This window comes from Rhodopseudomonas palustris (assembly GCF_003226555.1).
Taxonomy (GTDB): Bacteria; Pseudomonadota; Alphaproteobacteria; order Rhizobiales; family Xanthobacteraceae; genus Rhodopseudomonas; species Rhodopseudomonas palustris_I.
The window spans coordinates 55,927-99,233 of sequence record NZ_QKQS01000026.1 but is presented as its reverse complement, the minus strand read 5'-3'; the positions used below and the strand labels follow the sequence as shown (position 1 = coordinate 99,233).

General features: G+C 65.3%; 34 protein-coding genes, 1 tRNA gene and 2 riboswitches. Of the genes, 18 read left to right on the top strand and 17 right to left on the bottom strand.

Translation table 11 applies throughout. The annotated features are described in order from the left end of the window. Positions 1 to 187: 187 nt before the first annotated feature. The 4 genes from DNX69_RS20825 to DNX69_RS20810 all read right to left on the bottom strand — a co-directional run bounded on the left by DNX69_RS20825 (position 188) and on the right by DNX69_RS20810 (position 5,175). Positions 188 to 1,411: a substrate-binding protein gene (locus DNX69_RS20825; RefSeq protein ID WP_110787910.1), complete on the bottom strand. Its 1,224-nt coding sequence runs from the start codon at positions 1,409 to 1,411 to the stop codon at positions 188 to 190. Between the two features lie 4 nt (positions 1,412 to 1,415). Further along, positions 1,416 to 2,273, bottom strand: coding sequence for a branched-chain amino acid ABC transporter permease (locus tag DNX69_RS20820; RefSeq protein ID WP_110787909.1), 858 nt, complete (start codon positions 2,271 to 2,273; stop codon positions 1,416 to 1,418). Positions 2,274 to 2,308: 35 nt separating this feature from the next. After that, positions 2,309 to 3,823: an amidase gene (locus DNX69_RS20815; protein WP_110787908.1), complete on the bottom strand. Its 1,515-nt coding sequence runs from the start codon at positions 3,821 to 3,823 to the stop codon at positions 2,309 to 2,311. Positions 3,824 to 3,975: 152 nt separating this feature from the next. Continuing rightward, positions 3,976 to 5,175, bottom strand: coding sequence for a substrate-binding domain-containing protein (locus DNX69_RS20810; RefSeq protein ID WP_234827035.1), 1,200 nt, complete (start codon positions 5,173 to 5,175; stop codon positions 3,976 to 3,978). A 158-nt stretch (positions 5,176 to 5,333) separates the two neighbouring features. Here DNX69_RS20810 and DNX69_RS20805 point away from each other — a divergent pair, with 158 nt between their 5' ends. Then, positions 5,334 to 5,777, top strand: a complete 444-nt coding sequence (locus DNX69_RS20805; RefSeq protein WP_110787906.1) for a MarR family winged helix-turn-helix transcriptional regulator — start codon at positions 5,334 to 5,336, stop codon at positions 5,775 to 5,777. 164 nt (positions 5,778 to 5,941) lie between these two features. Continuing rightward, entirely contained in the window at positions 5,942 to 7,087 is a 1,146-nt protein-coding gene (locus DNX69_RS20800; RefSeq protein ID WP_110787905.1) for an acyl-CoA dehydrogenase family protein, read from the top strand. A 64-nt stretch (positions 7,088 to 7,151) separates the two neighbouring features. Here the strand turns inward: DNX69_RS20800 and DNX69_RS20795 are convergent, their stop codons facing one another. Continuing rightward, entirely contained in the window at positions 7,152 to 7,487 is a 336-nt protein-coding gene (locus tag DNX69_RS20795) for a cysteine-rich small domain-containing protein (protein ID WP_110787904.1), read from the bottom strand. Between the two features lie 196 nt (positions 7,488 to 7,683). Continuing rightward, positions 7,684 to 7,883, bottom strand: a riboswitch (cobalamin riboswitch). A gap of 53 nt (positions 7,884 to 7,936) precedes the next feature. Then, complete coding sequence (locus tag DNX69_RS20790; protein ID WP_110787903.1) at positions 7,937 to 8,512, bottom strand: histidine phosphatase family protein; 576 nt, start codon at positions 8,510 to 8,512, stop codon at positions 7,937 to 7,939. A gap of 185 nt (positions 8,513 to 8,697) precedes the next feature. Here DNX69_RS20790 and DNX69_RS20785 point away from each other — a divergent pair, with 185 nt between their 5' ends. Beyond that, positions 8,698 to 9,429, top strand: coding sequence for a Crp/Fnr family transcriptional regulator (locus tag DNX69_RS20785; RefSeq protein WP_110787902.1), 732 nt, complete (start codon positions 8,698 to 8,700; stop codon positions 9,427 to 9,429). 35 nt (positions 9,430 to 9,464) lie between these two features. Here DNX69_RS20785 and DNX69_RS20780 read toward each other — a convergent pair whose 3' ends face one another. Then, complete coding sequence (locus tag DNX69_RS20780) at positions 9,465 to 10,208, bottom strand: Crp/Fnr family transcriptional regulator (protein ID WP_110787901.1); 744 nt, start codon at positions 10,206 to 10,208, stop codon at positions 9,465 to 9,467. 260 nt (positions 10,209 to 10,468) lie between these two features. On the opposite strand from DNX69_RS20780, the gene DNX69_RS20775 reads away from it, so the two are divergent. Then, positions 10,469 to 13,006 carry an HWE histidine kinase domain-containing protein gene (locus DNX69_RS20775; protein WP_110788198.1) on the top strand — a complete coding sequence of 846 codons (2,538 nt, stop codon included), beginning with the start codon at positions 10,469 to 10,471 and terminating at the stop codon, positions 13,004 to 13,006. A gap of 14 nt (positions 13,007 to 13,020) precedes the next feature. Here DNX69_RS20775 and DNX69_RS20770 read toward each other — a convergent pair whose 3' ends face one another. The 7 genes from DNX69_RS20770 to DNX69_RS20740 form a co-directional block, all read right to left on the bottom strand. After that, positions 13,021 to 13,734 (bottom strand): ABC transporter ATP-binding protein, encoded by a 714-nt coding sequence (locus DNX69_RS20770; RefSeq protein ID WP_110787900.1) that lies wholly within the window; start codon positions 13,732 to 13,734, stop codon positions 13,021 to 13,023. Continuing rightward, positions 13,715 to 14,479 carry an ABC transporter ATP-binding protein gene (locus DNX69_RS20765; protein ID WP_110787899.1) on the bottom strand — a complete coding sequence of 255 codons (765 nt, stop codon included), beginning with the start codon at positions 14,477 to 14,479 and terminating at the stop codon, positions 13,715 to 13,717. The genes DNX69_RS20770 and DNX69_RS20765 overlap by 20 nt, the downstream gene beginning before the upstream one ends. Further along, positions 14,476 to 15,474: a branched-chain amino acid ABC transporter permease gene (locus DNX69_RS20760; protein WP_110787898.1), complete on the bottom strand. Its 999-nt coding sequence runs from the start codon at positions 15,472 to 15,474 to the stop codon at positions 14,476 to 14,478. Before DNX69_RS20760 ends, DNX69_RS20765 begins: the two co-directional genes overlap by 4 nt. A 2-nt stretch (positions 15,475 to 15,476) precedes the next feature. After that, on the bottom strand, positions 15,477 to 16,343 hold the full coding sequence (locus DNX69_RS20755; protein WP_110787897.1) for a branched-chain amino acid ABC transporter permease: 867 nt from the start codon (positions 16,341 to 16,343) through the stop codon (positions 15,477 to 15,479). Positions 16,344 to 16,555: 212 nt separating this feature from the next. Continuing rightward, positions 16,556 to 17,731 carry an ABC transporter substrate-binding protein gene (locus tag DNX69_RS20750; protein WP_110787896.1) on the bottom strand — a complete coding sequence of 392 codons (1,176 nt, stop codon included), beginning with the start codon at positions 17,729 to 17,731 and terminating at the stop codon, positions 16,556 to 16,558. Positions 17,732 to 17,782: 51 nt separating this feature from the next. After that, complete coding sequence (locus DNX69_RS20745; RefSeq protein WP_110787895.1) at positions 17,783 to 19,243, bottom strand: glutamine synthetase family protein; 1,461 nt, start codon at positions 19,241 to 19,243, stop codon at positions 17,783 to 17,785. After that, positions 19,240 to 20,598, bottom strand: coding sequence for an aromatic ring-hydroxylating dioxygenase subunit alpha (locus tag DNX69_RS20740; RefSeq protein WP_110787894.1), 1,359 nt, complete (start codon positions 20,596 to 20,598; stop codon positions 19,240 to 19,242). Before DNX69_RS20740 ends, DNX69_RS20745 begins: the two co-directional genes overlap by 4 nt. A gap of 360 nt (positions 20,599 to 20,958) precedes the next feature. Here DNX69_RS20740 and DNX69_RS20735 point away from each other — a divergent pair, with 360 nt between their 5' ends. Then, entirely contained in the window at positions 20,959 to 21,753 is a 795-nt protein-coding gene (locus tag DNX69_RS20735; RefSeq protein ID WP_110787893.1) for an IclR family transcriptional regulator, read from the top strand. A 21-nt stretch (positions 21,754 to 21,774) separates the two neighbouring features. On the opposite strand, the gene DNX69_RS20730 is transcribed toward DNX69_RS20735, so the two are convergent. Further along, positions 21,775 to 24,165 (bottom strand): PAS domain-containing protein, encoded by a 2,391-nt coding sequence (locus DNX69_RS20730; protein WP_110787892.1) that lies wholly within the window; start codon positions 24,163 to 24,165, stop codon positions 21,775 to 21,777. A gap of 203 nt (positions 24,166 to 24,368) precedes the next feature. Next, positions 24,369 to 24,474, top strand: a riboswitch (guanidine-I (ykkC/yxkD leader). A 75-nt stretch (positions 24,475 to 24,549) separates the two neighbouring features. Between DNX69_RS20730 and DNX69_RS20725 the strand changes: the two genes are divergently transcribed. From DNX69_RS20725 to atzF, 7 genes are read left to right on the top strand one after another with little or no spacing between them, the layout of a single operon-like run. Next, a complete protein-coding gene (locus DNX69_RS20725) occupies positions 24,550 to 25,620 on the top strand; it encodes a putative urea ABC transporter substrate-binding protein (protein ID WP_110787891.1) in 1,071 nt (356 codons plus the stop codon). Positions 25,621 to 25,654: 34 nt separating this feature from the next. Continuing rightward, positions 25,655 to 26,473 (top strand): ABC transporter permease, encoded by an 819-nt coding sequence (locus DNX69_RS20720; RefSeq protein WP_110787890.1) that lies wholly within the window; start codon positions 25,655 to 25,657, stop codon positions 26,471 to 26,473. Continuing rightward, positions 26,470 to 27,261 carry an ABC transporter ATP-binding protein gene (locus tag DNX69_RS20715; RefSeq protein WP_110787889.1) on the top strand — a complete coding sequence of 264 codons (792 nt, stop codon included), beginning with the start codon at positions 26,470 to 26,472 and terminating at the stop codon, positions 27,259 to 27,261. The genes DNX69_RS20720 and DNX69_RS20715 overlap by 4 nt, the downstream gene beginning before the upstream one ends. A 37-nt stretch (positions 27,262 to 27,298) precedes the next feature. Next, positions 27,299 to 28,138 (top strand): urea amidolyase associated protein UAAP1, encoded by an 840-nt coding sequence (locus DNX69_RS20710; protein WP_110787888.1) that lies wholly within the window; start codon positions 27,299 to 27,301, stop codon positions 28,136 to 28,138. Between the two features lie 2 nt (positions 28,139 to 28,140). Beyond that, positions 28,141 to 28,776 (top strand): urea amidolyase associated protein UAAP2, encoded by a 636-nt coding sequence (locus DNX69_RS20705; protein ID WP_110787887.1) that lies wholly within the window; start codon positions 28,141 to 28,143, stop codon positions 28,774 to 28,776. A gap of 2 nt (positions 28,777 to 28,778) precedes the next feature. Beyond that, the gene (gene uca, locus DNX69_RS20700) at positions 28,779 to 32,327 is read left to right on the top strand and encodes an urea carboxylase (RefSeq protein ID WP_110787886.1); all 3,549 of its coding nucleotides are present in this window, start codon (positions 28,779 to 28,781) and stop codon (positions 32,325 to 32,327) included. After that, positions 32,327 to 34,150, top strand: a complete 1,824-nt coding sequence (gene atzF / locus DNX69_RS20695) for an allophanate hydrolase (protein ID WP_110787885.1) — start codon at positions 32,327 to 32,329, stop codon at positions 34,148 to 34,150. Before uca ends, atzF begins: the two co-directional genes overlap by 1 nt. A gap of 65 nt (positions 34,151 to 34,215) precedes the next feature. Here the strand turns inward: atzF and DNX69_RS20690 are convergent. Continuing rightward, positions 34,216 to 34,290, bottom strand: a tRNA-Gln gene (locus DNX69_RS20690). Positions 34,291 to 34,533: 243 nt separating this feature from the next. Between DNX69_RS20690 and DNX69_RS20685 the strand changes: the two genes are divergently transcribed. Then, positions 34,534 to 36,315, top strand: coding sequence for an acyl-CoA dehydrogenase (locus tag DNX69_RS20685; RefSeq protein ID WP_110787884.1), 1,782 nt, complete (start codon positions 34,534 to 34,536; stop codon positions 36,313 to 36,315). 66 nt (positions 36,316 to 36,381) lie between these two features. Continuing rightward, entirely contained in the window at positions 36,382 to 37,143 is a 762-nt protein-coding gene (locus DNX69_RS20680; RefSeq protein ID WP_110787883.1) for a crotonase/enoyl-CoA hydratase family protein, read from the top strand. A gap of 45 nt (positions 37,144 to 37,188) precedes the next feature. On the opposite strand, the gene DNX69_RS20675 is transcribed toward DNX69_RS20680, so the two are convergent. Beyond that, positions 37,189 to 37,665, bottom strand: coding sequence for a hypothetical protein (locus DNX69_RS20675; protein WP_110787882.1), 477 nt, complete (start codon positions 37,663 to 37,665; stop codon positions 37,189 to 37,191). Positions 37,666 to 37,887: 222 nt separating this feature from the next. Here DNX69_RS20675 and DNX69_RS20670 point away from each other — a divergent pair, with 222 nt between their 5' ends. From DNX69_RS20670 to dxs, 4 genes are all read left to right on the top strand, one after another. Further along, entirely contained in the window at positions 37,888 to 39,570 is a 1,683-nt protein-coding gene (locus tag DNX69_RS20670) for a bifunctional metallophosphatase/5'-nucleotidase (protein ID WP_110787881.1), read from the top strand. A gap of 111 nt (positions 39,571 to 39,681) precedes the next feature. Continuing rightward, positions 39,682 to 40,611, top strand: a complete 930-nt coding sequence (locus tag DNX69_RS20665; RefSeq protein WP_110787880.1) for a histone deacetylase family protein — start codon at positions 39,682 to 39,684, stop codon at positions 40,609 to 40,611. A gap of 82 nt (positions 40,612 to 40,693) precedes the next feature. Further along, positions 40,694 to 40,945 (top strand): exodeoxyribonuclease VII small subunit, encoded by a 252-nt coding sequence (locus DNX69_RS20660; protein ID WP_110787879.1) that lies wholly within the window; start codon positions 40,694 to 40,696, stop codon positions 40,943 to 40,945. 402 nt (positions 40,946 to 41,347) lie between these two features. Beyond that, on the top strand, positions 41,348 to 43,273 hold the full coding sequence (dxs, locus tag DNX69_RS20655) for a 1-deoxy-D-xylulose-5-phosphate synthase (protein WP_110787878.1): 1,926 nt from the start codon (positions 41,348 to 41,350) through the stop codon (positions 43,271 to 43,273). Positions 43,274 to 43,307 lie beyond the last annotated feature (34 nt).

Genomic DNA, 43,307 nt, shown 5'->3' with positions numbered 1-43,307 from the left:
CCCCCCCCCCCCCCCCCGCCGCAGCGAGTCGCAAAGGCTCGGCGGCGTGGAAGCGCCCCCTCACCCGACCGACCTCGCTTCGCGACGCCGGTCGACCTCTCCCCGCACGCGGGGAGAGGTGAAGTCCGCGCGAGCCGACGCGGCTCAGCATGTGAAGTTTTGCCAGTGCAAGACGTTGGCGACCGCATCAGCATTCCTTCGGGTCGACCAGACCCTTGCTGCGCTCGACGATCTCGTAATTGCCGTTCTTGGCAACCGCCGTGTACATGTTCATTTTGCAGTGGCGCTTGCCCGGCACCATTTCGGCGGGGCCGCCCGGACCTTCGGCGATCTTGGCGTGGTCGAGCGCCGCGGCGACGCCGTCACGGTCGATCTTGCCGGCTTCCTTCACCGCCGCTTCCCACAATTTCAGGCCGCGATAGGTGCCGGTGGCAGCGCTGCCCGCGGCGAACAGGAAGGTGCCGGGGAATTCCTTGTCGTACTCGGCCTGGATCTTGGCGCTGACCGGATCGGTCTTGGCCACCGCCTTGAAATAATCGAGGCAGCTCGCAAGCCCTTCGATCTCGTTCGGCTGATTGATGCCGAGCGTGTTCTCGTCGTAATACACGCAGGACAGCCGGCCGCCGTTCTTGAGAAAGCCGGCCTCGTAGAGCTGCTTGAAGAACGGACCGACGCCGGGCGGGATCACGGTGTTGAACACCACGTCGACCTTGTTGGCGATGATGCGGTTGACGGTCGACGAGAAGTCGATCTGATCGAGCGGGTAATACTCCTCCAGCACGACCTCGCCGCCATTGGCCTCGATCACCTTGCGGGCATAAACGTTGAGGGTGTGCGGCCAGACGTAATTGGCGCTCGGCAGCGCGAACTTCTTGCCGCCGTTCTTGATCAGCCACGGAATGAACTCGTCACATTGCTGCGCCGGGGTCGGGCCGGTGCAGAACAGATACGGCGTGCATTCCTTGCCTTCGTAGAGCTGCGGATAGATGTACAGCGTCTTGCCGCGGGCGACGATGACGTCCTTGATGGCGTTGCGCATCGACGAAGTGACGCCACCGAGCACGACATCGACCTTGTCGCGCTGGATCAGCTTGCGGACGTTGCCGACCGCGACGGCCTCGTTCGACGCGGTGTCCTCGATGTGCAGTTCCAGCGGGCGGCCGAGCAGACCGCCGGCATCGTTGATCTGCTTCACCACCATCTTGGCGACGTTGGCGTCGGCGTTGCCGGCGTAGCCGATCGGGCCGGTGAGATCGGTCGCGATGCCGACCTTGATCGGGCCGGCCGCCGCGTTCGCCCAGTCCGCGGGGATCACCCAGCTTCCGACTCCGGTGGCGATCGCGGTCGAGGCGAAGGCGAAGTTGGACAGAAAGCGGCGGCGATTGAGCTGAAGATCGGAGTCGCTGGACATCAGGCTAGATCCCTTTTCCCGAAACGAGGCCCTGCGGCCGGAATTTGATGAAGACGATCGCGATCACGAACACGAGGACGTCGGCGATCACCGGCTGGATCACCCAGGGAAGTGCCGCCGACAGCGTGCCGATGATGCCTGCACCGGCGACCGGACCGGCGAACGAACCGACGCCGCCGACCATCACGGCGATGAAGCCCTGGATCAAGAAGCGCAGCCCGAGATCGGCGAACAGCGAGAACACCGGCACGATCAGCGCACCGGCGAGACCGGCGAGCGCCGCACCGAACGCGAAGGTGGCGCCGTAGATCGCGTTGGTGGAGATGCCGGACGCGCGCGCCAGCGCCGGGTTCTCCAGCGACGCCCGCACCCGTAGGCCGAACGAGGTGCGCGACAGCAAGAGATAGCTGCCGACCATCACCAGCGCAGTGATCACGATGATCACCAGCCGCCAGGTCGACAGATGGACATCACCGATGGTGATCGAACCGCCGACCGGCTCCGGCACCGAAATATAGAGCCCACCGATCAGGCCGCGGACGATCTCGCGGATGATCAGACCGAGCGCGTAGGTGCCGAGCATCGCCACGATCGGTGCGGCGTAGAATCGCCGCACGATCAGTCGTTCGAGCACCAGGCCGAACGCACCGACCAGGAACGGCGCCGCGACCATGCCGGTCCACACCGGCAGGCCGGCGGTGTGGGCCAGATAGGTGATGTAGGCGCCGAGCAGGACGAACTCGCCCTGCGCGAAGTTGAAGATGCCCATCATGCTGGCGATGATCCCGAGCCCCAGCACCACCAGCACGACGATGGAACCGAAGCTCAGGATTTCGAACAAAGCAGCGAACAGGTTTTCCATTCGGACCTTACCGGCTGACGGACATCGCGCCTGGGCTACATCTTCTTCCAGTCGCCCGACTGCTCGAAGGCGTGGGCGGCGCGGTAGATCGTCGGCTCGTCGAAGTGCTTGCCGACCAGCATCAGCCCGATCGGCAGGCCATCGACCATGCCGCACGGGATCGACATCGCCGGATGGTGGGTGATGTCGAACGGCGCGGTGTTGCTGATCATCTCGAAGGCGCGGCCGATCACCTCCTCGCGCGGCGCATTCGGCGCCGGCAGCGGCGTCGCCTTCATCGGCGTGGTCGGCATCAGCAGCAGGTCGAAGTTCGCCAGCGCGGCGTCGTAGGCCGCGGCGATCCGGCGCGAGATGTTGAGAGCCTTGCCGTAATAGCGCGGCCCGAAGGTGTTGTTGATGTAGGTGCCGAGCAGCAGCATCATCTTGGTGGTTTCGGACAGCGAGTCCGCCTGGCCGCGCCAACCGCGATGCGCCTTCATCAACGTGGTCGAGTACAGATCCGGGCGACTGAGGCCGTAGCCGTCGCCGAACATCATGGTCTGGGTCATGCCTTCGGTGCCGATCGGCATCCACACCGCGCCGGCGAGATTGTGCGCCGGGATCGAGATCTCCTCGACGGTGGCACCGAGGCTCGCCAGCTTCTTGGCGGCTTCGCGGACACTTTCGTTGACCGCAGGTTCGGCGCCGGGCTGTTCGAAGCCTTCGCGGACGATGCCGATCTTCATGCCCTTGACGCCCTGGCCGAGCGCCTTGGTATACTCGTGCACCTTGGGCGCACGGATCCGCGGATCGTAACCGTCGTCGCCGGCGATGACTTCGAGCAGCAGCGCATTGTCTTCGACGTTCGCGGTCATCGGACCGGTGTGATCGACATAGATCTCGATCGGCATGATGCCGGTGTAGGGCACCAGCCCCCAGGTCGGCTTCATGCCGTAGGTGCCGCTGAACGACGACGGCATCCGGATCGAGCCGCCCTGGTCGCCGCCCATCGCCATATCGGCTTCACCGAGCGCGACCACCACGGCGCTGCCCGACGACGAGCCGCCGGCCGAGTAGCCCATCTTGTGCGGATTGTGCACCGGACCATTGGAGCCGGTGTGGCTGCCGCCGGACATGCAGAAATGCTCACAATGGGTTTTGCCGAGAATCTCGCCGCCGGCATCGAGAATGCGGGTGACGACAGTGGCGTCGAAATCCGGCACGTAGCCTTCGAGAGTCGAAGAGCCGTTCATCATCGGCACGCCGGCCAGCATGATGTTGTCCTTCAGCGCGATGGTCTTGCCCTTGAGCTTCCCCGACGCCGCGCCCTTCACGCTCGACTTGCGATACCAGGCGTTGCGCGGGTTGTCTTCCGCGCCGGGCGTGTAGCCGGGCGTGCGCGGATACTTCACCAGCGGCACTTCGTCGGGCAGCGCTGCGACCACGTTGTAGGCGTCGATCGACGGCTGCATCAACCCACGGAACGAGACGATATCGTCGTCGGTGAGCGACAAGCCGCACTGATCGGCGACTTCGAGAATCTGCGTGGGGGTGGGAAGCGAAACGGCCAAGTTGTTTCTCCTGCGCGTAAATGGCGACCCGGGGAGGGACGCCGGCGGCGGCTTGCAGCAGCGCCGCCGCGTCACGGCGTTAATACACAAGGAAATATTTTCCTTTTCAAGTATTATTTTGCGACGAGCCGATACTGACGAACTGGTTCGATTCAGAACGTGCGGAGCAGCTTGAAATCCAGGCCGTCGGCTTCGGCGAGATGCATCGTCATCCGGGCGCGGCCGTCCCGGATCGTCACCTCGCCGCGGCCGCCCTGATACACCACGTTTCGCGCCGCCTGCAGCAGCGGACGGGCCGCCAACGTCTGCGCTTTCTCGGCAATCGTCGCCAGAAACCGCAAGCCCTCGTAGTTCGATTGCCCAACCGAGCCGATCGGCGGCGCGGTCGGCCCGAACATCCGCCGATAGGAATCGCGGAACGCGTCGTTGGCGGCGCTGTCGTGGCAGCCGAAATAGCCCGAGGCGCAGAACAGATTCTCGGTGTTGTCGGCGCCGATCCCGAGCAGCACGGTCTCGTCCATCGCGCCGGCGAGCCGCAGGATGTGGCGAGAAAGCCCCGCTTCGGCAAAGGCGCGATTGAAGGTGACGCTGTCGTTGCCGATCAGTGAGATCAGCACCACGTCGGGCTGGGCGGCCCGGATCCGGTCGAGATGGCGTTCGTGATCGTCCTCGCCGAGCGGCACGAACTCCTCGCCGACCACCTTGCCGCCGGCGTCCTTGATGTATTTCTTGACCGCACGGTGCGACAGCCACGGCCAGACGTAGTCGCTGCCGATCAGATACCAGCGCTGCGCTCTCTTCTCCCGCGCCAGCCAGTCGATCGCCGGCCGGCTCTGCCAGCGCGGGGTTTCGCCGATCGCCATCACCCCGGGGGTCCGCTCGCCGCCTTCATAGACCGGCGTGTAGATGTACGGCACCCGGCCGCGAATGGCTTTGCGCAAGGCGACTCGCACGGCGCTGATATGCGAGCCCATCACGATATCGACGTCGTCGTAATCCACCGCCAGCGAGACACGATGGACGACGTCCTCGATCGGGCCGCCGGCATCGCTGAACACCAGCTCGATCTCGCGGCCGAGGATGCCGCCACGTTTGTTGATCTCGGCCGCTGCGAGCAGCGCCGCATTGGTCGATGCCGGGCCCCACAGCCCAGGCGAGCCCTGGAAGGTGACAAAATTCGCAACGCGAAGCTTGTTGCGCGCGCGGCGCGACGCCGCTCCGCCGCCGTCCCCCGGCCCTTCCACCCAACGCGCGTCGGCAAGTGCGCCGCGCTCGAGAAAGCCGAGCGGCGGCATGCCATAGGCGCCACTGTATCCGAGCCCACTATGTCCGAGATCGACAGCCGAAAGCACGCCCTCTCCTGCCTGGTGCGGGTGATCCCGCCGAAGTCCCCTCCCCGGGTTCGACGATTGATGCTATTCGAAAATATTGAATCTTCAAGGATTGCTGTGCATATAGATGCAGCAAACTGCGCATCCGATTCACTCAAACGGAACGATAAAGTCTCATCGTGGCCAAATCGCCCAGTCGCAATCCGCCGATCACGGAACATCTCGCCTACCTGCTGGCGCAGGCCAATCGTGAGATCAACCGCCAGCTCGAAGCGCGACTGCGCGGCGAAGGGGTGCCGGTGGAACAGTGGCGCATCCTCAAGGTGCTGTCCGACGGCAAGGGCCATTCGATGGGCGAGCTCGCCGAGGCGGTGCTGCTCAATCATCCGACGCTGACCAAGATCATCGACCGGATGGTTTCGGATTCGCTGGTGTACCGGGTTCAGGATCCGGAGGACCGCCGCAAGGTGCTGATGCACAGCTCCGACCGCGGCAAGGCGCTGACCCAGCGGCTGAACGCACTTGCGTTGAGCCAGGAGGCGCATATCGCCGAGAACTACGGCGACAAAGCCACCGCCGAGCTGAAGCGTCTGCTGGAAAGCCTGATCGACAGCGCGACCTGAGCGACATTCCAGCATTCCGCGTGCTGCGGCCGCGAACAGCGCTTGCGCCTGCAGCGACACGCCGCAAGATGCGGCGGTCGTAACGTCTATCCTGCACCGCCGAACTGGCCTAGATCAGCGGACGATGCGCTGTGCCAAACGGCCGCCCATTCGAGTGAGGAAACATGCAGTATCGATCGCCCTGGATGACCGAGGAGCTGGACACGTTCCGTGACCAGTTTCGTAAATTCCTCGCCAAGGACCTCGCCCCGCACAGCGACACCTGGCGCAAGCAGAAGATGGTCGATCGTTCGGCCTGGCTGAAGCTCGGCGAAATGGGCGCGCTGCTGCCCAGCGTTCCAGAAGAGTACGGCGGGCTCGGCGCCAGCTTCGCCTACGACGCGGCGGTCTATGAGGACATGGAGACCATCGTTCCGGACGCGCTGAGCGGCGTCACCGTGTCGAGCGGCATCGTCGCGCACTACATCCTCAACTACGGCTCGGAAGAGCAGAAGCGGCGCTGGCTGCCCGGCATGGCACGCGGCGAACTGATCGGCGCGATCGCGATGACCGAACCCGGCACCGGCTCCGACCTGCAGAGCGTGCGCACCACCGCCAAGCTCGACGGCGACGACTACGTCATCAACGGCCAGAAGACCTTCATCACCAACGGTCAGAATTGCGACCTGATCATCGTCGTCGCCCGCACCGGTGGCGCCGGCGCCAAGGGGCTGTCGCTGATCGTGCTGGAGACCAAGGACAACCCAGGCTTCAAGCGCGGCCGCAACCTCGACAAGATCGGCCTGCACGCCTCCGACACCTCCGAGCTGTTCTTCGAGAACGCCCGCACGCCGAAACAGAACCTGCTCGGCGGCGAGGAAGGCAAGGGCTTCGTGCAGCTGATGCAGCAGCTGCCGCAGGAGCGGCTGATCATCGCGATCGGCGCGGTCGCGGCGATGGAGCGCGCCGTGGCGCTGACCTCGGACTACACCAAGGAGCGCAAGGCGTTCGGCCAGTCGATCATCGAATTCCAGAACACCGCCTTCACCCTTGCCGAACGCAAGACCGAAGCCTTCATCGCACGGGTGTTCGTCGATTTCTGTCTGGTGCAGCTCATCGCCGGCAATCTCGACGCCGTCACCGCCTCGATGGCGAAATGGTGGACCACACAGAAGCAGGTCGAGACCGTCGACGAGTGCCTGCAACTGCACGGCGGCTACGGCTACATGCAGGAGTATCCGATCGGCCGGATGTTCATCGATTCGCGGATCCAGAAGATCTACGGCGGCACCAACGAGGTGATGAAGCTGCTGATCGCCCGCTCGCTGTAACTCGGCTTGCCAGCGCCTCCGATGCTGCCCCGCGCACGGAGTACGGAGCCGCCGACGGCAGCGTTCATTCGCCGCCGTCGGAGACTTCGCGCTTGAGCCGACGCGGATCCTGCGGCTGGCCGTCCCAGGGCACCGGGCGCTCCAGCCAGCGCTGAATGAAATTCCACGACCGGCGATAGCCGTTGTGCGGCAGGGTGCAGTCCGAGCAATCCTTGCGCGTCAGTCCGTTGCGGTCGACGAAGGTCTTGTACGGCCCCGGGCACTGATAAGCGCTCAGCGGGCAATAACAGAACAGGCAGTTGAACTCCCGCTCGACGCCGCTGTGGCACGGCAGGAACGGGCAGGCCTCGTTGGTGAAGCCCTTGAAGGCCTCGTTGGTAGTGGTGTCTTTCGGCTCCATGACCGTTCCTCGCGTCGCAGCATGGGAACGCCGGCTCGATCGCGGCGGCGCTGTGGTTGGTTCACATTTGAAGGGTGATAAGCGCAAGGCAGCGTGGAGCGTCGCATGACACTTCAGATCACCGCCGGCGCACGGCCCTGCCCGCTAAGAGAATCCGGTCATCGCTGCTCCGCTCTCGACCCGCCGTCGATCGGTTAGGTGCTGTTCGTCTCCGGCCGGTCTCCTGGCTCACGGATGTCGCCTGGACCGCCTTCCCGATGCCGATGGCAGCAGTGGCTGATTGATCCGGACAGATCCGCTTACAGTTGCGGGGGCAGCTACGGATTTGGTGAAAGTCACCGCACCGTATTCCCAGTTTCACCTCGCAAGCGAGGCACCGAAGACGGCAAAACCAGAGCATGCGGCAGCACCGCGTGCAAGCAAAAAGCCGCGGCGGAGAAGCGTCCGCGCTAGCCCGGCACGCGATTGACGTAAGCGATGCGCCACGCGGCAGAGCCCAGCCGCTCGATCAGCGTCAACGACAGTGGGTCGATCACGAAACTCAGCGCCGCTTCGGGCGAAGCTCCGAGCGCGATCGCCAGCACGGCGCGGATGGTGCCAGAATGCACGACCAGAACGGAGTCGCCGCCAGGGAGCCGTGCAAGCCCCTGCCGAACCCGCACGATCTGATCCACAAAACTCTCGCCGCCCGGCGGTGCCAGCCGAGCCGCATCCAGCCAGAACGCGTCGTAAGCGGGACCGAGTTCGCGCGCCAGATCGTCGTGGCGACGCCCGGTCCACGTCCCGAAATCCTGCTCGCGGAAATCCGGCTCGAGCTGCGCCTCGACGCCGAGCGCCGCCGCGGTCTCGCGGGTGCGCCGGCTCGGGCTGGCGACCGCGGCCGCACCGGACGGCAACATGTCGCGTAGCCAGCGCAGCCTTGCCGTATCGCCGAGATCCACCGCCGCGTCCGGCGCGTGGATCACACCTTTTGGGCCATCCACCGGCGCATGTCGCACCAGCCACAGCCGGCCGAGGTCAATCATCGGAATTCCTCGCAAAGCAGCGGACAGCATGCCGCCAAGACCGTCCCGATACGACAGAGCATGGCTGAGACCAGGTAGGCAAGAAGCCGCGCCATCTCGGCGCGCGCGGCGTATTGCAACTTGTTCCGCCATGCAGCGTTAAGACGCATCCCGTATCAGATGATACGCTCCAAAAAGGAGATCCGATGAAGGACGTCCACCGCGTCTTGATCGATAAGTTGCGGGAGCATTCCCGCCTATCGGCCGAGGACCTGACCGCGATTCGGAACCTGAGCTACAGCTTGCGCCAACTCGATAGCACCGAAGATCTCGTCCAGCAGGGCGAATCGCCAAAAGGCGCTGCGCTGGTCGTCGAGGGCATGGTCGGTCGGTATCATTTGCTGCACAACGGCCGTCGTCAGTTTCTCTCGTTTCACATGGTCGGCGATCTACCTGACTCGCAGGGGATGTTTCTCGAACGGATGGATCATTCGATCTGCGCGATCGGACCGGCGACCACCGCCACAATCCCGCATCGTGAGATCCTGCGGATGTTCGAGGCTCGTCCCGGCCTCGGCACCGCGATCTGGCGCGAGACCCTGGTCGATGCGGCGATCTTCCGCGAAGCGATCACCAACAACAGCGCGCGGACGATGCGAGCCCGAATGGCGCACCTGTTCTGCGAGCTGTTCTACCGCGCCGAGGTCTCGAAGCTGACGGACGGCAATTCAATGCAGCTCCCGATCAGTCTCGCCCAGCTCGGTGATACGCTCGGGATGGCGATCGCGACTGTCAACCGGACGATCTCGATGCTGCGGGCCTCCAAGACAATGGACTTCCGCTACGGCGTTCTGACTATCCGCAACTGGCAAGGGTTGGCAAAGATCGGCGAGTTCGATCCCAGCTATCTGCATCTCAAGCGCCCGCCGCCGCGCTGAAGAGCGGCCGGCTTTTCGCCGATCACCCAGTGCAATCAGGCAACGGCCGCGTCGTCGGGCTCCGGATAGACGCCGCGCAGCACGATATCGAAGTGCTCCTTCACCGCTTCATTGCAGCGGCACGCCCGCAACCGCAGCTTGTCGGGATCGTTCACGATCAACGCGCCGCGGCGGGTTGTGAGGATACCTTCCTGGCGAAACACCTGCAGCACGCGGCTGGTGTAGCTGCGCCCGACACCCAGCATCGCCGCGAGTTGGTCGTGGGTGAGCGGCACCAGATTTTCGCCGGTGCGGTCCATTGCCGCGGCGATCCATTTCGCACTGCGCTGCTCGATCGAATGAATCGCGTTGCACGCGGTCGCTTGGAACATCTGCGCCATCAGGCAGTCTGCATAGCGCGCGAACATGTTCTTGAAGCTCAGCGAGCGATCTTTGGCGGACTGGACGTTGACGATCGGCACGCGGACAAACGGACCTTCGAACTTGACGACGATCAGGCAATACGCCGGCAGGAAACCGGAACTGACGATTCCGCCGACCGCCCCTTCACGGCCGACCAGCACGGTCTCGACATTGCGACCGTCGCCATCCGTCACTTCGTATGACACCAGACTGGGACCGCAGGGAAAGTAGGCACTGCCGACGTGATCGCCCGGCCGATACAGCAGCTCTTCTGCCGCCTTGGTCTCGTACCTCAAATGTGGACGGATCAGCTCGTAATCTTGCGCGCTGAGAGCTCGCAACAAGTTGTTGTTCGGTCGCTCCGGAGAATGCAGCATTGACTGTTCCTATGTCCACTAGTGAACGGAACAATCAATGCGGGATCGCTAAGTTGGTTCCAGCGTCCAGGCGAGGCACGTGGCACGTGCCTCAGGCTCAGGCCCTGCGGACGGCTGGTTCCTCGGCTCACCGCACAGGCAGATCGATTTGGCTCTTGGCGTTGTAATACCTTCTAATACCCCACTATTTAGTCCTTCGCCCCGGAAACGCCGGGAGCGAAGTCACGCGCGCTGTGCTCCGTCCCAACGCGGTCCGCACCATGCCGAATGATGTGGATCTCTCCTCGTGCGATCGCGAGCCGATCCACATTCCCGGCCGGATTCAGCCGCACGGCTGCCTGTTGGCGTGCGACGCCCAGGCCGTTCGCATCACCCGAACCTCGCAGAACGCCGGCGCGATTTTGGGCCGCGAAACGCCACGCGTCGACGAGCGGCTCGCTGATTATTTCAACGAGGCGGACGCGCACACGCTGCGCAACGCGCTGGCGCAGGCGTCCGATCCGAGGCGACCGGCATTGATCTTCGGCTGGCGCGACAGCGCGACCGGTCGCTGCTTCGATGTCTCGCTGCATCAGCACGACGGCATGTCGATCATCGAGTTCGAGCCAGCCGCCGCCGACGAGGCGGACAACCCGCTTCGGCTGACGCGACAGATCATCGCTCGAACCAAGGAACTGAAGTCACTCGACGAGATGGCGGCGCGGGTGCCGCGCTATCTGCAAGCGATGCTCGGCTATCACCGGGTGATGATGTATCGGTTCGCCGTCGACGGATCGGGCAAGGTGATCGGCGAAGCCAAACGAAGCGACCTCGAGAGTTTTCTTGGTCAGCACTTTCCGGCGTCCGACATTCCGCAGCAGGCCCGGCAGCTCTACCTAAAGAACGCGATCCGCGTGATCACGGATTCGAGCGGCGCCGGGAGCCTCATCGTTCCCGAACGCGACGCCTCCGGCGCAGCGCTCGACCTGTCGTTCGCGCATCTACGCAGCGTCTCGCCGATCCATCTCGAGTATCTGCGCAACATGGGCGTCAAGGCCTCAATGTCGCTGTCGATCATCATCGACGGCGCGTTGTGGGGACTGATCGCCTGCCATCACTACGAGCCGCGCACCGTACCGATGGCGCAGCGCGTTGCCGCCGAGATGTTCGCCGACTTCTTCTCGCTGCATTTCACGGCCACGCATCATCAACGGCGTTTCCAGACCTCGCTGCGGACCCGAAAGACGCTCGACGGCCTCACCAGCAAGATGTCGTTCGATGCATCGGTGGACGACTTTCTTCGCGACAACCTCGAGCAAATCGCCAGATTGATCCCGAGTGACGGCGTCGGACTGTGGATCAACGGTGTCTGGACCTCGCACGGTTTGGCGCCGCCACAGACCGCACTGCCGGCGATTGTGCATTTCCTTGCCGACCGCGACAGTGGCGAGATCATCGCCACCCATGCGCTTTCCGATCGCATTGCAGCTGCGGCCGACTACGCCCAGACCGCCGCCGGGATGCTGGCAATTCCGCTGTCCCAGACCGGCAGCGACTACCTCATGTTCTTCCGCAAGGAGCAGGTGCAGACGCTGGATTGGGCGGGCGATCCGAACAAGACTTACGAAACCGGACCGTTCGGAGACCGGCTGACGCCGCGCAAGAGCTTCGCGATCTGGAAAGAGCAAGTCGAAAGACAATCGATCCCATGGAGCACCGACGATCGCGACACCGCCGCGACCGTACAGGTCGGGCTGCGCGAGGTACTGCTACGTCAAAGCGAGATCCTGTCGGCAGAGCGCAAGAAGGCCGAGGTGCGGCAGCGGGTACTGAACGAGGAATTGAACCACCGCGTCAAGAACATCCTGGCGCTGATCAAATCGCTGGTGAACCAGCCGGTCGACCATGAACGCTCCCTCGAAGAATTCGCCATCGCCCTGCGCGGCCGGATCATGGCGTTGTCGTTCGCACACGATCAGGTGGTGCGCTCGGACGGCGGCGGCGTGCTGCCCGATCTGATCCGCGCCGAACTGTCGCCCTATCCGGCAGCGCAGATCACGCTCGACGGCCCTGATGTCGGACTCGATGCTCGTGCCTATTCGGTGCTTGCCCTGGTGCTGCACGAGCTGGCGACCAACGCGGCGAAGTACGGTGCCCTGTCTCGATCGTCGGGACGCCTGAAGATCACCTGGACGATTCGCGACGATGGACGCTGCGAGATCGAATGGATGGAGAGCGGTGGTCCGCCGGTTCGTCCGCCGACCCGGCAGGGATTTGGCACGGTGCTGCTGAGCCGCAGCATCCCGTTCGATCTCAGCGGATCGAGTGAAGTCGACTATAGGCCGGGCGGCGTCGTGGCGAAGTTGTGCATTCCCAGCCAGTTCGTCGCAGCGATGCCCCAGCGCCAGGCGAGCCCGCCCGGCAGCGACCGACCGGCCGCGACCGACCAGTTGAACATCGCTTCGGCGACGATCCTGCTGGTCGAGGACCAGTTGGTGATCGCACTCGACGCCGAAGACATGCTCGGCGCGATGGGGGCAAAGTCGGTGATCTCGGTGGCGTCGGCAGATGAAGCCTTGCTCACCATCGCACGGACACCGCCGACGCTGGCTATCCTCGATGTCAATCTCGGCGCCGGCAGCTCGCTGCCGATCGCCGATGAACTGACGCGTCTCGGCATTCCCTTCATCTTTGCCACCGGCTATGGCGACACCGCGATGATCCCGGGGCGTTTGCGCGACCTGCCGATCGTGCGCAAACCCTATTCGATCGAGTCGCTTCGGGCAGCGCTCGCGGTGGTCCTCAATGGCGGCGGCTGAATGATTCCAGCCAATCAGCCGATACCGACACCGAGCAGCCGATCGGCCAATTCGCGATCAGCCCTGAACTCGGCCGCCCGGCCGCGCCAGACGATACGGCCGCGCTCGACCACCAGCACGTCGTCGGCGAAATCGAGTGCACGTTCGATCTGCTGTTCGACCAGCACCACCGTCATCTCGCCGGACTGTGCCAGCTTGACGATTGTCTCCATCAGCTGATCGCAGATCACCGGAGCGAGGCCCTCGAGCGGCTCGTCGAGCAAGAGCACGCTCGGCTTGCCGAGCAGCGTGCGCGCCAGCGACAGCATCTGCTGCTCGCCGCCCGAGAGCTGCATGCCGCCATGGTTGCGCCGCTCGGCGAGCCGCGGGAACATCGCGTAGACCGACTCGAGCTCAGACCGCGGCCGACCCTTGAGCCCGGTGAACAGGTTTTCCTCAACGGTGAGCGAGCGGAACACGTCGCGGGTCTGCGGCACGTAGCCGAGTCCCGCGGCGGCGCGGGCGAAGGTCTTCAGCCCGGTGACGTCGCGCTCGCCGATGCGAACCGCGCCGCCTTTGTGGGTGGTCAGGCCCATCAGCGTCGCCAGCAGCGTGGTCTTGCCGACGCCGTTGCGGCCGAGCACGGTCAGCCGTCCGCCGGCCGGCACCGAAAAGCCGATGTCGCTCAGAATGCTGACCGAGCCGTAGCCGGCACTGAGACCTTCGACCTCAAGAAGCGCGGCGGGCATCGGCGTAGTTTCCCAGATAGGCCGCACGCACGGCGTCGTTTTCCTTCACCTCGGCGGGGGTGCCTTCGAAGATCAGCGCGCCGTTCGCCAGCACCAGCACGCGCCTCGCAAATTTGAACACTAGATCCATGTCGTGTTCGATCATCAGGATCGCGATTTCCGGCGACATCCGCCCGATCGCTTCGAGAATCCGCGGCGACTCGTCGTGCGGCACGCCGGCAGCGGGCTCGTCGAGCACCAGCACCCGCGGCTTCATGGCGAGACCGATCGCCAGATCGAGCAGCCGCTGCTGGCCATAAGCCAGCTTGGTCACCGGCGTCGCCGCCAGATGGCCGATGCCGAGCAGACTGAGCACGCTCTGCCACTCGTCGCGCACGTCGGCTTTGTCCATCACCGACGAGAACATCCGCTTGGTCAGGCCGCGGCGCTGCATCACCGCGAGCGCGACGTTCTCGGCCACCGTGAGACTGGTGAACAGCCGCGTCACCTGGAAGGTACGTACCAATCCGCCGCGGACGCGCTCCGGGATCGACGCGCTGGTGACGTCCTCGCCGGCCAGCAGGATGCGGCCGTCGGACGGCGCCAGGTCTCCAGATAGCTGATTGACCAGCGTGGTCTTGCCGGCGCCGTTCGGCCCGATCAACGCGACGCGGTCGCCGCTCGACAGCGTGAACGAGACGTCGTCGGTGACGCGCAGGCCGCCGAACGATTTCGACAGGTGCTGGACTTCGAGCAAGGTGGTCATCGCGCCGCCCTCGCCTGCCTGAAATCGCCGATCCGCCGGGTCACCTCGTTGACCAGCCCCTTGGGGAAGAACAGCACCACCACGATCAGCAGCACACCGACCAGGATCATCCAGTGGAATGGGCTGGCGGCCGAGACGTAGTGGTGGAACAGCTCGAACAGGATGGCGCCGACCAAAGCGCCCCACAGATTGCCGGCGCCGCCGAGGATCAGCATGATCAGCGCTTCCGCCGAACGTTCGAAGCCGACGCTGTCGAGCCCGACCACACCAGTGTTGATCGCGGTGAGCCCGCCGCCGAGGCCGGCGACCGCGCCGGCGACGCAATACATCACCACCAGCCGCGGATACACCGAGACGCCGATCATCCGGGTCCGCAGCGTGTCGTCCTTGATCGCCCGGCACATCAGCGCGAACGGCGAACGCGCGAACCGCAGCAGCGCCACCATCGTGATCAGCAGCACGATCACCGAGAACACGTAACCGGTGCGGCCGAACATGTCGAAATTGAAGATCCCCAACACCGGCCCCGGCGAGATGCCGGCAAGGCCGTCGCTGCCGCCGGTGATCGACGACAATTTGTTGGCGAGCGCGGCGACGAGCTGGCCGAACGCGATCGACAGAACCAGTTGTGGCAGGCCGCGGAAGCGCGTCACCAGGAGCCCGGATACGAGCCCGGTCGCGGTGCCGGCGATCGCGCCGACCAGCAGCATCAGGATCGGATCGGTGACACCGGCGAGACAGAAATTCCCGGCCGCATAGGCACCGACGCCGAACAGCGCCGCGTGCCCGAGCGTAGCGACACCGCAATAGCCGGTGACGAGATCGAGCGAGATCACCAGGAAGGCGAGCCCGATCACGCGGATCAGAAAGGCGAGATCGTCGGGATAGACGAACCAGCCAACCGCGCCGAGCACGGCGATCACCATGGCGGCGATCAGATCGTTGCGGAAACCAGCCCATGCGGACGGCGCGGCGGTGACGGACAAGGTCGCCATCGTCAGTGCGCCTTTCCGAACAGGCCGTGGGGGAAGATGTAGACGATCACGATCACCGCGACATAGAAGAAGAACTCGCCGTATTCCGGCGCCAGATACTTGCCCGTGGTATCGGCGAGACCGAGCAGCAGCGACGCTGCCATCGCACCCGTGACCGAGCCGGCCCCGCCGACCGAGACCACGACCAGGAACGTCACCATGTAGCGCAGCGCGTAGAACGGCTCGACCGGCAGTAGCTCGGCGCCGACTACGCCGCCGAATGCCGCGAGCCCGACCGCAAGCGCGAAGGTCACCGAATAGACAATCTGGGTACGGATACCGAGCGCCTCGGCCATGTCGCCATTGTCCACCGCGGCGCGTAGCCGGACGCCAAATTCCGTTTTCTCGATCAGCAGCCAGAGCGCCACCGCGGTGACGACGCCGCAGCCGATCACGAACAGCCGGTGCGCCGGGATCATGCGGTATCCGAGATCGAACGGCCCCTTCAGCATCTCCGGCAGCGGAATCGGCTTTGACGTTGGCCCGAAGATGTAGTTCGCCACGCCGACGATGAAGAAAGTGATGCCGATCGTCAGCAGGATCTGGGTCAGTTCGTCGGAGCGACGATAGATCCGGCGATACAGCAGAAACTCGAACGGCACAGATATCACGACCGCGCCGATCACCGCGATCAGGATCGCGATCGGATACGACACGCCGAGCGAGGTCAGCGCAAACGAGGCGAAGTAGCCGCCAATCATCGCAAATGCGCCGTGTGCGAGATTGACCACCCGCATCAGGCCCATCATGATCGACAAACCGATCGAGATCGTGAACAGCACCATGCCGTAGGCGAGAGCGTCCGGCAGGATTCCGAGAATCGTCCGCATCACAGAGCCGCCCAAGCGGACGTCGCCGATCTGGTTCGATTCAATTCAGCCTCCACAACCTCACTCCCGACTCCACTGGGCGCGACAACCGTCGAATTTTGACGCGCCTTCCTCGCGCGGATCGCGATCCGCTTAACTGGAAGACGCTATAGTCGAGCAGGGCCCTCCACGCCAAGTCACGAACGAAGGCGCGAAGGGCCCAAAGTTTCGGCTTACTGCTTAACCAGTCCCCAGTCCGGCTGATCCTTGAAGGTCTCGATCTCCTTGTTGATCAGCTTGCCGTCCTGCTTCACCACTTCGCGCAGATAGACGTTCTGGGTGATGTGGCGAGTGGTCGGATCGATCGACACCGGGCCGCGCGGGCTGGTCCACTTCATGCCCTTGACCGCCGCGATCGCCTTCTCGGGATCCTGCTTGCCGCCGGTCGCCTCGATCATCTTGTAGATCAGGCGGGCGCCGTCATAGGCGGCGACCGACGTCATTGTGACGTCGCTGAGCTTGGCGCCGCCCTTTTCGAGCTGAGCCAGAAACGCCTTGTTCTCGGGCGAGTCGTGCGACACCGCATAGTGATAGGTCGACAGGATGCCGATGCCGGCATCGCCGATGTTCGGCAGATCGGGCTCGGTGACGACGTCGCCGGTCGACATCAGCTTGACACCCCCTGCCTTCAGGCCGTTGTCGATATAGGCCTTGACGAAACCGAGCGTCGGCGGACCGGCGGGCAGGAAGGTGAAGATCATGTCGGCGCCCGAATCCTTGATGCGCTGCATGATCGGACCGAAATCGGTCGTGGCGAGCGGCATCCGCACCGCCTCGACGACCTTGCCGCCTTCGGCTTCGAAGGTCTTCTTGAACGCGGTTTCGGCATCGATACCCGGACCGTAATCGCTGACCGCGATCGCGACCTTGGTGGCGCCCTTCTGCTTGGCGACCTTGGCGGCCGGCACCGTGTTCTGGAACATCGTAAACGAGGTGCGGACGATGTACGGGCTCTTCTCGGTGATCGACGAAGTGGCCGCGTTCATGACCACCATCGGCACCTTGGCTTCCTGCAGCAGCGGCGCCACCGCCATCGCGTTCGGCGTGAAATACAGGCCGGCGATGTACTGCACCTTCTCCTTGACGATCAGCTCCTGCGCCAGCGCCTTGGATTGCGCCGGGTTCGGCGAGACCTCATCGCGATAGACGAACTCGACGGTGTGGCCGCCGACCTTGTTGCCGTGCTCGGCGACCCAGGCGTCGATGCCCATTTTATAGTTCTGGCCGAACAGCGCATACGGCCCCGACATGGTGCCGATCACGCCGACCTTGATGGTATCGGCCTGCGCCGCACCGACACTGAACGAAATCGCCGCGGCTGCGCACAGCCACCCGAGTGCTTTCACCATCCGTCTCCCTCTCCTCTGCCTGATCCGGTTATTTTGCGTTCGGTTCGATGCTCAGAACATTTCGAAATATTCGCGCTGCTCCCATTCCGTCACTTCGGCCTGGAAACGCTCGATCTCGGCATTCTTGATGAAGGTATAATAGTCGACGAACTCGTCGCCCAGCGCGGTGCGGAAGAACGGATCGTCGCGCAGCGCGAAGATCGCCTCGCGCAGCGATTTCGGCAGCAGATCCGCCTTGGTCTCGTAGGGGGTATCCGCGGAGGGGCCGGGATCGAGCTTGCGATCGACGCCGTCGAGGCCGGACAGGATCTGCGACGACATATACAGATACGGATTGGCGGCCGGCTCGCCGACGCGGTTCTCGATCCGGGTCGCCTTGTCGCCCGGCCCGCCCAACACGCGCAACATCACGCCGCGATTGTCCCGGCCCCAGATCGCCCGATCCGGCGCCAGCGAGTAGGAGCGATAACGCTTGTAGCCGTTGATGGTCGGCGTGGTGAACACGGTCGCGGCGCGGGCGTGGGTCATCAGGCCGGCCAGATAGTGCCTGCCGAAATCCGACAGCACATCGCTATCCGACATGAAGGCATTGCCGCCGCCGTCGCGCGCCACCAGCGACTGGTGCAGATGCCAGCCCGACGACACCACGTTGGGAATCCGCGGCCGGCACATGAAGGTGGCGTGATAACCGTGCCGGCGGCAGATCTGCTTCACCGCGGCGCGGAACAGCACCATCAGGTCGGCCGGCAGCAGCCCCACCGTCGGCTGGAACGTGAACTCGCACTGGCTCGGGCCGAACTCGACCTCGATCGAACGCAGCGGCAGGCCGAGCGCGACGACGTCGCGGCGGATCAGTTCAAGCACCGGCTCCATCTGATCGTAGCGCTGCTCGGTGAGATACTGATAGCCGTGCGACAAGAGACTCACGCTCGGCGGTTCGCCGGGCTGGCCGGCATGCTCCGGCCGCATCTTGGAGTCTTCGACCTTGAAGACGTGAAACTCGACCTCGAGCCCCGCCTTGTAGTCGTAGCCGCGGTCGGCGAGCTTCTGCAGCACCGAGCGATAGATGCCGCGGGTCGCGAACTGCACCGGGCGGCCGTCCGCGAAATACAGATCGCACAGCACCCAGCCGGTGGTCGGCGCCCACGGCAATACGCGGAACGTCGTCGGGTCCGGCAGCATGACGACGTCGGCGCCGCCCTGCATCTCCGACATGCCGAAGCCGCCGCCGGCTTGGAACACTGGAAACACCGTCTTGTGCGAGGTGTCCTTGGCCAGCATCGTGGTGGTGATGGTGGCGCCGCTGTCGAGGCAGTTCAGCGCTTCGGACGCCACCAACGTCTTGCCGCGCAGGATGCCGTGCTGATCGGGGAACGAGAACCGGATGGTCTCGAGCCCCTGCTCCTCGGCGATGCGGCGGACCCGCGCCGCCGCATCGATCTGCTCCTCGGACCACAGCCCGTGCCGGGCCGCCAGGCTGTCGCCCGTTGCGTATCGCTGGTGCACGTTCATTCTGCGGCCGTCAGATGCGGGACCTTGGCGGCGATCTCGGACGGCACCGGCGCGGCCCATGGCGCACCGCGGCGCCGCTTGACGTCGACCTCCATCCAATAGGTTTCCCAGCCGCGGCTCGGGCCGATGCCGTCCATCGTCGCCGGCCCCTGGATCGCGCGCGCAGCGGCCTCGTCGAGGGCGAGCAACGGCCTGGCGCCGGAGGCGGCCTTTTCGATTTCCTGGCGCAGCAGCCGGCGATACTGGATGATCGCCTTGTCGCTCTGGCCGAGATGCTCGCGGGTGCGATCCTGGATCGCGCCCATCGACTCAACCGCCCACTGGTCGTGGACGTTGATGTCGAGCCCCATGCCGGTGTAAGTCGCGGTCGCCTGCTCGTGCGGATCGAAACCGTAATCGTTGGTCTTGTTCTTGCGCGACTTGTAGTCCGGCAGCTCGTACAGCTCGAGGCGCTGATCGCGCATCTTCACCTTGTCGACCGGCGCAGCGTAGCTGGTGAAAATCGCGTACCAGTAGCAGTGGGTGTCGTCGACTGGGACGTGCCACTGCGTGATCGTCATCTCGGTGCTCATCGGGATGACGAAGCCGTGCGGAAACAGCTGATTGGTGACGCGGACGTGGGTGCGTTCGTCGTCGATCTCGCGCAGCGCGATCAGCCGCAGACCGTATTCGGTGTGCTCGACATTGATGATCGGGCGATCATATTCGCGCAGCACCTTGGTCATCGGCAGATCGCTGCCCGCCGAGGCGCCGCGGAATTGCTTGCCGTAGGCCTGCGAGGTGTCCTCATCCTCGAAGAAGCGGTGCAGGAACGAGGCGTGCGCCGGGTCGATGCCGACCTCCAGCGCCTGCAGCCAGTTGCATTCCATCAGCCCCTTGAACGCGAACACATGGGTGTCGGGGGCGATGAAGCAATCGATCTCCGGAAATGCCGGCGGCTCGCCCGCGCCGAGATAGGCCCACAGGATGCCGCCCTTGGCGACCACCGGAAACGCGCGCTGCTTGATGTTCTTGCACAGCGGCGAGCCGGCCGGCTCGGCGGGGGTGTCGATGCAGTTGCCGTCGACGTCGAACAGCCAACCATGAAAGGCGCAGCGCAGGCCGCCGCCTTCAAGACGGCCGAACGCCAGATCGGCGCCACGATGCGGGCAGTCGCGATCAATCAGGCCGTAGCGGCCCTGCTCGTCCTTGAACAGCACGAAGTCTTCGCCGAGCAGACGCACCGGCCGGATCGGCCGCTCGCCTTCCAGCTCGTCGACCAGCGCGGCCGGCTGCCAGTAGGCGCGCATCAGCTTGCCGCAAGGCGTCCCCGGCCCGACCCGGGTGATCAGATCATTCTGTTCCTGGCTCATCATGGCGTTGGCCTCCTTCGCGCAGCCTCCGCCGGCTGCCTTCTTGTGAGCGCAGAAGCGATCGCGGTCGGCGGGCGCAGCAGCTTGCGGGTGCCATAGCCGCTGACATTGATCCTGACCATCATTCGCCCTGCACAGCAAAACGTTCGATAGACGAACATTCGTTCGTTTAGAATGAAACTGCCTCTAAAGAGCAAATCGTGCAAGAGCAAATTCTCCGCGGTTGCTGCCTACGAGGATGGCACCCGCTGACTGCTTCGACGAACTTGTGTTCGCATAACGAACAATCGTATAGCTCAGCGCCCATAGGTCGCGGAGACTTGCTATAGGGCTCGCCCGCAACCCCACACTAAAGTACCGCTTATGCCCAAGCTGAAACGCCCCGCCGCCAAGGATGCCCCGACCGAGAGCGCCGAGTTCATCGAGAGCCTGTCGCGCGGCCTGCGGGTAATCGAGGCGTTCGGCGCCGAGAAGCGGCCGATGACGCTGAGCGATGTCGCCAAAGCGTGCGATCTGCCGCGAGCGACCGCGCGGCGCATCCTGCTGACATTGCAGAGTGCCGGCTACGTCAGCAGCGACGACCGGCTGTTCGCATTGACGCCGCGCGTCCTTGGCCTCGCGTCGGCGTATCTGGCGTCGAACCAGATCAGCGCGGTGCTGCAGCCGCTGATGGATCGGGTGTCGGCCGGCGCCAAGGAAGTCTGCTCGCTCGCCATTCTCGACGGCGACGATGCGGTGTTCGTGGCGCGCGCCAGTCCGGCGCGGGTGTTCTCGGCCGGGATCGATCTCGGCTATCGGCTGCCGCTGTTCTGCACTTCGGTCGGCCGCGTGCTGCTCAGCCGGCTCGACAACAACGAGCTGACCGCGACCATCAACGGCATGACGCTGACCAAGCAGACCGAAGACACCATCGTCGACAAACAGACGGTGATTGCCACCATCATCGCCGATCGGACCAAAGGCTACTCGCTGGTCGACCGCGAAGCCGAGCCCGGCTTCCGCTCGGTCGCGGTGCCGATCCGCCGCTACGACGGCACCATCGTCGCCGCCGCCAATATCGGCGCCCATGTCGACCGCATCACCACCGGCGAGATGATCGACCGTTTCCTGCCACTGCTCAAAGCGATGGCCGAAGAGGCGACGCCGCTGATGATGTGAGTTCGTCCGCCGCCCGCGACCTCATTCTCCGGTCGGCCGTGTCCTGCGCTCGGAAATCGCCCGCCGCAACACCCGCGACAGCGCCTCCACCGAATACGGTTTCTGAATCAGCTCGAAGCCCTGATGCGCATTCTCGGCCAGAACGCTGCTGTAGCCGCTGGTCAGCACCACCGGCAGCCCGGGATAACGCTCGCGCACGATCGTTGCTAGTTCGACGCCGTTCTTGCCGGGCATGATCACATCGGAGAACACCAGGTCGAACGCGAACTCGTCTTCGGCCAAGGCGGCCAGCGCTTCGTCGGCGGTCTTCGTCCATTTGATGGTGTATCCGAGGTCCTGCAGCAGTTCGGTCGAAAACTTCCCGACCTCGACATTGTCCTCTACCACCAGGATGCGATGACCAAGACCGCCGGCCGGATCGGTGCGCGACAGCTTCGCGGCTACAATCTGCTCCGGAGCCTGCGCCTGCGGCAGATAGACGGTGAACGTCGCGCCCTCGCCTAGCGTGCTGTGCACGCTGATCTCGCCGCCAGACTGCTTGGCAAAGCCGAACGCCTGACTGAGGCCGAGACCTGTGCCGCGACCGACTTCTTTGGTGGTGAAGAACGGCTCGAAGATCACGTCGAGATTACTCGGCGCGATGCCGCTGCCGCTGTCGGTGACCGAAACCGCCACGAACGCACCCGGCCGCGCCGGCTGCGACCGCACCGGAGGGATTTCATCGACGCGGTGGAGCGCGATCGACAGCCGCCCCTCGCCGTTCATCGCGTCGCGGCCATTGACCGCAAGATTGACCAAAGCGGTTTCGAACTGCCCGATATCCGCGATCGCGTAGTTCGGCCCCGATCCGGTGTCGACGTCGATCTCGACCCGGCTGCCGACCAGCGGGCGGATCAGATTGGCGATGCTCTGGACCTGGGCGGCAACATCGAACACCACCGGCGACAGCGGCTGCCGCCGGGCGAACGCCAGGAGTTGGCCGGTCAGCTTCGAGGCGCGGTCGGCCGTATCCGAGATCGCATCGACATAGCGACGGCGGCGCTCCTCCGGCAGATCGCGCCGGCGCAGGAAATCCACAGCCGAGCGGATGATCGTGAGCAGGTTGTTGAAATCGTGCGCGACGCCGCCGGTGAGTTGTCCGACCGCCTCCATCTTCTGCGCCTGCCGCAGCGCCTCCTCGTTGCGGCGGCGCTCGGTGGAGTCGATGCCTTCCGCCAGCACGGCCATGATGCCGCCCTGTGCGTCCGACACGGGGCGCAGCGAGAAATCGATGTGGCGCGACCCGGCAGAGAGCGGCAGCTCCAAATCGACACGGGCGGTCTCTCCCGCGCACGCCGAGCGGAACGCGCGTTCGATCGCCTCGGATGCTCCGGACGCGGAGGCGAACCACGGCGTCTTCCAGAACAGCGCACCGAGCACTTGGGCCGGCTCAGCCGCGATGCCCGCCAGTGCTGTGCCGTTGACGTAGAGCAGCCGGCCCTTGAGATCGAGCAGACCCTGATACTGATTGGTGGTCTCCAGGATCGCGCGTAGCTGCGACTCGCTGGAATGCAACTGTGCGGTGCGCTGCGCGATCAGCCGCTCCAGGGTGTCGTTGACATTGCGCAGGTCGATCTCGGCCTGTTTGGCGGAGGTGATGTCGTGAGCCACGCCGATGAAGCCGACGTGACGGCCGGTCGGGTCCCATCGCGGTTGCGACTCCGACCTGATCCACCGCCATTGCCCGTCAGCGCGGCGGTAGCGGCCTTCGAGCGCAAACGGCTGCAGCGAGGCTTCGCCCGCAATGCTGTTGCGCACCACTTCGGCGACATCGTCGGGATGGATGATGCTGCGCCAGTCGAACTGCAGCGCGTCCTCGTAGGGCAGCCCGATGAAATCGCAATACGCACGGTTGGCGAAGCTGCGGGTGCGATCGAGCCGCGTCACCCAGATCGGCACCGGCGCGCTGTCGGCAATCAGCTTGAAGCGCTGCTCGCTTTCGCGCAGCATCTCGCGGGCGATCGCGCGGTCGGTGATGTCGATATGCGCGCCGACCATCCGCACCGCACGCCCCGATGCATCGCGCTCGATCCGCCCTTCCGCCGCGATCCAGCGCACCTCGCCGTCGTTCGGGCGGATGATCCGATATTCGGCCGAATAGCGATCGGAGGATCCCTTGATGAGATCGAGAAACTGCCGCTCGGCGCGTTCGCGGTCCTCCGGGTGAAGCCGGCTGACCCAATCTTCGTGGGTTTCGTTCACAGCATCCGGCGGCAGGCCGTGGATGGCCAGATACTCCGGCGACCGATGATTGCGGAACCCGGCGCTCAGATCCACCACCACACCGCCGACCTTGGCGATGCGCTGAACCTCCGCCAGCTCTCTTTCCCGATCGATGAGCGCCTGTTCCGACGCCGACAACCTGTCGTTCACCTTCGCCTCTGCTGAGCCTGATGGTCCGAGCCTAGCCCAAACGCCCGGTTGGCGTCGACGCCGATCGGGGCAACGGCAACATACGATCGTACCTGTAACGCCAATCGACTCGCCAGATTGATCAAACAACCGTCGCACGCTGCACATTGTTTGTGCGGCGCAATACTTCCAAACGCCGGTGAGTTGAGGCAACAATCTCAGTCAGAGTTGGCGGCTAGGGTTCCGGTCTGTGCGCAGATGCTGGTCCGAGAGCTGCCCCCCGAAGGGAGAAATCCTTCGGACGCACGGCGGGACAAAAGCCCGGGAGACCTCGTAAGCCGAGGAATTGGCAAACGATGGTCCACGTCAATTCCTCATCGCGACCAGATTCTGAGGAATGATCCGATGCGGAAAACACGTTTCCTATGTTCTCTGATCCTCGCCGGCTCGATCGTCGCCCTGAGCGTCGCCGGAGCCTCTGCCGCCCCCAAGAAGGACTTCAAGGTCGCTTGGTCGATCTATGTCGGCTGGATGCCGTGGGGCTATGCCGCCGATACCGGCATCGTGAAGAAATGGGCGGACAAATACGGCATCACCATCGAGGTGAAGCAGTTCAACGATTACGTCGAGTCGATCAACCAATACACCGCCGGCTCCTATGACGCGGTGACGATCACCAACATGGATGCGCTGTCGATCCCCGCCGCCGGCGGCGTCGACACCACCGCGGTGATCGTCGGCGACTTCTCCAACGGCAACGACGCAGTGATCCTGAAGGACAAAAAGGACTTCGTCGCGATCAAGGGCCAGAAGGTCAATCTGGTCGAATTCTCGGTGTCGCACTATCTGCTCGCCCGCGCGCTCGAATCCAACAAGCTGAGTGAGAAGGACGTCAAGGTGGTCAACACCTCCGACGCCGACCTCGCCGCCGCCTACAAGACGGCCGACGTCACCGCGGTGGTGACCTGGAATCCGATCGTCTCCGAAATCCTCGCCTCGCCCGACGCCCACAAGGTGTTCGACTCCTCGCAGATCCCCGGCGAGATCATGGATCTGATGGTCGCCAACACCGCCGTGGTGAAGGACAATCCGAACTTCGCCAAGGCGCTGGTCGGCATCTGGTACGAGACCATGGCGAAGATGACGGCGGACGGCGCCGACGCCAAGGCCGCCAAGGAAGCGATGGCGAAGGCCTCCGGCACCGATCTGGCCGGCTTCGAGAGCCAGCTTGCCTCGACCAAGCTGTTCAGCAAGGCCGCGGACGCCGAAACCTTCACCAAGAGCGCGGCGATCGGCAACACCATGGACCGCGTCCGCAAGTTCCTGTTCGAGAAGGATCTGCTCGGCAAGGGCGCGAAATCGGCCGACGCCGTCGGCATCGAGCTCGCCGACAAGAGCGTGCTTGGTGACAAGTCCAACGTGAAGCTGCGGTTCGACCCGAGCTTCATGGACATGGCCGCGGCCGGCAAGCTGTAAGCGATCACCTCACAAGCCAAGCCGGAGCGCGACGATGCGATGGGTGAACATCAGGCCTGGACGGCAACTCGCCATCTACATGGCGGCGCTGCCGTTCGTGCTGGTGATCATTGCGTATCTGCTGGGCTCCGGCGCCCGGCTGGCGGAGAATCCGAACGACAAGCTGCTGCCGGCGCTGTCCAGCATGGGACAGGCGGTGAAGCAGATGGCGTTCCAGCTCGACGCCCGCACCGGCAGCTATCTGATGTGGGTCGACACCCTGGCGAGCGTCGAGCGACTGGCGGCAGCGCTGGCGATCTCGACGTCGCTGGCGCTCCTGATCGGCATCGTGATCGGCTTGCTGCCGGCCGCGAATGCGTTGCTCGGCCCGTTCGTGTCGGTGACCTCGATGGTGCCGCCGCTGGCACTGCTGCCGATCCTGTTCATCGTGATGGGGCTCGGCGAGACCTCGAAGATCGCGCTGATCGTGATCGGCACGTTGCCTGCGATGATCCGCGACCTCGCGATGCGGGTGATGGAGCTGCCGCGCGAGCAACTGATCAAGGCGCAGACGCTTGGGGCCTCGACCTGGCAGATCGCGCTCCGCGTGGTGCTGCCGCAAATCCTGCCGCGGCTGATCGACTCGCTGCGGCTGCAGCTCGGCCCCGCCTGGCTGTTCCTGATCGCCGCCGAAGCGATCGCCTCGGACTCCGGGCTCGGCTATCGGATCTTCCTGGTGCGACGTTACTTGGCGATGGACGTGATCATTCCCTACGTGGTGTGGATCACGCTGCTCGCCTTCGCGATGGACTTCGCGCTGCGCCTCCTGCAGCGCAAGGCATTCCCCTGGTTCGCATCGGTGAGGGCGGAATGAGCGCCATCCGCTTCGACGACGTCTGGAAGGAATATGGCGATCACATCGTGCTCGAGCGCATCACGCTCGACGTCGCGCCGCGTGCATTTCTAGCGCTGGTCGGCCCGTCCGGCTGCGGTAAGACCACCTTTCTGCGGATGCTGCTCGGCGAGGAGACGCCCAGCCGCGGTCGCATCATGATCGACGGCGAACCGCTCAAGGCCGAGCCTGACGCCGATCGCGGCGTGGTATTCCAGCGCTATTCGGTGTTTCCGCATCTCACCGTGCTCGACAATGTACTGCTCGGCCGCGAATTGCAGCAGTCGCGGCTGCTCGGCCGGCTGTTGGGCAGCGCCCGGCGCGAGGCGACCGAGCAGGCGATGACGCTGCTCGACGAGGTCGGGCTGAAAGGCCACGAGCACAAATATCCGTCGGCGCTGTCCGGCGGCATGCAGCAGCGGCTTGCACTGGCGCAGGCGATCATGCGCGGCCCGAAGATCCTGCTGCTCGACGAGCCGTTCGGCGCGCTCGATCCCGGCATCCGCGCCGACATCCACGTCCTGATGAAGCGGCTGTGGAACGAGACCGAGCTCACCGTGGTGATGGTCACGCACGATCTGTCCGAAGCGTTCAGCCTGGCGACCCGGGTGATCGCGTTCGAACGCAATCGCAACCGTCCCGAGGAACGCGAGCGCTACGGCGCCACGATCTCGCGCGATCTCGAAATCTTCCCGCGGCGCGTTGCGCAGCCGCATACCGACCATCCGATCCGCTCCGGCCGGGACGACCCGGCCGCACAGGGAGCATGAGCCGGGACGACCCGGCGTTGTTCACCGTGAGGACAGCATGATCCTGACCGAGCAAGAAAAGGCCGAAGTCGAGGCCAACCGCCAGCGCTACGAACAGCACAAGGCGCTGGGCCAGCAGCAGGCACCGAAAGCTCTGCCGCCGCCGACGCCGCGCGACGGTGCGCCGATCGCGGCCGAGGCGATCATTCATCGCGAGACCGTGCCGGGCGGCTGGTACTACGTGACCAAGCTCGGCCGCGGCGAAGCGCTGCGTATCGTCAATACGAACGGCACGTCCTGCGTCAGCATCCAGGCCTGGAATGCGCGCGATCCGAGCGAGCGGCTGAACCACGCCGACACCATCAAGGTGCAATGGGCCGCATCCTTGCGCAAAGGCCGCGTGATCCTGTCCGACATGGGCCGTGCGCTGCTGTCGATCATCGAGGACACCAGCGGCGCGCACGACACCATGGTGGGCGGCTCCACCGCGGCGACCAATGCGGATCGCTACGGCGCCGGCAGTTTCCGCAACACCCGCGACAACTTCGTGCTCGCTGCCGGCAAGCTCGGGCTCGATCGCCGCGACCTGCACCCATCGATCGGATTCTTCGCTCCGGTCGCCGTCGACTCGCAGGGCCGGTTCGAATGGCACGGCGAGCGTCGCAACAAGGGCGACTTCGTCGACCTGCGCGCCGAGCTCGACCTGCTCGTCGCGGTGTCGAACTGTCCGCACCCGCTCGATCCATCCCCCAGCTACGCGCCGGGCGACGTCGACATCATCCGCTATCAGGCGCCTCAGCCCGCCGCCGACGACCTGTGCCGCACCGTGTCGCTCGAAGCCAAGCGCGCGTTCGAGAACAACGCCTTCTATCTCGCCGGCGTCGCAGGGAGGGCCTGAGCATGACCACGATTCCCGCTTCCGCCCGCATCGTGCTCGACACCGTGATCCCGGCGCGCGTGCCGTGGTCGGCGATCATCCGCAAGGGCCAGACGCTGCGCATCGTCGACAGCCACGGCCAGCAGGCGGTCGACACCCTGTTCTACGCCGCCGATGATCACGGCGAACGCTACAGCGGCCAGGACACGCTGCGCGCCCAGGGCTCGGCCTATGTCACCACCGGCACGCGGATCATGTCGACCGAAGGCCGCACCATGCTGCGCATGGTCGCCGACAGCTGCGGCCTGCACGACACTTCCGCCGGCGCCTGCTCGTGCGAGAGCAACACCGTGCGGTTCGGGCACCAGACCAAATATCTGCACGCCTGCCGCGAGAACTTCGTGCTGGAAGCTGCCAAGCACGGCCTTTCGAAGCGCGACATCGTGCCGAACCTGAACTTCTTCATGAACGTGCCGCTCGACACGTCCGGCAATTTCACCGTGGTCGACGGCGTCTCCAAGCCCGGCGACTACGTCGAGATGGTCGCCGAGATGGACGTGCTGTGCCTGATCTCGAACTGTCCGCAGGTCAACAATCCCTGCAACGGCTTCTTCCCGACGCCGATCCAGGTGGTGATCTACGAGGCAGGCGAGGACTGATCATGTTCAGCAAAGTTCTGATTGCCAACCGCGGCGAAATCGCCGGGCGGATCGGCCGCACCTTGCGCCGAATGGGGATCGCGTCCGTAGCGATCTATTCGGACGCCGACCGGTTCACCCGCCCGGTGCGCGAGGCCGACGAAGCGGTGCGGGTCGGCGGCGACGCCGCCAGCGACAGCTATCTCAATGTCGACGCCGTGATCGAGGCCTGCCTCTCAACCGGCGCGCAGGCGGTGCATCCCGGCTACGGCTTTCTGTCCGAGAACCGCGGCTTCGCCGAGCGGCTGAAGCAGCACGGCATCGCCTTCATCGGCCCGCGCCCCGAACATCTCGAGGCGTTCGGCCTGAAGCACCGCGCCCGTGAGCTGGCGCAGGCCAGCAACGTGCCGCTGCTGCCCGGCACTGGACTGATCGACAGCATCGATGAGGCGCTGGAAGCCGCCGCGCGGATCGGCTTTCCGCTGATGCTGAAGAGCACCGCGGGCGGCGGCGGCATCGGCATGCAACTCTGTCACGACGAGGCGACGCTGCGCGAACGCTTCGCCACGGTGCAGCGCACCGCGCGCGCCAGCTTCGGGGACGCGCGGGTGTATCTCGAGCGTTTCGTCGCCGACGCCCGGCACATCGAAGTGCAGATCTTCGGCGATGGCCAGGGCAACGTGATCGCGCTCGGCGAGCGCGACTGCTCGCTGCAGCGGCGGAACCAGAAAGTGGTCGAGGAGACCCCGGCACCCGGCATCTCGGACGAGATGCGCACCCGGCTGCATCAGGCCGCGGTCGCGCTCGGCCAAAGCGTGAACTACGAGTCCGCCGGCACCGTCGAGTTCATCTACGACGTCGCTCGCGACGAATTCTACTTTCTCGAGGTCAACACCCGCCTGCAGGTCGAGCATCCGGTCACCGAAGCGGTGTTCGGCGTCGATCTGGTCGAATGGATGGTGCGCCAGGCTGCCGGCGACAGCCCGCTTGCGACCTACACGCCGCGTCCGCCGCAAGGCGCGGCGATCGAAGTGCGACTGTATGCCGAGAATCCCAGCGCCGGCTTCCGGCCCTCGGCCGGCCGGCTGACCCAGGTGGCGTTTCCGGATGACGCCCGTATCGACGGCTGGATCGAAACCGGCGACGAGGTGACGCCGTTCTACGATCCGATGCTTGCTAAGCTGATCGTCCATGCCGCTAACCGCGACGCCGCGATCGACAAGATGACCGGTGCCCTCGCCACGACGACCATCGCCGGGATTGAAACCAATCTCGATTACTTGCGCGCGATTGCGGCGTCCGATCTGTTCCGCAGCGGCAAGGTTGCCACCAAGGTGCTGGCGGATTTCAGCTTCGCGGCGCGCACCATCGACGTGGTGGCGCCCGGCGCGCAGTCCGGCCTGCAGGAGCTGCCGGGCCGATTGCATCTGTGGCACGTCGGCGTGCCGCCGAGCGGGCCGATGGACGAGCGCTCGTTCCGTCTCGCCAACCGGATCGTTGGCAATCCGGAAACCACGGCAGCGTTCGAACTCACCGTCAGCGGCCCGACGCTGCGCTTCAACGCCGACGCCGTGGTGGCGCTGTGCGGCGCCGCCATGGCAGCCAAGCTCGACGGTGTGGCGGTCGGCAACGACGCGCCGATCGCGGTGCGCGCCGGCCAGGTGCTGGCGATCGGTAAGATCGAGGGCGCCGGTCAGCGCTGCTATCTCGCCATCCGCGGCGGTTTCGACGCGCCCGAAGTATTCGGCTCCCGCGCGGTATTCACGCTCGGCGCGTTCGGCGGCCACGCCACCGGCGCGCTGAAGGCCGGCGACGTGCTGCATTTCGGCTCGCTCGCGCCGGTCGCGGAGCCGCGTGCGCTCACCGACGAGGAGCGGCCCGCGCTGACACGGGAATGGCAGATCGGCGTGATCTACGGCCCGCACGGCGCTCCCGATTTCTTCCGGGGCGACGACATCGCGACGCTGTTTTCCTCCGACTACGAAGTCCACTTCAACAGCGCCCGCACAGGCGTGCGGCTGATCGGGCCGAAGCCGCAATGGGCGCGTGCCGACGGCGGCGAAGCGGGCCTGCACCCCTCTAACATCCACGACAATGCTTACGCGGTCGGCGCGATCGACTTCACCGGCGACATGCCGATCATCCTCGGCCCCGACGGCCCGAGCCTCGGCGGCTTCGTCTGCCCGGCCGTGGTGGCACGCGACGAATTGTGGAAGGTCGGCCAGCTCAAGCCCGGCGACAAGCTCCGCTTCGTGCCGGTGATGCGCGCCGATGATCCGCTCGCAGGGCCGACTGTGATCTCCGCACCTGCCGAGCTCGGCTCGGCGATCGTCGGCCGCCATGACGATGGCGAGATCCCGGTGGTGTATCGCCGCGCCGGCGACGACAATCTGCTGGTCGAATACGGCCCGATGGAGCTCGACATCGCGCTGCGGCTGCGGGTGCATGTGCTCGCCGAGGCGGTGGAGAAGGCGGAGCTGCCTGGCCTGATCGACCTCACGCCGGGAATCCGCTCGTTGCAGATCCACTACGACAGCACGGTGATGTCACGCCGCAAGCTGCTCGACGCACTGGCGAGAATCGAGCGCGAGCTGCCCTCGGTCGAGGCGATGGCGGTGCCGAGCCGCATCATTCACCTGCCGCTGTCGTGGAACGATCCGCAGGCGGTGCTGGCGATGCGCAAGTATCAGGAGCTGGTGCGGCCCGATGCGCCGTGGTGCCCGTCCAACATCGAGTTCATCCGCCGCATCAACGGCCTTTCCAGCGAGGACGACGTCAAGCGCATCGTGTTCGACGCCAACTATCTGGTACTCGGCCTCGGCGACGTCTATCTCGGCGCGCCGGTCGCCACCCCGGTCGATCCGCGGCATCGCCTGGTCACCACCAAGTACAATCCCGCCCGCACCTGGACGCCCGAAAACGCCGTCGGCATCGGCGGCGCCTATATGTGCATCTACGGCATGGAAGGCCCCGGCGGTTATCAGCTGTTCGGCCGCACCATCCAGGTCTGGAACACCTGGCGCACCACCGAAATGTTCAAGCCCGGTCACCCCTGGCTGCTGCGGTTCTTCGATCAGATCCGGTTCTTCCCGGTGACGCCGGACGAACTGCTCGACGCCCGCGCCGCCTTCCCGCACGGGGCGTATCCGCTCAAGATCGAAGAGACGACGTTCTCCTATGCCGACTACAAGGCGTTCCTGGCGCGCGAAGCCGACGGCATCACGGCGTTCAAGACCCGGCAGCAGACCGCATTCGAGGCCGAGCGCCAACGCTGGCGCGACGCCAAGCTCGACGAGGTGGTGGAGGACGACACCGCGGCCGCGCTCGGCTCCGGCGGCGATGTGCCGGACGGCTGCGTCGGCCAATTCACCGAAGCGCCCGGCAACGTCTGGAAGCTCACCGTCGAGCCGGGCGAGCACGTCGAGATCGGCCAGACACTGGCGGTGATCGAATCGATGAAGATGGAGATCGCGATTCCGGCGACCGCGCGCGGCATCGTCAGAGCCCTCAACGCCAAGCCGGGGCAGACGCTGCGCGCCGGCGATCTGATCTGCGCGCTGGAGGAAGTGTGATGTCGGCTGCTGAACTCACCACCTTCCCGACCATCGCGACGCTGCACGCCGCGTATGCGGCCGGCGCCTCTCCGGCCGAGATCATCGCTGCGGCGTATCGTCGGATCGCAGCGGTGGCCGATCCCGGCGTCTTCATCACGCTGCGGCCGGAGCACGATGTTCTTGCCGACGCCGCGGCGCTCGGACCGTTCGATCCCGCTGCGAAGCCGCTGTGGGGCATCCCGTTCGCCGTCAAGGACAACATCGACGTCGCGGGCCTTCCGACCACGGCCGCTTGCCCCGGCTTTGCCTATACGCCGAGCGAAACCGCGTTTGCGGTTCAACGTCTGCTCGATGCCGGCGCGATCCTGGTCGGCAAGACCAACCTCGATCAGTTCGCGACTGGCCTCGTCGGCGTGCGCACGCCCTATCCGGTGCCACGCAACGCGATCGATCCGCGCTACGTGCCCGGCGGGTCGAGCAGCGGCTCGGCCGTGGCGGTGGCGCATGGCCTGGTGACGTTCGCGCTCGGCACCGACACTGCAGGCTCCGGCCGTGTCCCGGCTGCGCTGAACAACATCGTCGGGCTGAAGCCGTCGCTCGGCAGCGTGTCGTCGCGTGGCATGGTGCCGGCATGCCGGACGCTGGACACGATCTCGGTATTCGCCGGCACCGTCGCCGATGCCCACGCGATCTATCGCGTCATGGCAACCTTCGACCGCGCCGATCCCTGGTCGCGTCCGCATCCCGATGCGGCTGCTAAGCCCGCGGCCGTGGCACCGGGCCTGCGAATTGGCGTGCCCGATACGAACAGCCGCAAGTTCGCCGGCGACCAGGAGTCCGAATACGCATTCGACCGTGCCGTTACCGATCTTGCGACGGTCGTGCCCGGCCCCGCGCGTGCGGTGGACATGGCGCCGTTGTTCGACGTCGCCAGCCTGCTCTACAGCGGACCGTGGGTCGCTGAGCGCTATCAGGCGATCCGGCAGGTGATCGAGACCACGCCGGAGTTGCTGCATCCGGTGACGCGGAAGATCATCGGCTCCGCTTCGGCGTTCAGCGCGGCCGATGCGTTTGGCGGCCTGTACCGGCTGGCTGAGCTGCGCCGCGCCGCCGCTGCGATCTGGAGCAGCATCGACGTGCTGATGGTGCCGACCTATCCGCGCCCGCGCACGATCGCGGATTTGGAGGCCGATCCGATCGGCCCCAACAGCGAGCTCGGCACCTACACCAATTTCGTCAATTTGCTCGATCTCTGCGCGCTCGCCGTGCCCGGCCGCTTCCGCGCCGACGGCTTTCCGTCCGGCGTGACGCTGATCGCCCCGGCCGGCCGCGACGATCTGCTCGCCGCGCTCGGCGAGCGGCTTCACGCGGCCAGCGGTGTCCAGCTCGGCGCCAGCAGCGCGAAGGTGCCGGCGCCCATCGAGGTGTCGCCCTCTGCCGCTGCGAACGAGATCGAGCTGGTCGTGGTCGGCGCGCATCTGTCCGGCATGCCGCTCAATCCCGAACTGACCAGCCGCGGCGCGCGTTTCCTGCGCGCGGTCCCCACAACGCCCGACTACAGACTGTTCGCCCTGCAGGGTGGGCCTCCGTTCCGTCCCGGCCTGCTGCGCGTCGCAGCGGGCGAAGGCGTCCCGATCGCCACCGAAGTCTGGGCGATTTCCGCCGAAGGCTTCGGCAGCTTCGTCGCCGGCATCCCGGCACCGCTCGGCATCGGTACGACTCGCCTCGCCGACGGCACCACGCCAAAGGGCTTCATCGTCGAAGCCGAGGGCCTGAACGGCGCGACGGATATTTCGGCCTTCGGTGGATGGCGCGCCTATATGAAGAGTCTGGCGAGCTGATGCACCCGGCCTCAAGGCCAGGAAAACCATCCCCGGTCAAAGACTTGGGACTCATGGGCCGAGCCTGGCTGGGGCGGGAGGGATCGAACCTCCGCATGGGGGAATCAAAATCCCCTGCCTTACCGCTTGGCTACGCCCCAACGGCCTGAACCGGCCGGCTCATTGCAGCCGGTCGGCGGATTCGCCTCGGCTCCGCCGGTCTATCGAGACAGAAGCCGCATTTCAACCGCCCTGAGCCTCGATCGGCCAGCCGCCCCCGCATCAAATGCCGCAGCATCGCGGTGCCGATCGGCCCACCGCGCAGGCGCGACGCGGCGGACGGTTGAGACGAACGGCTTTTCGTGGAAAAAGGCCGGCATCCTTCCGTCAGCCGGGACACTGTCATGACCTATCGCGCACCGATCGACGACATCCTTCTTTCGCTGAACCACGGCGCGGGACTGCAGGCGGCGGTCGCCGCCGGCCATTTCGGCGATTACGACAGCGAGATCACCGCGCAGGTCCTGGACGAAGCCGGTAAATTCGCCAGCGACATCCTGGCGCCGCTGAACCGGGTCGGCGACAAGCACGGCATCAAGCTCGAGCACGGCAAGGTCACCACCGCACCGGGCTGGCCCGACGCCTATCAGCGCTGGATCGCCGCCGGCTGGAACGCGGTGTCGGGGCCGGAGGACTTCGGAGGCCAGGGGCTGCCGATGGCGGTCAATGCCGCCTGCACCGAGATCTGGGCGTCGTCGAACATGGCGTTCGGGCTGTGCCCATTGCTGACGCTATCGGCGATCGAAGCGCTGCATGCCCACGGCAGCGACGAGCTGAAGAAGATCTATCTCGGCAAGCTTATATCCGGCGAGTGGACCGGCACGATGCAGCTCACCGAGCCGCAGGCCGGCTCCGACGTGGGCGCGCTGCGCACCCGCGCCGAGCGCGCCGAAGGCGGCACCTACAAGATCTTCGGCAGCAAGATCTTCATCACCTACGGCGACCACGACATGACCGACAACATCGTGCATTTCGTGCTCGCACGGCTGCCGGACGCGCCGGCCGGCACCAAGGGCATCTCGCTGTTCCTGGTTCCGAAGTTCTTGGTCAACGCTGACGGCTCGCTCGGCGCCCGCAACGACATCTTTCCGAGCGGCGTCGAGCACAAGCTCGGCATCCACGCCTCGCCGACCTGCACCATGACGATGGGCGATGATGGCGGCGCGGTCGGTTATCTGATCGGCGAAGAAAACCGTGGCATGCAGTGCATGTTCACGATGATGAACCAGGCGCGTCTCGCCGTCGGCCTCGAAGGCGTCGGCATCGCCGATCGGGCCTATCAGCAGGCCCTGGCCTATGCGCAGGAGCGCAAGCAGGGCCGCGCGATCGGCAGCACCGGCACGGGCGCCGACCCGATCATCAAGCACCCCGACGTCAGGCGCACGCTGCTGACGATGCGGACGCTGACCGCCGCTGCGCGCACGATCTGCTATTCGACCGCCGTTGCGCTCGACATCGCCGCCCGCAGCAACGATCCCAAGGTCAAAGCATCCGCCGCCGCCCGCGGCGCGCTGCTGACCCCGATCGCGAAAGCGTTCTCCACCGACGTCGGCATCGAGGTCGCCTCGCTGGGAGTCCAGATCCATGGCGGCATGGGCTTCATCGAGGAGACCGGCGCCGCGCAGCATTATCGCGACGCGCGGATCGCGCCGATCTACGAAGGCACCAACGGCATCCAGGCGATCGACCTCGTCACCCGCAAGCTCGGGGTCAATGGCGGCGCCTCGGTATTCGCGCTGCTCGACGAATTGAAGCTGATCATCAAGGACGTCGAGGCTTCGAACGATCCGGGCTTCGGCCTCACCGGCCTGCGGCTGCGCGAGGCATTGGAATCGCTCGATCGCACCAGCCGCCATCTGCTCGACAAGCTCGGCAGCGCCACCAACGACGCACTGGCCGGCGCCACGCCCTATTTGCGCCTGTTCGGCGCCACGCTCGGCGGCTGCGCGCTGGCAGCCGAGGCGCTCGCGGCACGCGACCTCGACGGTATCAGCGATCCGTCGCGCTACGTCGCGCTGGCGCGGTTCTTCGCCGAGACCGTCGCGGTGCAGGCGCCGGCGCTGGAGCGCAACGTGGTCGATAGCGCCGATGCGGTGGCCGGCGCCGAAGCCGTGCTGACCGCCTGAGCCGGAGCGAAGCGCGCAACCTCACTAAAGCCCGCCACTGCGAGCGGGCGGTCCTTGGAGGAAACCATGTCGGACCATCTGATCGTCGCCGATGAAGAAGGTGTCCGCGTCGTCACCATGCGGCGTCCGGAAAAGAAGAACGCCCTGACGCAGGACATGTATCGCCGCATGAGCGAGGCGATCCGTTCGGCGCAGGACGATCCGAACGTCCGCTGTCTGGTGATCACCGGCGGCTCCGGGGTTTTCACCGCCGGCAATGACCTCGACGACTTCCTGAAAGCCGGCACCGACCAGAGCGGCGCGCCAAGGGTGACGGCGGCGACGGATTTTCTCTACGCGCTGGCGCACAATCAGAAGCCGCTGATCGCCGCGGTGGACGGGCTGGCGATCGGCATCGGCACCACGATGCTGTTTCATTGCGATGTCGTGCTGGCCTCCACCGCCGCGACGTTCTCGACGCCGTTCATCCAGCTTGGCCTAGTGCCGGAAGGCGCCTCCAGCCTGTTGGCGCCGCGCACCATGGGCCACCAGCGCGCCTTCGCCATGCTGGTGATGGGACAGAAGCTCAGCGCCGAACAGGCGCGCGAGGCCGGCTTCGTCAATGCCGTGGTGCCGCCCGGCCAGACCGAGGCCGACGCGATGAAAGCCGCCCGCGACATCTGCGCGCTGCCGGCCGAAGCGGTCGCGATCTCGCGCAAGCTGATCAAGCCTTCCCCGGACGAGCTGATCGCCCGGATCGATCAGGAGAGCAAACTGTTCGGCGAGCGGATGAAATCGCAGGAAGCGATCACCGCGTTCACCAAGTTCTTTCAGCGGAAGAAGGGCTGAGCCGATCGAGCGAGGTCGAACCCGCGCTCGATCGAACGTCTGCGATTACTTCTTCCCTGCCCCGAACTCCTGATCGCTGAACGGATTCGCATTCGGCCTGCGGATCGCGACGAAGCCGAGCTTCACCGACTGGTGGCAGGAATTGCACCCGGCGGTAAGCTCATCATAGGCGCGGGCGAACTGGCGGCCGTCCTTTGCGGCGATCGCCGCCGAGATCGCATCGAGCGGCTTGGCCATGGTGGTGACGTCGTTGACCGGCAGGCTCTGATACAACGCCGCGGCGTCTTCCAGCCTGGTCTTGAGTTGCTTGGTCTGGTAGGTCGCCAGCCCCCAATTGCCGGCCTTGCCGGCGAACCACAGCTTGATGTGCCCGACCTGCGCCCCCTGCATCAAATCGGCGAGACGCGCCTGAGGACGCTCGCCTCCCCGCGGCTGCTGCGCGACGGCGAACGAAATCGTGCCGATCAGCGCCATCGCCGCGACGATCGCCGCGGCGGGCTTGGCGAGCGAGAACCTCTTCATGCGTCATCCCCGGTGTTGTACGAGCGCCGCGACTCGACGACGCCCGCCGATTGATCAACATCAGTAGCGCGCCACCAACGTCCAATTCAATCGGCACGGCGACAGGGTTGGTATTCGGCGAAGCACCGCATGCGCCATGCGGCAAACCGACGCCACGCCGCACTTGCATTCGGGCCCACGGCGGGCGATGCGGAGCTTGAAAAAGCCTCGATCGGATCGCCGATGACCAAGCTCCGTCCCCGCCTGGCCTTGCTCGCCACCGCTTTCGCGCTCAATGCAGCTTCGATGTCGGCGGTGCGCGCCGCCGAATTGCTGCCGCCACCGGTCGACCTCCGCATCCTCGCGATCAACGACTTCCATGGCAATCTGAAGCCGCCGCCCGGTGGCATCGCCATCGATGATCCGGCGGATCGGACCAAGAAGATTCACGTCCCTGCCGGCGGCGCCGAGCATATGGCGACGCTGGTGAAGGCGCTGCGCAAGGATCACCCCAACGCGATCTTCGTCGCCGCCGGCGATCTGATCGGCGCCAGCCCGTTTCTATCGGCGATGTTTCACGACGAGCCGACCATCGAGTCGCTGTCGCTGATGGGGCTGGCGTTGTCGTCGGTCGGCAATCACGAATTCGACGAGGGCAAGACCGAACTGTTGCGGATGCAGAACGGCGGCTGCCATCCGGTCGACGGCTGCCAGGGCCCGCATCCGTTCAAGGGCGCAAGGTTCAACTACCTCGCCGCCTCGACGGTCGAAACTGCGACGGGCAAGACGATCTTTCCGCCTTATGCGATCCGCAAATTCGGCGGCGTACCGGTGGCGTTCATCGGCCTGACGCTGAAGACGACGCCCAACATGGTGTCGCCGCCGGGCGTGGCCGGCCTGTCGTTCAGGGACGAGGCCGAGACCGTCAACGCTCTGATCCCGGAGCTGAAGGTCAAGGGCGTCGAGGCGATCGTCGTGCTGATCCACGAAGGTGGCTTCCCGACCGGCGACTACAACGAATGCCCCGGCATCTCGGGGCCGATCGTCGAGATCGTCAACAAATTCGACCCCGCCGTCGACGTGGTGATCAGCGGCCACACTCACCGCGCCTACACCTGCCGGATCGACGGCCGGCTCGTCACCAGCGGGGACAAATACGGCACGATCGTCACCGCGATCGACCTCAAGCTCGATCCGACCACCGGTGACGTGATCAGCGCCAGCGCGAACAACACCATCGTTCGGACCGAAACACTCGCCAAGGATCCGGCGCAGACCCGATTGATCACCGCCTACGACAGGCTGGCCGGCCCGATCGCGGCGCGCCCCGCGGGCGCAGTGACGGCGGCGCTGTCGCGGGTGCCGAATGCGGCCGGCGAGAGCGTCCTCGGCGACGTCGTCGCCGACGCCCAGCTCAATGCCACATCGGATCAAGACAAAGGCGGCGCGGAGATCGCGTTGACCAATCCCGGCGGCGTCCGCTCCGATATTCAGGGCGGTGAAGGCGGCGCGGTGACGTTCGGCCAGGTCTTCGCCGCGCAGCCGTTTCGCAATCAGCTGGTGACGATGACGCTGACCGGCGCCCAGCTCAAAGCTGCGCTCGAACAGCAATGGGCGGAGCCGGCGCGGCCGCGAATCCTGCAGGTGTCGAAAGGCTTCAGTTTCGCCTGGGACGCCACAGGCGCGGAGGGCTCACGAATTCCGCCCGATAGGATGACGCTGAACGGGATGCCGATCGATCCTGCACGGACGTATCGCGTCACGGTCAATGCGTATCTCGCGGCCGGCGGCGACGGCTTTGCCGTGTTCAAGAGCGGTGCTGCACCGCAAACTGGAATCTACGACGTCGATGCGCTGTTTGCCTATTTCAAGGCGCACAGCCCGGTGGCGCCGCCAGCCTCGGACCGGATCGTGCGGCTGAACTGAGCACGCGCCGTGACTGGCTAAGCCTTAAGCGGCCCTTTCGCTCGCCGCGGCGAATAACTACATTCATTTGAATATTTCATACACTCACGGACCGGGGCGGGCTCTTTCCGAATGACCACGCTTTTTCTGACCCATTCCGCGTGCCTCGATCATCACACGCCGGAAGGACATCCTGAGCGCGCAGCGCGCCTCGTCGCCATCAACAAGGCGCTGGGCGAAGAACGCTTTGCGGCGCTGGCGCGCGCGGAGTCACCGATCGGCTCGCTCGAGCACATCGCGCTGTGCCACACCGATCACCACATCGTCGAACTGCGCCACATGTCCCCGTCCACCGGCATCGTCTATGTCGACGGCGACACCTCGATGTCGCCTGGTACGTTCGAAGCCGCGCTGCGCGGCGTCGGTGGTTCGGTCGCCGCGGTGGACGCCGTGATGAAGGGCACCGCCACCAACGCCTTCGTCGCCACCCGGCCGCCCGGCCACCACGCCGAGATCACCAAGCCGATGGGGTTCTGCTTCTTCGGCAACGCCGCGATCGCGGCGCGCTACGCCCAGCGGCAATACGGCATCGAGCGCGCCGCGGTGGTGGATTTCGACGTGCATCACGGCAACGGCACCCAGGACATCTTCTGGGGCGACCGCACGGTGATGTACTGCTCCACGCACCAGATGCCGTTGTTCCCCGGCACCGGCTCCGCCGGCGAGCGCGGCGAATACGACAACATCGTTAACGCGCCGCTTGCCTCCGAAGACGGCGGCGCCGAGTTCCGGTTCGCGTTCGAGCAGGCGATCCTGCCCCAGCTCAAGCGGTTCGCGCCGGAACTGATCGTGATTTCAGCCGGTTTCGACGCGCATTATCGCGATCCGCTGGCCAGCCTGAACCTGCGCGCCGAGGATTTCGGTTGGGTCACGCAACGTTTAATGGACGTGGCGGATCAGACCGCCGGTGGTCGCATTGTCTCGGTGCTCGAGGGGGGATATGACCTGGAGGGTCTGAGTGAATCTGTTGCGGCTCATGTGGGCGCCCTGATCGGTGCTTGAACCAGCCGCGCCGCCGGGCGACCAAGAACAACAACCAAAACCCGCCCACCGCCCCTCCCGGCGGTGCCGTCAGGAATGAGAAATGGCCGAAGCCTCCACCGCCGATGTGAAAAAGCTCAGTTTCGAGCGCGCGCTCGAGGAACTCGAAACCATCGTCAAGCGGCTCGAGGACGGCAAGGTTCCGCTTGAAGAGTCGGTCACGATCTATGAACGCGGCGAGGCGCTGAAGCGCCGCTGCGAGGACCTGCTGCGCCAGGCCGAGGCCCGGGTCGACAAGATTACCACCGATGCCCAGGGCACGCCGACCGGAACAGAACCGTTGGACGTGCAATAGACCATGCAAGAGGTACCCGGATCCACTCTTGCCGCAGCGCGACCGTGGTTGCGTTGCAACACCGAGGCTCGGAAATCCAGCCCATCAACCTTCTTGGCCGAAAGTCTGCGCCGCCTGACCAAGGCTTGGGCGTGCGGTGGTTGGCATTAAATGCAGGTTTGTGTAAAGGTATGAGCTTATGCGCCGAGCCTGACACTTGCCGGGATGGTACTGTCAAGTTTGGTGGACGTGTGCAGCCGCAATAAGTGACCCAGATCAGTCGTCGGTCGGAAGCGCACACGCTTCGATCGCCGAACTCTCCTGAACAAGGAGTGCGGAGCCGGGTGAGGCTCGTGCAGACCGGACACTCGGACCATTCGTCGAGGGACTCACCACCCTATAGTTATAGACTGGAATATCGCCGTGACCGAATTTAGTAAAACACCGCTTCTCGACACCATTCGCACACCGGAAGATCTGCGCAAATTGCGCATCGATCAGGTTCGTCAGGTCGCCGACGAATTGCGACTGGAGACGATCGACGCGGTCTCGGTCACCGGCGGGCATTTCGGCGCCGGTCTCGGCGTGGTCGAGCTGACGACCGCGATCCATTACGTGTTCGACACCCCGCGCGACCGCCTGATCTGGGACGTCGGCCATCAGGCCTATCCGCACAAGATCCTGACCGGGCGCCGCGACCGCATCCGCACCCTGCGCATGGGCGGAGGCCTGTCCGGCTTCGCCAAGCGCACCGAGAGCGACTACGATCCGTTCGGCGCCGGCCATTCGTCGACCTCGATCTCGGCCGGTCTCGGCATGGCGGTGGCCAGCGAGCTCGCCGGCGTCAAGAACAACGTCATCGCGGTGATCGGCGACGGTTCGATCTCGGCCGGCATGGCCTACGAGGCGATGAACAATGCCGGCGCGATGAACTCGCGGCTGATCGTGATCCTCAACGACAACAACATGTCGATCGCCCCGCCGGTCGGCGCGATGTCGTCGTATCTGTCGCGGCTGTATTCGGGCAAGACCTACCGGTCGCTGCGCGAGGCCGGCAAGCAGATCGGCAAGCACCTGCCGAAGGTGATCGCCGACCGCGCCGCACGCGCCGAGGAATATTCCCGCGGCTTCATGGTCAATGGTGGCACCCTGTTCGAGGAGCTCGGCTTCTATTATGTCGGCCCGATCGATGGTCACAACCTCGACCACCTGCTGCCGGTGCTGCAGAACGTCCGCGACGCCGACACCGGTCCGTTCCTGATCCACGTCGTCACCCAGAAGGGCAAGGGCTACGGTCCGGCCGAAGCGGCTGCCGACAAGTATCACGCGGTGGTCAAATTCGACATCGCCACCGGCGCGCAGTCCAAGGCCAAGTCGAACGCGCCGTCGTACCAGAACGTATTCGGCCAGAGCCTCGTCAAGGAAGCCGAGAAGGACGACAAGATCGTCGGCATCACCGCCGCGATGCCGTCCGGCACCGGCATCGACATTTTCGAGAAGTCGTTCCCGAAACGCACCTTCGATGTCGGCATCGCCGAGCAGCACGCGGTGACCTTCGCGGCCGGCCTCGCCACCGAGGGCTACAAGCCGTTCTGCGCGATCTATTCGACCTTCCTGCAGCGCGCCTACGACCAGGTGGTCCACGACGTTTGCATCCAGAACCTGCCGGTCCGCTTCGCGATCGACCGCGCTGGCCTCGTCGGTGCCGACGGCGCGACCCACGCCGGTTCGTTCGATAACGCCTATCTGGGCTGCCTGCCCAACATCGTGATCATGGCGGCCGCGGACGAGTCCGAGTTGGTGCACATGGTCGCGACCCAGGTAGCGCTCAACGACCGTCCGAGCGCGGTGCGCTATCCACGCGGCGAAGGCCGCGGCGTTGAAATGCCCGACGTCGGCGTGCCGCTGGAAATCGGCAAGGGCCGCGTCATCCGCCAGGGCAACAAGATCGCGCTGCTGTCGTTCGGCACTCGGCTCGCCGAGGCCGAGAAGGCAGCCGACGAGCTCGCCACCCTGGGCCTCTCCACCACCGTCGCCGACGCCCGCTTCATGAAGCCGCTCGACGTCGAGCTGGTGACCAAGCTCGCCCGCGACCACGACATCCTGATCACCATCGAGGAAGGCTCGATCGGCGGCTTCGGCAGCCACGTGATGCAGACCCTGGCCGAGCACGGCTTGCTCGACGGCGAGGTCAAGATGCGGGCGATGGTGCTGCCCGACGTGTTCCTCGACCACGACACCCCGGCGGCGATGTACGCCCGCGCCGGCCTCGACGCCAAGGCGATCGTCAAGAAGGTGTTCGAAGCGCTCGGCAAGGACGCCGCGACCGGAACCTCGAAGCTGGCCTGAGTGTCGACCCTCGCCCCGCTTGCGGGGAGAGGGT

Bases quoted from the DNA above. Each gene is read 5' to 3' on its own strand.
- DNX69_RS20820 (WP_110787909.1), bottom strand. From the start codon at position 2,273: ATGGAAAACCTGTTCGCTGCTTTGTTCGAAATCCTGAGCTTCGGTTCC.
- DNX69_RS20735 (WP_110787893.1), top strand. From the start codon at position 20,959: ATGCCCAAGCTGAAACGCCCCGCCGCCAAGGATGCCCCGACCGAGAGC.
- DNX69_RS20750 (WP_110787896.1), bottom strand. From the start codon at position 17,731: ATGGTGAAAGCACTCGGGTGGCTGTGCGCAGCCGCGGCGATTTCGTTC.
- uca (WP_110787886.1), top strand. From the start codon at position 28,779: ATGTTCAGCAAAGTTCTGATTGCCAACCGCGGCGAAATCGCCGGGCGG.
- DNX69_RS20715 (WP_110787889.1), top strand. From the start codon at position 26,470: ATGAGCGCCATCCGCTTCGACGACGTCTGGAAGGAATATGGCGATCAC.
- DNX69_RS20745 (WP_110787895.1), bottom strand. From the start codon at position 19,243: ATGAACGTGCACCAGCGATACGCAACGGGCGACAGCCTGGCGGCCCGG.
- DNX69_RS20760 (WP_110787898.1), bottom strand. From the start codon at position 15,474: ATGGCGACCTTGTCCGTCACCGCCGCGCCGTCCGCATGGGCTGGTTTC.
- DNX69_RS20765 (WP_110787899.1), bottom strand. From the start codon at position 14,479: ATGACCACCTTGCTCGAAGTCCAGCACCTGTCGAAATCGTTCGGCGGC.
- DNX69_RS20780 (WP_110787901.1), bottom strand. From the start codon at position 10,208: ATGCTGCATTCTCCGGAGCGACCGAACAACAACTTGTTGCGAGCTCTC.
- DNX69_RS20740 (WP_110787894.1), bottom strand. From the start codon at position 20,598: ATGATGAGCCAGGAACAGAATGATCTGATCACCCGGGTCGGGCCGGGG.
- DNX69_RS20725 (WP_110787891.1), top strand. From the start codon at position 24,550: ATGCGGAAAACACGTTTCCTATGTTCTCTGATCCTCGCCGGCTCGATC.
- DNX69_RS20685 (WP_110787884.1), top strand. From the start codon at position 34,534: ATGACCTATCGCGCACCGATCGACGACATCCTTCTTTCGCTGAACCAC.
- DNX69_RS20775 (WP_110788198.1), top strand. From the start codon at position 10,469: ATGCCGAATGATGTGGATCTCTCCTCGTGCGATCGCGAGCCGATCCAC.
- DNX69_RS20770 (WP_110787900.1), bottom strand. From the start codon at position 13,734: ATGCCCGCCGCGCTTCTTGAGGTCGAAGGTCTCAGTGCCGGCTACGGC.
- DNX69_RS20755 (WP_110787897.1), bottom strand. From the start codon at position 16,343: ATGCGGACGATTCTCGGAATCCTGCCGGACGCTCTCGCCTACGGCATG.
- DNX69_RS20675 (WP_110787882.1), bottom strand. From the start codon at position 37,665: ATGAAGAGGTTCTCGCTCGCCAAGCCCGCCGCGGCGATCGTCGCGGCG.
- DNX69_RS20660 (WP_110787879.1), top strand. From the start codon at position 40,694: ATGGCCGAAGCCTCCACCGCCGATGTGAAAAAGCTCAGTTTCGAGCGC.
- atzF (WP_110787885.1), top strand. From the start codon at position 32,327: ATGTCGGCTGCTGAACTCACCACCTTCCCGACCATCGCGACGCTGCAC.
- DNX69_RS20720 (WP_110787890.1), top strand. From the start codon at position 25,655: ATGCGATGGGTGAACATCAGGCCTGGACGGCAACTCGCCATCTACATG.
- DNX69_RS20680 (WP_110787883.1), top strand. From the start codon at position 36,382: ATGTCGGACCATCTGATCGTCGCCGATGAAGAAGGTGTCCGCGTCGTC.
- DNX69_RS20795 (WP_110787904.1), bottom strand. From the start codon at position 7,487: ATGGAGCCGAAAGACACCACTACCAACGAGGCCTTCAAGGGCTTCACC.
- DNX69_RS20710 (WP_110787888.1), top strand. From the start codon at position 27,299: ATGATCCTGACCGAGCAAGAAAAGGCCGAAGTCGAGGCCAACCGCCAG.
- DNX69_RS20785 (WP_110787902.1), top strand. From the start codon at position 8,698: ATGAAGGACGTCCACCGCGTCTTGATCGATAAGTTGCGGGAGCATTCC.
- DNX69_RS20705 (WP_110787887.1), top strand. From the start codon at position 28,141: ATGACCACGATTCCCGCTTCCGCCCGCATCGTGCTCGACACCGTGATC.
- DNX69_RS20800 (WP_110787905.1), top strand. From the start codon at position 5,942: ATGCAGTATCGATCGCCCTGGATGACCGAGGAGCTGGACACGTTCCGT.
- DNX69_RS20825 (WP_110787910.1), bottom strand. From the start codon at position 1,411: ATGTCCAGCGACTCCGATCTTCAGCTCAATCGCCGCCGCTTTCTGTCC.
- DNX69_RS20670 (WP_110787881.1), top strand. From the start codon at position 37,888: ATGACCAAGCTCCGTCCCCGCCTGGCCTTGCTCGCCACCGCTTTCGCG.
- DNX69_RS20665 (WP_110787880.1), top strand. From the start codon at position 39,682: ATGACCACGCTTTTTCTGACCCATTCCGCGTGCCTCGATCATCACACG.
- DNX69_RS20790 (WP_110787903.1), bottom strand. From the start codon at position 8,512: ATGATTGACCTCGGCCGGCTGTGGCTGGTGCGACATGCGCCGGTGGAT.